Raw genomic sequence first — 56698 nt, forward strand, 5'->3', positions numbered from 1 at the left:
GCGTTTTTACTGGTGTCTGAGTCCAGAGAATAGATCTCTATTGGGATATGTCAATGGGATATACCTATCCGATGACGAGAGGTCGATGAGCTTTGGAAATGGATATAAAAAAACAGCCGCTGTCAGTGATGACGAGCGGCCGTTTTTGCTTTCAAGGGCGAGTATTTATTCGCTCTTTTCTTCCTGCGCATCCAGCGACTGACGATAGCTGTCCAGCGCATCGCCAAAATCAGTGATGAACTGCGGATCGGTCAGCCACGCCTGTGCGGCATCGCGGTCCATGCCATCGGTCCACATGCGGTAGTCGATCAGCATGTCGGCGGCCAGGTGAGTGGCGGCCATGGCTTCGTTGTCGGCGTTTTCCATGTCCAGCAGTTCGGGGTGGTCGCTGATGATCCCGGCGAGGTCCGACAGCAGGGCCAGCAGCATGTCATTGCGGCTGATGGCTTCGGCGTCGCGCATTTTGCTGAACATCGCCAGGGTGTATTCCGGGATCGGCTCGCCGATTTCGCCCAGGTCATCGTCCAGTGCGGCGGGTTTGCGGCCGTGGATGTTGATTTGTTTGGCTTTGATCTTGGCCCGTTTGGCGCGTTTTTGCTGTTTGTTCAGGGATGCCATTAAATTCAGTTCGCTTTCTGTTGGGTTTGGGCCGCAATGACGTCGGACGCCGCGACATAGTCAGCCTGGAAGGCTGGCGATTCGATCCACGCCAGGGCGCCGGCTTCATCGACTTCGGTGGACCATTGGCGATATTCGATCAGCGCTGCGAGGATGAAATCCATCGCGCCTTCTTCGCCTTCCTGCTCGTACACCAGTTCCAGCAGCGGGTCTTCGAGGAAGGCCATGCACATCGCTTGCTGGCTGATTTTTTCCGCGTCGATCATTTTCTTGAACAGTTCAGTCAGGTCCACCGATTCGAAGTCGATGCGATCGTCATTCGGGTCCAGTTCCACCGGCGCGGCGGCCCGTTGGGTGCGGTTCTGCTTGGCCTTGGCTTTGGCGCGTGTGGCGCGTTTTTGCTGCTTGTTGGCGGAGGCCATGGGGGTCGTTCCGTATTTCGTTGAGTGGGCAAGTCCATCAGCTGCGTGGCACGCGCCGCCCGGGTGTGTCGGGGGCCAGTTCGCCGGTCTGCAGCCAGGACAATGCAATGGGCCATAGTGTGGCTTGGTATGCGCTGCGAAAAAAGGCGAAATGTCCGACTTCTTCTTCGCCGATGTCTTCGGGGGCGATTCGCAGGTGGGTATTTGTGCTGTGGGTGAAGTAGCCGAGCAGGCGCTCGATGGCGGCAATCGTACCGTATGGGTCGTCGCTGATGCTGATGGCCAGGGTTTTTGCGGTGACTGATGCAAAGGGAAGTCGGCCGGTTTTAGCGTGCATGAGGCGACCACTGGGCCGCGTTTCGTAGCGCGCAGTGGGGGTGCTCCAGTCGCGAACCACCGCAGCGGGCGTGTCCTCCAGCCAGCCGAGGCGTTTGCCGGGGAAGTAGCCGTAAAGCCGGGTCATCAACGGCATCACCACATGCCACTTGCCGAACATCCGCCAGCGATGGGCGGGCGCATAGTCGCGCCAGTAAGCGAATTGCGCGCCGACTGTCACCAAGTGCCGAATCAAATGCCCGGACGCTCCCAGACCCGCTGCACAGCCTCCAAAGCTGTGGCCGACGACATCGATGGGCTGGCCTGGGAATTCGCGCTGCGCGCGCTTGAGCATCGCCTCGAAATCCAGCGCGCCCCAATCGGACCATGACGCCTGCAACCCATTCAGCGACGTTGGGCGCGACTCGCCGATGCCGCGGTAGTCATAAGTGATGACATCGAAATCGTTGGCGAACAAGTAGTCGGCGAAGCGCGAATAATGCCGGCAACGAACCGAGGTGGCCGCGTTGATGATGACGACTGGGCGCGCGCGGTCCTGAGAGGCGTGCCGCCAAGTGAAGCCGCCGAGGATGAAGGCGTCTGCGGCGGGCTCCTTGAACGGTTCGCCAGCAGTATCGTTGGTCAGCGACAATTCGATCTGAGTCGGTGCCAGTGAAGGCATGTCCTGCAAATTCATCGGCTTTGGACCTTTGCGGGTAGTTGCCAACGATAGTCCTCACACCGCGTGTGAACAATCCGCCCGTGTTTATCAGGGGATCAGATCAAGCAGTCGCTCCTCGATTGCCGCCCGTTCTCGATCCAGCTCAGCACGTAGTTCATCTTCGCTGGGCAGCACTAGTTTGTATTTGCTGGCGAACAGTTGGTCATTGCCCTGTAACACTGAGTAGCGCACCACTGACTCGTTTTTTTGAGCGCAAAGAATGATGCCGACGGTTGGACCATCTGCTTCCTTGCGCTTAAGGTCGTCGTACATGCGTACATACATGTCCATCTGTCCAACATCCTGATGAGTTAATTCGCCTCGCTTGAGATCGAAGATGACGAAGCACTTGAGCAGGTAGTTGTAGAACACCAGATCTATATAGAAAGTCCTGCCTTCGGTGTTTATGCGTTGTTGGCGAGCGATGAAAGCGAAACCCTTACCCAGCTCGAGCAGGAAACCCTGAAGCTGCTCGATGAGTGCTTGTTCAAGTTCGGTTTCCAGAACAATTCCTGTATTGGGCAGGCCGAGAAATTCCAGCATCATGGGATCCCGAATAAATTCCCTAGGACTGTCGTTTATCGCATGGATGTTCGTAGCGGCTTCCTCCATCACCGTTGACTTGTCCCGGCTCAGTAGCAGGCGCTCGTAGTAGAGGGTAGAGATCTGTCGTTCCAGAGCTCGGCTTGACCAGTTTTGGTTGGCAGATTCGTCCATGTACCACTTGCGCGCCTTATCACTGTCGACTCGCAGCAGCCTGCGGTAGTGGGTCCAGCTCAATTCGAGACGCAGTGCGTCTCGAATTGGAAACGCCTGATAAAACAGGCGCATTTTTCGCAAATTGGTTTCGTCAAAGCCTTTCCCGAACTCCGCTGTCAGTACCTTCGCCAGCGTAGACAGCAGCTGTTTGCCATAACCCGCCCGTCGAGCCCCCTCCTGCTCAAACTCGACAATATGCCTTCCAATCTGCCAGCAGGTTTGCACCTGAACGGTATCGACCGCTCGCAGCACTTTCTGGCGCGCCTGACGTATCAATTCGCCAAGGTTGCCCACCAGAGAAGCGAGTTGTGGGTCTTGGGTGTTTTCGGTTTTGACCATGCTCATGAAGTCTTCCGCAGCTGGAGGAACAGGCGAAAGAGGATGGCAAAAGAGTGCAGGGCGGCGATGCAGGGCGCGGCCGGGATATCCGCAGGAAATGCCGGATTCGTTTTGCAGGAGCGATCTGACTGAAATGCGTGCTTGAGGAATACAACGTGTAGTCCATTTCGCAGTGAGCCCAAGTACCAATCAATCTAAAACTTGAGCATCCAGCGAGAAATCCAAAAGGAGTAACAATTGGGTTCTGCGGAACCCGGGAGCCACCATCATGAAGTCCATCCATTCCCTCATGTTTTCCATCGCCACCATCGGTGTGCTGATGTTTCCCGCCATGTCAGGGGCCGCGAGCCTGGAGCCCATCGACAGCACAGGCGTGCAGATTCAGCGCCAGGAACAGAACGGGATTACCTATCTGTCCGGCGGTATTGGCGAGGATGAAGCGAAGGCCATTCAGCAAGCGACCGGCTACAACCTGCACATGACCTTTTCCATTGGGCCGGAGGGCAAATATGTACCGGATGTTGAATTGGTTATCCAGAGTGCTCAAGGTCAATCAGTGCTGACACTCAGTCAGGCAGGGCCTCTGGTTTACGTCCAGTTACCGGCCGGCAAGTACACCGTGGTCGCCACCCGTAATGGTGAGGAAAAGCGTGACACGACAGATGTCGGCAGCGCTGGGGTGCGTAATCTGGTGTTCAACTGGAAGGGTGATGAGTGACGGTGGCAGTCCTTCGAGACTGCCCCTCGCCAGTTGATCAGGCTTGCGTCGTCTGGCCACGCAGGATCAGTTGTTTACGCTGCTCTTCAGGCAAGTCGTTGATGCAGTAGTTCACGTAAAAAATGTTCAGGAAGAAGGTATAGAACCCGTTCATGCGCAGGTCGATTTTGTGCTCGTTGAGGGCGTATTCCGACAGTGCGTTTTTTGCCTTGAAGGCCCATACGATGTACAGCGCGTTCAATGCGATCAGCAAAATGCCGGAAAGCGAGTCGAACAACACGTCACCCAGGTTCGACAGCGCGCCGCTCCAGCCAAGGCAGACGGCGACCCAGATGACGTAGGTGTCGTCGACCACTTTGATTTTCGTGGTTTCGTTGATCTTCTGGTTGCTCTTGTACAACCACAACAGCAAGTAGATCCCGGCGGTCGCAATCGACAGCAGGACCATGTTCAAGGTTTTGGTGTTGATCTTGTCTTTCAGTTCATTGATGTCAGACATAACTGTTCCATGTTCAGGACTTTCGAGAAGGGAGCGTGCCTGGAAGGCTGGCTTCGTGTCGTCGAACAGGGGAGGGCAGTGTTTTGCGGGGAGGGGTGAAATGCACGCACTCCTTGCGCTGTCTCTATCCTGTATCGGCTGATTCGGATGCGGGGCATCGGGATCAATGTCGGCTTTATTCCATGCACGGGGAAAATAATAGCATGGTGCCATCATCGAGGCGGCGTACTAAAGCGTGATTGTTTTCCGGCAGCTGTGCTGCGGTGGATTGTCGTTATCAAATCCCAGGCATAAAAAAACCCTGAATCTTGCGATTCAGGGTTTTCGGTATTTGGTGCCAGAGACGGAATCGAACAGTTGACTGTAGAGCGCGAGTTTAAAGGGCTTTGGCAGTTGTTGTGCGTGAATCTACTCACAAATCTACTCTCTTTCTGAAATGCTGCTCCAAATTGAGGACGCCAGCGGTGGCCGAAGTGGGGCTGATTTACTCTGCCAAACCCCGACGAACGGTAAACCCATATTGCCGCCATCACCGAAGGCGCAATGGTGCGGTCACAACCACGCCCTGGATCAATCCCCACACGCTGAGGCGTTCTTGTCAAGGGGAGTGGTTATTCAAGGGATTCTTCTATGGCTGCTCAGTTAGCGATATCTGAAAACTCGTACTCATCATCGACAGTTGAAACTTGCCAGCGGTACCCGCGGATGCGCAGTGTTTCATTTAACCAGTTGAGATCGACAATTGTCCGGTCGTACCAGACCGCCTCTAGATCGCATGGTGTGATCGATTTTTCGATGAAATATCTTTCCTTTAGTCCCATGACTAGTAGCTTGCGTGCCATGTATTGCGGAGTATCTGGAGCATCTCCACCACGTCCAGGCTCATTTTGAGGATGCCCATAGGGTGGTTTTATGTGCGCGCGAGTAGTGAAACCAAAAAGATGAGCCCCGCAGGATCGACCACCACGTCCACCTCTGCCATCAATTTGACTTGATTCGCCACCTTGCCCGCCTGCCATGAATACATCGTCCTGCTCGATTAGGATATCGCCACCGGGCTGACCTGGCCCCACGCCTCCGCGTCCACCTTTGCCGCCCACTCCCGTGCTCCTGTCACCCTTTACGCGAGCCTTACCTCCCGGGCCGCCATCTCCAATGACCGCTTCGCCGCCGTGCCCTCCGAGGGCGGTGCTATCATCACCTTCGACTTCGGCTTGGCCGCCGGCTCCACCGGTTCCTTGCGTTATTTTTTTCATAGATTCGGATCTACATTCTGAGGGAGATATGACTGATAAATTGCAAATCGTACAAGGACTGTCGCTGGCTCAATGGGAGGCATTATTCCGTCCGGGGATACAAGAATTTGCAGCCTCGACATTCATGTTTTCAGGAGAAGCGCCTGAGCAAGTTCGAATTGCTTTTGGAAATAGCGGGCCTTACACCAATGAAAGTGAGCGCTCTCCGGTTTTCACTCACGCTGTGACTCTTTCGCCGAGCGTTGCGGCGGAACTCGCTCGAGTGCTTCTAGAGCATTTTGCCAAACCTACGGATGATCCGAGCAAGCCGATTGCAGTGATCTAGCCAGCTCCACCATGGCCGCCCTTTGCAACTGATCTTGTCCCTTGGACGGTTGCATTTCCCCCATCGCCGCCAGTACCTCCATTCGCAGCGCCTCCGTCCCCACCTAATGCATCGTTGCTGTCACCAATGCTTGTCGCGGTGCCGCCTTGGCCACCGCGCCCTCGTACAGCTTTGGTTTTGATCGCCCGGTATGCAAGCACACCTGAAACAACAAAGAGCATTGCCGCCAATATCAACGCGACAGTGGGTGAGATCCAAGTAATCAAAGCCGGTAGGCCAAACGCGGCAAGGGGCGTTGCGGCAAGCAGTAATAGCGGAACATAAAATTCTGCATATGGACGGTTTGTCATCAGTTTCCCTAACGTGGATGTCTGCGAGTTAGTCGCGCAACGTAACTGCTGACTGGACTATGAGCGGTTTAGCATTTTTTTGGTTGCAAGAAGATTGTAGCCGCGCATCCGGAATAGCTACTCGAGGAGGCGCACCAACGTCCTGACCTCCCATTTCGGTAGGGCAGGTGATGGAAAACTACCGAGATCCCGGCAGTTCCAGCAGGCCGCCTATAAGCGCATTCCCTAATGACTCGCCGAGGCTCCGTACCCTGAGAGGGGGAGCGCCGGGCGAGCGTCTAGATGAACCAGTTAAGACTCTAGGTGCCGGCAAAAATCATCAGCAGCCGAGCAACGCTGACGAACGGAGGCGAGCTGATTAGCTATGAGCTTTCCGTAGGGCTCGTAAATTGTATAAGGACTTTTCCTTATCCTTGAACGGCCTCTTTTTTGAGCAGACGCAAACCCTAAGGCTATCAATCTGTCTTCGACGTTGGAAATCTCTTCATAGTCGAAATTAGGGGGTAGATCATTAAAAACAGCATTGCTCGGGGGGATCGTTGCTAGCAGCCAGGTTTCTATCGCGTAAGATGTCAACGCCAGATATAGTTGAGCTGAGGCCGCCGGTTCTTTAAGCCAGAACAAAACATTGCTGTTGCAATGAGTTTTTCTACAGGTGCCAGGTGCATACGGAGCAATATCACTTAGATGGTGAGCAATGTCGGTATCAAGCTGGATAATTATTCCTTCTGCATTGTTAAATGCAAGAAGAGCTCGCCAGTTCTGACGCAGTAAATACTGCTGTGCCATTTGAGGAAGATGTGCGACATCTGCCGCGTTTTTTTGGCTAAATTTAGTACACCAAGACTTTATTGCACTCCATCCATGAGCCGGATACGTTCCACTTGTCGCATCCCTCTGGGGTGAAAGCTCAATGATATCGATTTGTCTGCCTAGGCTAGTTGAAATTTTATTTGCAACTTCCTTAATCACCACGTGATCCGTGGGGCCCTCCGAGACCAGCAAATACTTTTTGTTCAATTTAGAACCCCGTTGGCAGCCCGCCTATGGCACCTGATAGCCAGATTTCTGAAAGTTTCATGCCGAAAAACTGGCTTTCCCATTGTTCTTTTGTCATGTCGGAGGGGGGCATAATTCTCCGACTCTTCGTATGCCCATCTTTGTCACGCTCAACCACGAACAACCGATGTGATGGATCAAAAAGATCTAGAGCGTCTAAAGTGCTAGGGTTGTGCGTGGTGAGAAACACTTGCTTGTTCGGATTTTTCTTAAGAATTCGGACCACCTGAGCCATTAGGTCGCGTACAAGCCCCGGGTTCAAAGCGGTATCGATATTGTCCAAAGAAAAAATATTAGGCGACTTCTTGTGTGTTAAAAGAACCAGCATGAAAATAACGTACAGTGCCCCTTCGCTAACATCGTAAGCATAAAGCTTATTGAAGTTAGTTTTCATGAACTTATCCTGGTAGCGAATTTTTCGACCAGAGATGTTTATCTGCCCAGAAATAAGTTCGGGGTCAGTCTCATCCGTGGTTGTAAAGCTTTGCACCCAATTCAATAATCTAAAAAAACTAAGTAGTTCAGGGTCTCTGTCTTTTGCTCGAAGCATTTCCGTAAGCGCTTCTGCTAATCGACCGCCATATAATCCAAGAGGATCTTTTGCACTCGAATCTGTTTCAACCCCTCTCAGTATCGGCGTGGTCGGTGCAAAGATAGCGTAATCCATCAGTGAAGTAAGTGGGGCAAGAATGTCTTCTTCGTCGAGATTAGAATTTATGGTTTTGAAAGCGTCTAAGTAAGGAAAGATGCTTTTTGTATTGTCGAGTTTTGATTGAAGCGGAGAGTTGTAAATTCGCGCGCCTTTATTGGAGCGTCCCGCTATTGCTTTTCCATTGAGTTTTACCGATTCGGCCAGATATCGGAACCCATCTGCGGCATTAACGTCCATAGAATAAGATATGTCGCCGAAGTCAGCCATAAGCTGTAAGGCGCTGGTTCTATTTTTATTGCGAAAGGCACTTCTAAAAATAGCTGATGATGAGAGTCTGGCGCCGCGCTTCTGTAATTTCTCATAGTCAATGCCTCCCTCTAGGGACGATGAAAGCATAGCTATTGCTTCTAAGAGATTGCTCTTGCCTGCTCCGTTCGTGCCAATAAATACGTTCATCTGACCAAGATCCAAAGTATCTTGCCAGATAGATTTAAAGCCTTTTATGACTAATTTATTAATAATTGACATTAGGCTTCAAATCTAAAATAGGTTGGTGATTGGATGACAAGTATTATTCCCCCTGCCGAAAGGGGGAGTGCGCGAGGTGCCGGCATTGCTTAGACCTCCTAGTCTGTCGATAGCTATTAGTCCTCTCATTTCGCGCGATGTTGCACGGCTTTTCGCTCGGAGTCGAGGCCGTTAACGTAAAAAATTTCAGGCGTATTTCGCGGGCCTCTAGTTCAGTCGACCCGAAAAATTGCGATATCCGATTCGCCGGCATACAGCGCAAGGGCGGCAGCTTTGAACGTCCCATCGGGGTTGTGACTGTCTCAAAGCGCGAAATACCATTGCCCTGGTGATGTGGGGCACATGTGGCATGCCGACAGACGAAGGGGACCTGAAAAATTCGTACCACTCCCATTTGCTCAAATGAGCGCCATGATTGCAAATGAACCGCGCCTACTCCGGCCAGTTGTCAGGTCGAAGAAGGCCCCGGTAAATACTTGACGAGCATCGAGCGCTAGCCCGCTGCCTTTCACGCTGGAGGCGGCGCGTGCGTGAGCTGCGTCTGTCGATGAAAATCCATCAAGGGCCTGTCTAGTATTGCTTGGAGCGCTAAGGATTTACTGACCCGGTGTTTCACCACCCCATCCCGCAGGCCTGGGCCTGACGATTGATCGAGCAGTTACCTTGTCAGCCACCTCTGGAATTTTTGACGAGGCTGGCGCTGGCCAAGCTGCGCGAATCTCCGCAAAGCGTTGCCCTGCTTGACTTTCAGCGTGCCAGCCGATGGCGGCGTTGGGGAAATCCGTCAAACCCTGTCAAAAATTTCGTCAAGACTTGGTCAAGGGTTTTCCCATGTGCGGCCGAGTGCGACCAACCACCATGATCACTGTCGTAAGGCTCGCCCGTTTTCTGGACGCGACAGATATCTGGTCTGCTGTCCGATCTGACGCCGCCCGCGCTGGCTGTGGCATCCAGGTGGAGTCGTCCAGCCTGCCAACGCGTCAACCGTCCAGTGCCTGTCCAGAATCCTGGGCTCCTCACGCCTTGCCCTGACCGCCGGCGACGGTCAGTTCAGCGATGCCCTGGCGAATGAACACCAGGTTCTCTTCGAGCGTTTCGAGCGTGCCGCGCACATTGCTGGCGATGTCTGCCGATCCGCGCTGCTCAACCCAGTTGGAAAGTTCTTCAACCGCGGCGCCCAAGGCGAGCTGGTTCTGATTCAGACGATCGAAAAGGCTGGCGATCAATTTTGTGTCCGTCATCGTGGCTCTCCGTGTTTCGAGGAAGCGTAGCACCCGCATCTCGGCTCTCGGGATCACTTCGATGGGGATGCCCAGAATCCGTCTGGGGTCTGTCTGGGGTATGAGGCGATCAAGCCTGCTTGTTTGACGGCCCCCCGCATGGATAAAGCCTCAGACGCTGACCAGGCGCGGGTTTTGTCTCATGCCTGTCTCACATTCCGTCAAAGCGTGGTCAAAGTAGGTGGCGGCGCCAACGTGTTGGTTTCATCACTCAAGACCGGCACGGCCAAACAGCTATTGATGACCATTCAAATTCGATGTGATATCAACGTGCCAATTTGTTCGGGTGAGTACGCCCGATCCCGATAATGTGTGATGAGGGACCTGATTTTGTATTCCAAGGACCGGACCTGGCTTGTGGGAATAATCGTCTTTCTGGGGTCGATGATCTTGTTGTCGATTCTTGTTGGCGGAGCCGTTTGTAGTGACGGTTGGGCTTCTGCGTCGATAGGTCGACGAGGCGCATGTTCCTCGCATGGCGGGGTTGATCGAACATTTGGTGTTATAAAATTCTTGCTTAGCATTGGTGCGACTGTCTGGGCAGTGGTCGCATACAGCGCAGGGCGGGAAAAGTGGCTAGCCAAGCTTCGAGCAAATAGCGAAATTCCAACCACCACCACCACCACCACCACCACCACCGCCACCGAAAGACCTAACATCAATTTGAAGGTTATTCCGTCGCCAGCGAATAGCCCGGTATCGCGCCCAAAGGCAGCTCATCCAAAGAGTTCGCCCAAAGTTAAATGCCCAATTTGTGGCGGAAGTATGTCGGTACGAACCGCCAGGGTAGGCAAAAATGCCGGCGGGAAGTTTTGGGGCTGTAAGCGTTTCCCGCGATGCAAAGGGACCAAAACTCATTACCCCGATTTTTGCCAGTGACAATAGCCCGCTGATTGCCGCGCTGATGTCAGTTCTGCATCAAAAGCTCTCCTCAGCAATCCTTTTAGAAGCTTAGGTTGCCAGTGGAAACCACTGCAATACCGTGGAAACCACAGTGGAAACCAGCGGCTGGCAACCGCTTGCGTTGGTAACTTTCCGTGGTAACCAGCGTGGTAACCACTGGCCGGGTCGCACCAACCTCGCGTAACAGGGTGCGAACCTCAGTGCGAACTTGGTGCTGGTACGCATCGGCGAGTGCGTACTGATGGTGTGTACTTGGCTGCGTACCATCGGCACACAGTTCGCTCCCACAGGAATTTCGCGCACTCTACGTGCTTGAAGGATGCGTGAATCCCTGCCGGGCGATGGCTTCGCGCATTGACCAGGTGCGCGACGAACGTGCGTGAAAGGCTGCGCGAAACACGCCGGCCGGAACTGGGCGTCAGACTTCCATGGGGTGTTTCGGCAAAGGGGGTTTAATACGTCAGTGACCTGGGGTGAGCGGTCACCTGTTCTGGTCATCGCGAATGGTCACCATCTAGGGCATCCACATTGAATCAGCCCCAAACCGTGGATACCTAGATGGATACCAATTGGGACAATTTCCCCCTTGGTATAGGCCGTTAAGGGAACGTCAATGACAAGTGATCGATGCTTGATAGCTCAGCTTGATAGATATCAAACGTATCTCCTTCCTTCAACGTAATGGCCGTTTTAATTGGATAGGCTCCTACAAAAAAGGCAAGCACCTCTTCCTTCTGATCGAACGCTTTCTTCAGTTCTGTGATTTCAGCCATGAATGCTTTTTTTCGGCGTGACTGATCTATTTTGGCCAATGGAACATTTACCCATATACGGTGGTAAGAGTCAGCGACCTCTACTCGTTTATTAAAGCGAATACCGATACCAATTCCTGGGTAAAACTCTAACCTGTCAATAATACCGTAATAAATAAGGCCGGCTTCATCTCCAAAGTATTCCACTTTTTTGAAAAAACGTTGGAATGGTTTTGTTTTTGCGCCGATCGTAAATAGCCCCTTCTTACTTTCGTCGTCGCCAGATAAAAAGCAGTCGACCACCAGGTCTAGATAGCGTGTCTTACTGCTCGTTTTGCGCCGGGCCCCTCCACTGCTCCCAGCTGTTCCGCCCCCTGTTGAACCTGCATCGTCGTCACTATCGACGATTGACCCCCCTCCATTTGATTTTCGCTTTGGTGGGGTCAAATTAAATTCGCTCGGAAATGCACTGACCTTATAGTCATCTTCGTTTAGCGATGGCTTGCGAGGTTTTCCGTCTGTGTCAACAAGTTCTAAAAAATTGCAGCCGTTTTTATGTTCGTCCTTGGTGCGAAAGTGGAGAGCTCGCTTAGATTTGCGCGTCATGTAAATGCCGACTGGTGTTAGAGCGCTTCGGCAATTTTTATCTTCACAAAGAAAAGTGAGTACCTCGTCGTAGTGATCACCATCTTCATCGGTGTAGAGTTCTCTAGCTTGGTAAGGCGAGAGGTTTTTTTCAAGCTGTTCGCAATAGGCGCGACCAAATTTCATAACCACGTTTTCGATATCCTTTTCATAGCCAGATTAGCGTTTATGCATAGTCGTATCAGTTGCTGGCGCATTAAGTCGAATGCACCGGATGAATCCGTAACGGAGATCTCTTTGATGAATGATAACCAGGTGAAGTGGTTACCGGGTGGTCATCCTATCGGTTGCGTCATCTATTGGCCCGGATTGACCGATGTCAGCTTGATCCCCGCAACATCCAGGCGCTCAGTCACAGACCCCGTTTCAAAGCACCAGCCGTCAGGCATTGTCGTCTTATAGCCAAGCTCGTAATCGAGGAATCTTGCTTCCTCTTTGGTGATATGGGCAATTTTTAGCGTTCGCTGAAGCATGTGGGCGACCGCTCCGACGTCTTTGCCATTCCAGAACATCTTGAAAGCTTGGTCACGGATAAGCGAGCAGGGGACAAGGTGTTCTGTGTGTCCAGCCCCTTTCACAGATTCCCCGTATAGGATGAGGCTTGAGTGGATGAGGGTATCGAAAATCCTGGAGTGCACACGTGCCGCACGGGGCAACAAATCCTTCTGCTCTTCCCAGTGATGCTCCAGCACCCAAGCTGCTCGCTCGAATGCGCGTCGTTTCAGGTCTTCGGGCGTATAGCTGGGCATGAAGTGCTTCCTTAGCGGAGGGCGTTTTGAATTGCCGCAAAAATAACCGCTCTTGCTCGCCGCGTGTGAAGGAGGACACGCTACAACAACGCGGCCGGGGCGACCACCACAGCATACGGCGACACGTTTTAGTGATCGTAAATCGGGGAGCTCGCCCTGTAATAATACCAACGGTGGCTGGATGAGTAGCCTCTCAGTCAGACCGACCAACGTCTACTGTAAGAATAAGCCAAGTCATACAAGAGAAGACCTATGCATAGTTTTGATGAGCTTGCTGACCGTTGCGCAGCCTTTACCCTTGAGGCGTTGCGGAGCGCACCACCCAGTGTATCCGCGCTGGATCTAACCAAACCGTGGATACCAGCTGGATACCGGCTTCGATCGGGCTGTGCGACATCTACGACGCGTCGAGTTGTTACGCGCCTTTGAAGCCAGGCAAGCCCTGCGCTGCCCGCCACTCCTTCACCGTCTGAGTCACGCCTTCGGCGGAATTATCCTCGCCCGGTTCTGGGTAAAAAATGAGATCGGTGCCGTCGGGGTGACCTGCAAGCTTCCTGAATTGGGCCAGTAGCTCGCCAAGTTCTTCGTCTGATCCTCCTTTGTTGGTCGCGCGTATCTTTTGAATGAAAGCGATGAAATCTGCTTCGGTGTAATCAGAAATGTTTGCCATGGCGCGCCTACTTCTTCCTATGCTGATTGATGTGGTTCTTGGGGGTGTTGACCCTTAAATTATCTACATCGTAGACCGCGCCGCCATCGGCAATCTGCTCTACGTGGTGTATCTCAAATACACCCCGGGTTCCTACGGCCTCTCTCTCACGAACGGCCGGGGCATTGCCTGACATCAAACGGTCTTGAGCGTCTTCATTGAATTGGCTGAAAAGCTCTGGGTCATTCTTCACAGCCGTCCAGAATGCAGTTCTGAATGTGTTGAAGCTTGAAAACTCACGTCCCCGTAGTACATCTGCTATCCGCGTTGGAATTGGTGCGCCCAAGCCCGTATTCGCTCCCGCAAGCCAGATGCCGGCTACATCTTCTCCCACGCCTGTGACGGTCCCCGAGCTAAGTCGGGCGCTGAGCATGATGTAGATCGGTTGTATGTCTGTGCTTGGAAACCAGATTATGGCGTCCTGATACTCAGGGGGATGCTCTGGGTTCACCAATGCTTTGTTAGATTGTTCGGTCGGTGGGTACACCCATACAGAAGGGCGTTGCGGAGCTCCCTCCAGCGCAGGGATACCCAGCACATCGTCAGGATTCGCCGCTGGCGTCCATGTGAGGCCAATGCCGTTGCCGATGTCTGCAACAAACTTTTCGCCGTCCTTGGCCGCCTCTATGACTCGAACGTTTTCCCACTCCTTTTTTCCGCCTGTGTAGAACCCATAAGCGTTAACGGAGCCGTCCGGCAACGTCTTCACATTGATCCGGACACGTGTGCGGCCTGTATCAAGTGACGCGTATTGCTCATTCTTGTAGAAGGCGCTGTCCGGGGAAATATTTGTGTTCGGTATCAACAGCGCGACGGTCCCCATTGCAGCGCCGGCAGCAACAGTTGCTGATCCTTCCAGCAGGGTGAGGGCGAGTGACCCGCCAAGACGTTTGGCAATGGCGCTGCTAGTAGCAGAGCCTCCCACCAGTTGCAGCGGGGTGCCTTGAGCTGTAGTTGCTGCCGCAGTGCCCAGGACTGCCCAGAGCCCGTAATCAGCAAGTTTATCAACGGGCACAAACCCCGCAGGGTTCCTGTAGTCGATTACGCCGTCGGGGAGATTGCAGTTTTTGGCGAACACACAGCCCATGGAGTCGGGCTTCGCATCTCGCTTTTGGGGGAGGTCTTTGTATTCCGCCCAGCGTTGAGCGCCGATATCTACAGGTTCAACACCGGTGTTGCGATAACCCTTTGGAGGGTTGGGCACGTAGCCACTCATTCCTTGATACCTGAACGTCGTTCATCCTTGAAAATCCCCGCGCAGCGGCAGGGGGCAACGGGCATGTGCGATCCTTCACAGCTCAATTGAACCCGGCTCAGCGGCAGAGTTTGACTAAAGTTTGTCTAGATAAAGATGCTTGGCTCAGGCTTTAGAATCCATCGACCTTCGTGCAAACCGCCTGCTTTTTCAATGGTTTTGTCACGTGTCGATATCGCATGGAGCAGGTGGCGAAATTTGTGCCATTTCTGCTTTTCGTCTTAGGCGTCTGAAAGTTTGTCTAGGATCAGCATTACCAGCTCGTCGAGGGAGGCTGAGCCATAGTGCCTCAGGTAGTCGAGTATCAGGCGCTTGTAATAGGCATCGTCGATGCGCGGGGTATCACCTGTTCGGTCTACTCGTTCGCGAGCGAGGTTACTCGTCATCTTCAGGTAGATCTGCCTTGAATCCGGCGATCACTTCATCCTTGGCCTGAGAAAAATCTTCAATCACATCAGGTCTGATAAGCCATTCAAGAGTTTCGGTTTCCGTAGCGCCATGGGCCCACTTTCGATAGTCAACCACAAAGCATCGACTGAGCATCGCCATTGCTTCGGATGAATCATTCGCCTCATTCCGCTCTGACTCGAGATCGTGATTCAGTGAAATCAAATCAGCGAGGGAAATGAACAGAGCTACGAATAGCTCTTTGCGGCTTTGATTTTCCGCTTCCAGCAGATGAGCAAACAGTTCCTCGAACCAATCGATGGAGCCTAGTCTTTCAGGAAGGCTGTGGGGCAATACCGATAGGTGTGCGCTTCGGGCTACGCGTTGTTGCTTGGCTTTTACCTTGGCGCGTTTGGCTCGCTTTTGTTGCTGGGTCAGAGATGCCATCGGCTTCTGCCCTTTTCAGAAAAGAAATTCCGGGTATTAAAGCGCAAACGTGCGGCTGTTTTAAGGCCTCCGCCTGTAGGAATCAGTCGTAGAAGACCGTCGGGAGCCGAGCCCCATCAAATCCCAGGCATAAAAAAACCCTGAATCTTGCGATTCAGGGTTTTCGGTATTTGGTGCCCAGAGACGGAATCGAACCGCCGACACGGGGATTTTCAATCCCCTGCTCTACCGACTGAGCTATCTGGGCAACGGGGCGCATTAAACGGGTTTTTCAGGGGGTCGTCAAGCAAGTTTTCAAAAAAAATTTAACTATTACCGTCGCTTACGTTCCGACCCCCGATAAATCGGGATTATTCTGCCGGCGGAACGTAGCCGTCAGCCTTGGCGTATTCCTCGCCAGAGAAGTACTTGTCCATCTCGCCCTGAAGGTATTTGCGGTCTTCGGCGTTCATCATGTTCAGGCGTTTTTCGTTGATCAGCAGGGTCTGGTGTTTCTGCCAGTCGGCCCAGGCCTTGGCCGAGACATGGTCAAAAATGTCCTGACCTTTGGCGCCCGGGAATGGAGCGCGCTCCAGGGCGGGCAATTCTTCTTTGTACTTGCGGCACATGATGGTGCGGGTCATGACAACTCTCCTGCGTTCAATACGGCGGCCGCGCGTTCGAGCAAGGTTTTGACCGGGGCGGCAAGGCCCAGGCGCGGCGGGGTGGCGAGGTTATACCAGAGCCAGTCGGCCTCGGCCACGTGATGGCCGGCCTCCTGGACCTGAACCAGCCAGGGTTCGATGGACAACTGGAAGTGGCTGAAGGTGTGGACCAGACTCGGCAGCGCTTGTTGCGTGCCCAGTTCCAGCGAGTGCTGCGAGGCCAGATGTTGCAGGTCGTCGAGGTCATCGAGTTCCGGCAGGCTCCACAGACCGCCCCACAAGCCCGTAGAAGGCCGGCGGTAAAGCAGAATCGCGCCTTCGCCGTTGGCGAGCATCGGCATCAACGTGCGCTTCTGTGGCACGGTCTTGCGCGGCTTCGGGATCGGGTAGCGGGTTTCCAGGCCAAGCATGTGCGCTTCGCAGCCCTTTTCCAGCGGGCAGAGCAGGCAACTCGGTTTGCTGCGGGTGCAGAGCGTGGCGCCCAGATCCATCATCGCCTGGGTGTAGGCGTTGACCCGATCATGCGGCGTGAAGCGCTCAGCGTTCGCCCACAGCTGTTTGGCGACCTTCGGCTCGCCCGGATATCCCTCTTGCGCGGTAAAGCGCGCCAGCACCCGTTTGACGTTGCCATCGAGGATCGGCGCCCGCAGGCCCATGCTCAGGCTGGCGATGGCGCCAGCCGTGGACAGGCCGATGCCCGGCAACTCGACAAGCTTTTCGACATCTCGCGGAAACTCGCCGCCGTACTCGGCCACGACGATCTTTGCGGTTTTCTGCAAATTGCGTGCGCGAGTGTAGTAACCCAGGCCGGTCCACAGGTGCAGCACTTCGTCTTCCGGCGCGGCAGCCAGGGCCTCGACCGTCGGCAGCGAAGCCATGAAACGGTCGAAATAATTCAGCACGGTGCTGACCTGGGTCTGTTGCAGCATGATCTCCGAGACCCACACCCGATACGGCGTGATGCCTTGTTGCCAAGGCAAATCGTGGCGGCCGTGGCGGTCGTACCAGTCCAGCACCGCCGTTGAAAACTGCTCGGCTCTCATCGCTTGAACAGCCCCTTCAGCGCGTTTTTCAGTTCGGGGCTGACCTTGTCGCCAAGCTTCTCGTCGATTTTTTCACTGATCCGCTCGCCCGCCAGTTTGCTCGCGACCTCGCCCATGCGTTCGTTATCGAGACGGCACGCCTTGGCGCCCAGTTCCAGCGGGCCACGGCAGCGCAGCGGCCACTCGATGCCGACGAACTTCTCGCCGACCTGGCAGGCCGGGTCCGGCATGTCGCTCTTGTCGCCTTCGACGATCACGCCCACGCGATAATCCATGCCCAGTACTCGCAGGTCGACGTCGCCGTCACCTTTGACGGTCATGCCCGGGATGCGCACTTTCAGGTCAGGATTGCTGGCCACGCCGTTACGGAAGGTCAGGTTACCGTTGAGCTCCTGGAACGGTGTGTCCTTGCCCCGTGGCTCGCCGCTGAGGCTTTTGCGGTTGAGTGTGGCGATGCCTTTGCACAGCTGTTGTTCAAGGTTGGCGTTGAGCAGCACGCCGTTGTTGATGACGAAACTGGCGTTGCCGTTGAGCGTCTCGATCAGCGCTTGCTGGCTGTTGCCGCTGCCGGTCAGCGCGCTGTTGAGCGTCACCAGGCCGTTGACCGGTGGATTCTTCCCTTGGCTTTCAAGGATTTTTTCCACGGGCACTTTGGTGATGCGCGTCTGCATGTTCAGCGCCGGTACTTCCTGGCGCACGTCCAGGGTGCCCTTGGCTTCGAAGTTGCCGCCGTACAGGTCGCCGCGCAGTTCCTCCAGAGTCAGCAGGCCGCCTTGGCCAGCGGCCTTGAGCGTTGCGTTCTGAATCGGCAGTTTGTCGAGGGTCAACTGGCCGAAGGTCAGGTCGGCCTGTACGTCGAGTTTGCGCAAGCGTTCTACCGGCAACAGGCGTTCTGTACTCCACGCAGTTTTGGTCGGTGCGGCGGGCAACGGTGTGCTGCCGGCGCCGGCCATGGCGTCGGCCTCGGTGCTGGCGACTTCGGCCTGACGCACTTGCGTCGCGCTACTGGCTTCGGCGGACTTGGGTGGCAGATAGCGGTCAACGTTGAAGGTGTCGGCCTTGAGGGTTGCGCGCAGCGATTGCTTGGCGAAGTCCTCGACGGCGATGCGGCCACTGAAGCTGCTGTCGTCGACTTTCAGGTTGATGTTGTCGAGCGACAGGCTCGCAGGCGTGCCCGCCAGACGGCTGACCAGCTCGACTTTGCTCAGGCTGCCTTCGGCCATGGCCGGGAGTGTCTGGCCGATGCTGTCGACGAATTTCGCCAGGTCGAACTGAGCAATCGAAATGCCGCCGCTGATTTGCGGCGTCTTGTCGAGGTCGTTGACCTTCAACTCGCCCAGTGCGCGCATTTGGTTGGCAGAGATCTTGATACCGGTCCATTCGGCGACGTTCGCGGCTTTATCCAGCAGCAACTGGCCTTGGGCAGCGAAGGTCATGGTCTTGCCTTGCAGCGGATCGCCGGCGACTTCGCCGGAGAGCTTCATGTCCTCGAATTTGTAGCGCTGCAAGGCGCGTTCGAAACGCAGCTCGCCATTGAGCTCGGTGCGTACCCGCAGGACCGGCTGATTGGTGCCGAGGAACGCGGTGAGTTTGACCGGAATGTTGGTCGAGTCGTGGACCGGGCCGGTGCTCAGCTGGATGCTTTCGGCGCTGAACTGCTTGCCTGTCTTCTCGTCGTTGTATTCAACGCGGGCGTTGTTGACGGTCAGGCTGTCGATGTCCAGGCGAATCGGTTGGGCCGGTTTTTCCGCCTGGGCGGTGGTGGTCGGCGCAGGCGCAGGTTCGCCAGCAGTAGCGGCTGGCGTGGCCGGGGTGACTGGCGCCGGGGCCTTGCCGATGTCTTCCCAGTTACCGTGGCCGTCCTTGTCGCGGTTCAGGCGCAGGTTAAGGCCTTCGACGCGCACGTCACTCATCTGTACTTCGCGGCGCAGCAGCGGCAGCACGCGCACAGACAGACCCAGCATCTGCAAGTCGGCGAACGGTTCGGTGGGTTTGGCCAGGGTCGCGACACTGGCTTCGTGCAATTCCAGGCCAAGCCACGGGAACAGGCTCCAGCCGATATCGCCATTGAGCGTCAGCTCGATGTGGGCCTTGTCGCGGGCAATCTGGCGAATCTCGTCTTTATAGTCGTTGGGATCGAAGAGGTGGGTCAGGGCAAAGCCCAGCGCCACAATGATCAGCAACAGCCCGAGAAGCACCAGACCCAGGATTTTGCCGAACGCTTTCATGGGCGAGTCCTTGTAGTTAGTCGAATTCGAAATTTAGCCGGGGAGTATAGCGCTCCGAAGCGGACGACCGGTCAGCGATCACGTCGGCAGCACATCCAGCGGCACTTTCAGCTTGGCGGCCAGTGCCTGAGCTTCGAGATGCCCGGCAGGTGCCAGCAGACGCAAGGTCACGCCCGATTGCGAAGCCATTTTCCGCGCTTCGTCCACCATTCGTTCGGCAACGCCACGGCGACGGGTAATTTTTCGCACGCAGATTTGGGACAAGTGCCAAACGTCGTGGTTTCGTTGCAAGCGAGCCGCGCCGAGCAGCCGATCATTGAAGCGTCCGGCGATCAGCGAACCGTCTTCCAGGCAGCTTTCGATCAGCTGCAAACCCCCTGAAAACGGGGCGAACAGCCAGTCTGGAGCGTCGCGATAAATTTTTTGCAGGTCTTGCTGATCCTGATAAGTGGCTTCGTGCAGCAGCTCGACAATGATCGGCATGGCGGTTCCTTCAGTGGTACGAGAACAGATGACTTACACAAAGGTGATATCACTTTGGTTTTTCTGTCACGTACAGATGGTAACCTCTGCCGGTTCGTCCGTCCTTCTGCGACGTGATGTCGCACCAAAATGGAGCTTCACCCTGAAAAAGACAGTCATGCGTGCGCATAAGGCTGGGGGCGAAGAGTGGCTGGCGAACCATACTAATAATTGGGGGATACACAATGACCACGAGTATCACGGCGGATGGCTTTACAGCCAATCAGCCCGGGTTCCTGTCCAAGGAACGCATCATCGCCAAGCCCGGTTTCAACCGTTGGCTGGTACCACCGGCCGCACTGGCCATCCACCTGTGCATCGGCATGGCTTACGGCTTCTCGGTGTTCTGGTTGCCACTGTCCAAAGCCCTGGGCGTGACCAAGCCGGTAGCCTGCGCGCCGGACATGAGCTTCATCTCGCAAGTCTTCTCGTCGCAATGTGACTGGCCGATCTCGATGCTCGGCTGGATCTACACCCTGTTCTTCATCTTCCTCGGCTGCTCGGCAGCGATCTGGGGCGGCTGGCTCGAACACGCCGGGCCTCGCAAGGCTGGCGTTGTATCGGCGCTGTGCTGGTGTGGTGGTCTGCTGATTTCGGCGCTGGGGATTTATACCCACCAGATCTGGCTGATGTGGATCGGCTCCGGGGTCATTGGCGGTATCGGCCTGGGGTTGGGTTACATCTCGCCGGTGTCGACCCTGATCAAGTGGTTCCCGGACAAGCGCGGCATGGCGACCGGCATGGCGATCATGGGCTTCGGTGGTGGTGCGATGGTCGGTGCTCCGCTGGCCGCAGCCCTGATGGGCCACTTCGCTTCGGCAGACAGCGTCGGTGTGTGGCAGAGCTTTCTGGTGATGGCCGCGATCTACTTCGTGTTCATGATCGGCGGTGCACTGTCCTACCGCGTGCCGCCAACCGGCTGGAAACCTGAAGGCTGGACCGCTCCGGCGAAGAAAGCTTCGAACGCGATGATCACTCACCGTCACGTCCACGTGAATGTGGCGTGGAAAACCCCGCAATTCCGTCTGGTGTGGCTGGTGCTGTGCCTGAACGTGTCGGCGGGTATCGGCATCCTGGGCATGGCTTCGCCGCTGTTGCAGGAAGTGTTCGGCGGTAAATTGATCGGTGTTGACCTGCCGTTCGGTCAATTGGACGCCGGGCAACTGGCTTCTATCGCGGCGATTGCGGCCGGTTTCACCGGTTTGCTGAGCCTGTTCAACATTGGTGGCCGGTTCTTCTGGGCGTCGTTCTCGGATTACCTGGGCCGTAAAAACACCTATTTCGTGTTCTTCGCCCTGGGCTTTGCCCTGTACGCGCTGATCCCGAACCTCGGTCACCTGGGTAACGTTGCGCTGTTCGTGGCGGCGTTCTGCATCATCCTGTCGATGTACGGCGGTGGTTTTGCGACCGTGCCGGCTTACCTGGCGGACCTGTTCGGTACGCAAATGGTTGGCGCGATCCACGGTCGTCTGCTGACGGCGTGGGCGGCGGCGGGCGTGTTGGGTCCGGTGTTGGTGAACTACATTCGTGAGTATCAGTTGAGCATCGGCGTTGAGCGCGCCGCGGCTTACGACATCACCTTGTACATCCTCGCGGGCTTGCTGGTGCTGGGTTTCCTGTGCAACCTGATGGTTCGCCCGGTGGCCGACAAGTACTTCATGACTGACGCCGAACTGGCTGCCGAACAGGCGCTGGGCCACGACAAGGGTGCTGATGCCAGCACCGTGCTGGAGTGGAAAGCGGCGCCGGGCACCAAGCCGTTGGCGATTGCTGCGTGGCTGGTGGTGGGGATTCCGTTGGCGTGGGGTGTCTGGGTGACCCTGCAGAAGACGGCGGTTCTGTTCCACTAAGTAAAACGCACTGCCCCTGTGGGAGCGAGCCTGTTCGTGAATGCGGTCTGACAGTCGACAGAGATGTTGAATGTGGAGGCCCTTTCGCGAGCAGGCTCGCTCCCACATTTGTTTGAGGCGCCATCAAATCCGCTTGTATGGACATGTCTATCCCCGATACTCCCGGATTCACTCCGTCAGTGATATCACCTCCCGTGTTTCTGTTTCGCGCCCGCGCCCCTATAATGGTTGCCTTTTTCGCCCAATGATTTTGCGGAGCTGGTGATGGCCGAACGTAAGGCGTCAGTCGAGCGCGACACTCTGGAAACCCAGATCAAAGCCTCGATCAACCTGGATGGCACCGGAAAGGCCCGATTTGATATCGGTGTCCCTTTTCTTGAGCACATGCTGGACCAGATCGCCCGTCACGGGCTGATCGACCTGGATATTGTCAGCAAAGGCGACCTGCATATCGACGACCACCACACGGTGGAAGACGTTGGTATCACTTTGGGTCAGGCCTTCGCCAAAGCCATCGGCGACAAAAAAGGCATCCGTCGCTACGGCCACGCCTATGTCCCGCTCGATGAAGCGCTATCGCGTGTGGTGATCGACTTCTCCGGCCGTCCTGGCCTGCAGATGCATGTTCCCTACACCCGCGCCACCGTTGGCGGCTTCGACGTTGACCTGTTCCAGGAATTCTTCCAGGGCTTCGTCAACCATGCGCTGGTCAGCCTGCACATCGACAACCTGCGTGGCACCAATACCCACCACCAGATCGAAACCGTGTTCAAGGCATTCGGCCGCGCCCTGCGCATGGCCGTAGAGCTTGATGACCGCATGGCCGGTCAGATGCCGTCGACCAAAGGCGTTCTGTAATGCAGACGGTCGCGGTTATCGATTACGGCATGGGCAACCTGCACTCGGTGGCCAAGGCCCTCGAGCACGTCGGTGCCGGCAAGGTCCTGATCACCAGCGATGCCGATGTGATTCGCGAAGCCGACCGGGTGGTTTTCCCCGGCGTCGGCGCGATTCGCGATTGCATGGCGGAGATCCGTCGCCTGGGCTTCGATTCGCTGGTGCGCGAAGTCAGCCAGGACCGTCCGTTTCTCGGCATCTGTGTCGGCATGCAAGCCTTGCTCGACAGCAGTGAAGAGAACGACGGCGTCGATTGCATCGGTCTGTTTCCAGGCCAGGTGAAGTTCTTCGGCAAGGACCTGCACGAAGACGGCGAACACCTGAAAGTCCCGCACATGGGCTGGAACGAAGTGAAGCAGACGGTGAGTCACCCGCTGTGGCACAACATTCCGGACCTGGCGCGTTTCTACTTCGTGCACAGCTACTACATCGCCGCCGGCAATGCGCGGCAGGTGGTGGGTGGCGGTCACTACGGTGTCGATTTCGCCGCAGCGCTGGCCGATGGCTCGCGATTCGCCGTGCAGTTCCACCCGGAGAAGAGCCATACCCATGGCCTGCAATTGCTGCAGAACTTCGCCGCGTGGGATGGTCGCTGGTAAATGGCTGCCAAGAAGAAGCCGCCGATCCTGACCCTCACTCCCGAACAGGAGAACGAGGCCAATCACAAGATCAAACGCTTCATGGAAGATCGCTTCGAACTGGACCTGGGTTCGTTCGAAGCGGCTGAAATCCTTGAGCTGTTTACTCGCGAAATTGCGCCGCACTATTACAACAGGGCGATTTTCGATGTGCAGACGCACCTCAAAGAGAGGTTCGAAAGCATCGAAAGCGACTTGTGGGCGCTCGAGAAAGCATAGGAGCAGCTGCAAGCTTTAAGCTGCAAGCTGCAAGAAGTAGAAACGCGTGCGTGCTCGCAGCTTATAGCTTGCAGCTTGCAGCTCTTTGGACGAAGGAAAAAGCATGCTGATTATTCCCGCTATCGATCTTAAAGACGGTGCCTGTGTTCGTCTGCGCCAGGGCCGCATGGAAGATTCCACGGTGTTCTCCGATGACCCGGTGAGCATGGCTGCCAAGTGGGTGGAGGGCGGTTGCCGTCGTCTGCATCTGGTCGACCTGAACGGCGCCTTCGAAGGCCAGCCGGTCAACGGCGAAGTGGTCACCGCCATTGCCAAGCGCTACCCGAACCTGCCGATCCAGATCGGTGGCGGTATCCGTTCCCTGGAAACCATCGAGCACTACGTCAAAGCAGGCGTGAGCTACGTGATTATCGGCACCAAAGCCGTGAAAGATCCGGCCTTCGTCGCTGAAGCGTGCCGTGCGTTCCCGGGCAAAGTGATCGTCGGTCTGGACGCCAAAGACGGTTTCGTCGCCACTGACGGTTGGGCGGAAATCAGCACCATTCAGGTGATCGACCTGGCCAAGCAGTTCGAAGCCGATGGCGTGTCCGCGATCGTTTATACCGACATCGCCAAAGACGGCATGATGCAGGGTTGCAACGTACCGTTCACCGCTGCCCTGGCCGCTGCCACGCGCATTCCGGTCATCGCTTCCGGCGGTATCCACAATCTGGGTGACATCAAGTCGCTGCTGGACGCCAAGGCGCCAGGCATCATCGGCGCCATCACCGGCCGGGCGATCTACGAAGGCACCCTCGATGTCGCTGAAGCGCAAGCTTTCTGCGATTCGTACAAAGGCTGAGGACTGACCATGGCGCTGGCCAAACGCATCATCCCTTGCCTGGACGTGGACAACGGCCGGGTGGTCAAGGGCGTCAAGTTCGAGAACATTCGTGATGCTGGCGATCCGGTGGAAATCGCCCGTCGCTACGACGAGCAGGGCGCTGACGAAATTACCTTTCTCGACATCACCGCCAGCGTCGATGGCCGCGATACCACGCTGCACACCGTCGAGCGCATGGCCAGCCAGGTGTTCATCCCGCTGACGGTGGGCGGTGGTGTGCGCACGGTGCAGGACATTCGCAACTTGCTGAATGCCGGTGCGGACAAGGTTTCGATCAACACCGCAGCGGTATTCAACCCGGAATTCGTCGGCGAAGCGGCCCAGCATTTCGGCTCGCAGTGCATCGTCGTCGCTATCGACGCCAAGAAAGTCTCCGGTCCGGGCGAAACCCCGCGCTGGGAGATTTTCACCCACGGCGGGCGCAAGCCAACCGGCCTCGACGCCGTTGAGTGGGCGAAGAAGATGGAAGGCCTGGGTGCCGGTGAAATCCTGCTGACCAGCATGGATCAGGACGGCATGAAAAACGGTTTCGACCTGGGCGTCACCCGCGCCATCAGCGATGCGCTGGGTATCCCGGTGATTGCCTCCGGCGGCGTCGGCAACCTGCAGCATCTGGCTGACGGCATCATCGAAGGCCACGCCAGCGCCGTATTGGCGGCGAGTATTTTCCACTTCGGCGAATACACGGTGCAGGAAGCCAAGGCCTACATGGCGCATCGCGGAATCGTCATGCGCTAAACAAATCCATGAAGGCCAGTGGACAGCATGGCGGGCTCAAGGCACTCTTGGGCACGCCATGGATTTCGGTAGCCCAACATGATCAAACGCCTGCTTCTTGTCCTCGCCAGCGCTTCTCTGTTGCTCATCAATGGAGCCCACGCTGAAGAAAGTCCCGACACCGACCTGGTGTTACTGACGGAAAATTTCCCGCCATACAACATGGCGAAGAACGGCAAGAACTTCGCTCAGGACGAGAACATCAATGGCATTGCCGTGGACATCGTCCGCGAGATGTTCAAACGTGCCGACGTCACCTACAGCCTGACGCTGCGCTTCCCTTGGGAACGAATCTACAAGCTCGCCCTCGAGAAACCCGGTTACGGCGTGTTCGTGATGGCGCGCTTGCCGGACCGCGAAAAGCTGTTCAAGTGGGTCGGCCCGATTGGCCCGGACGACTGGATCATGCTGGCCAAGGCTGACAGCAAGATCAGCCTGGAGACGCTGGATCAGGCGCGCAAATACAAGATCGGAGCATACAAGGGCGATGCGATTGCCGAGACGCTGGCCAAGCAAGGGTTGAAGCCCATTGTCGTGCTGCGCGATCAGGACAACGCAAAGAAGCTGGTGAGTGGTCAGATTGATTTGTGGGCCACGGGCGATCCGGCCGGGCGCTATCTGGCGCGTCAGGAGGGCGTTAACGGTCTCAAGACGGTGTTGCGGTTCAACAGCGCCGAACTCTATCTGGCGTTGAACAAAGACGTTCCAGATGACGTGGTGGCCAAGCTGCAAGCCGCGCTGGATCAGCTGCGCAAAGAAGGCGTGGTGGACGACATCATGGCGCGGTATCTCTGATCAAGTGTGGGAGCGAGCCTGCTCGCGATGAGGCAGTGTCAGTCAACATCACTGTTGGCTGATTCACCGCCATCGCGAGCAGGCTCGCTCCCACAGTGGTTTTGTGTTGTTGTGGATTAGCGGTACACGCCATCCCTTCCATGCGCAGCCGTCGCGCGATTGCTGCGCACGCTGATCATCTGCTTGATGTCTATCCACTCAATGCCCTGAGCCTTGAGCTTGGGCAGTTCCCTCTCCAGCACCGCCAGCGTCTGCGGATACGGATGCCCGATCATCACCGCCGAGCCTTGCTTGTGCGCCAAATTAATCGCCGTCTGCAACTGCGTGAAAATCGCCGCTTCGGTGCGCTCGTCATCCAGAAACACATCCCGCGAAACGCTTGCCAACCCAATCTTCTGTGCCTCGGCTGCCGCGACGGTTTGTGCGCTGGTGCGGCTGTCGACGAAGAGCTTGTGCCGGCGCTGCAAGTCCGCCATCAACCAGGCCATGGCCGGTTGCTGAGCGGTCATGCGACTGCCCATATGGTTGTTGATGCCGGCGGTGTAAGGCACGACCTTGAACGCCGCGCTCAGGCGTTTCTCAAGTTCGTCGATGGGCAAATCGGGATGCCAGGCAAACGGGCCGGTGGCCGGGTCCATGGGCATGTGCAGGATGACGATCTTGCCGGCGCGATGGGCCTCGCGGGCGAATTCGGTGGCGTGGGGCGTGTCGGGCATGATCGCCGCTGTCACCGGGCCGGGCAGGGCCAGCACGCGACGATCCCGGGGCAGGTTCTGCCCCAGGTCATCGATGATCAACGTGAGATAGGCTTTCTGCGGCGCAGCGGTAGCGGGCGTTGCGTGGGCAACGCCCGCCAGACAGCACAGCAGACCGATCAGCAGCCGCAGGCGCACCTCAGCGACCGGAGGTGATGCTCAGCCCTTTGAGCAGGCTCAGCGCCTGGGCCAGTTGGTAATCGTCATCCTGCGGCATTGCCTTGGCCTTGCTGCTGGAACCGCTCGGTTTGTCGGCGCCGCCGTTGCCATTGCCCAAGTGACCCTGCAGATCGGCTTCCTTGAAGTATTCGCTGTCCTGCTCGTTGGTGATCTTGGCCCTGCGCACTTCGATGTCCGGGACGATGCCCTGGGCCTGGATCGAGCGGCCGTTCGGCGTGTAGTACAGCGCCGTGGTGATCTTCAGTGCGCGGTCGTTGTTCAGTGGCAGCACGGTTTGTACCGAGCCTTTGCCGAAACTGGTGGTGCCCATGACCACCGCGCGTTTTTGATCCTGCAGGGCGCCGGCGACAATTTCCGAGGCCGAGGCGCTGCCGCCGTTGATCAGCGTAACCATTGGCACGGCTTCGCTTTCGTCTTTGCCGGTGGCCGAGAAGCGCAGTTCGGAGTTGGCGATGCGGCCCTTGGTGTAAACGATCAGGCCCTTGGTGATGAAGTGGTCGACCACTTCCACTGCCGATTGCAGCACGCCGCCCGGGTTGTTGCGCAGGTCGAGAATGATGCCGTTGAGCTTCTTGCCGTTGTCCTTGCGCAACTTGGCCAGGGCTTTGGACACTTCTTCGCCGGTCTTGACCTGGAACTGAGTGATGCGGATGTAGCCGTAGCCCGACTCCAGCAGCTGCGCCTTGACGCTCTTCACCTGAATGATGGCGCGGGTCAGGGTCACGTCGAACGGCGTACCGCCGTCGCGCACCAGGGTCAGGGTGATTTTCTGGCCGATCTTGCCGCGCATCTTGTCCACGGCTTCGGTCATGCTCTGGCCGCGAGTCGGCTGTCCGTTGATCTTCACGATGAAGTCGCCAGCCTGAATGCCAGCCTTGGACGCCGGGGTGTCATCAATCGGGGAGACCACTTTGATGAAACCGTCTTCCGCGCCCACTTCGATGCCCAGGCCGCCGAATTCGCCGCTGGTGCTTTCCTGCAATTCAGCGAAGTCTTCCGGGCCCAGATAGGCGGAGTGCGGATCGAGGTTGCTGAGCATGCCTTTGATGGCGTTTTCCAGCAGGGTCTTGTCGTCCACCGGTTCGACATAGGCGGCCTTGATCCGATCCATGACCTCGGCAAAGGTGCGCAACTCTTCCAGAGGCAACGGCGCCTTGGTGGTCGCAGCAGTGCCCGCAGGCGCGACCGCCGGGGCCGGTTGAGCGGCAAACGCCAGAGGCGCGCCGATCACCAGGGCGATCGTCAGGGCTAGCGAGGTAAGGCGGGACAAATGCAGCATGTCTAACGAACTCCTGAAGTAGATGGCGTACTTATCCTTGCGCACGACACCATTGCGCCGGATCACTCGGGTGACCCTGCTGACGAATAGCGAAATACAGCGCTGGTGTGTCCTGCCCGCCACTGTTACCGACAGTGGAGATGGACTCACCGGCTTTTACTACGTCACCCGCAGACTTGAGCAGCGTCTGGTTGTGACCATAAAGACTCAGAAAACCGTTGCCATGGTCGAGAATCACCAACAGCCCGGCGCCACGCAACCAGTCGGCGAATACCACGCGACCGCCATGCACGGCGTGCACCTGGCTGCCGGCGGAGGCGCTGATCATCACGCCGTCCCACTTGGTACGGGCGTCGTCGCCACGGGATTCACCGAAGCGTGCCAGCAGTCGACCATCAACCGGCCACGGAAGTCTTCCCCGGCTTGAAGCAAAAGGGCCGCCAAAGGTCTCGCCTGAACTGGAAACCAATGCGCCAGGGTTCGACTTGACCGGTTTGCGTGGGGCGTCAGTGGCATTCGCCTGCTCCTGAGCCTCACGTAAACGCTTTTTTTCGGCTTCCTGCTGGGCGATGAGCGCTTTTTGTCGCGCCTCTTCAGCCTCTCGTGCCTGGCGGGCCAGGGTTTCTTCGATGGTTTTAAGGACTTTAGACAGGTCTGCCTGATCCTGCTCGCGGGCGGCCAGCTTCTGGTCGCGCGCCTTCACGTCGTCGCTCAACTTGGCCAGGACTTGCTGGCGCTCCTTGCGAACCTTGTCGAGTTCGTCGCGCTGGCTGTCGAGGCTGCTCTTCTGCACCAGCAATTGTGCCTGTTGCAGGGCGATGTCTTTTTCGACGTTAGCCAGTTGGCGCAAGGTTTCGTTGAAATTCTTCAGCTGCTCCAGGCGGGCCTGGCTCAGGTAGTCGTAATAGGTGAGGGTTCGGGCGAATTTTTCCGGATTCTGCTGGTTCAGCAGGAGCTTCAAGTACTCCTGACGGCCGTTCTGATAGGCCGCACGGGCCTGAATGGCGATCAGTCGTTGCTGTTCAGTGCGCGCGCTCTGGAGTTTTTTTTTCTCACCATCGAGTCGCTGCAGCTCGGATTCGCTTTTCTTCAGCTCTTTTTGCAGGGCTTCGACCTGCTTCTCGAGCTTGCCCATCTCGGTCTCGGTGCCTTTGAGGTCTTTCTGCACACCGGATTTTTCTTCCTGCAGCTTGCCCAGCAGTTTTTTCAGCTCGGCAATATCCTGACGCGTGGCGTCCAACTGTTGTTGGGTTTGCGCGCGCTCATCAGCGAAGGCCGGTTGGAGCAGGCAAGTCAGGGCAAGGGCTATCAGGACGCGAAGCATAGAGGCGGGCGACACCAGGGAAAGGGACGGCCTAGTATGCCCGCCAAGCGCCGCAAAAAAAACGCCCAATTGGGGTTGTGTGATAACCGGAGCAGCGTTGCCTCTGAAAACACTCCAAAACCACTGTGGGAGCGAGCCTGCTCGCGATGGCGCCCTGACATTCAACAATGATGTTGGCTGTCAGATTGCTATCGCGAGCAGGCTCGCTCCCACAGGGTTTGGCGTCGTCAGATGGATCTGGTTACACCAGAATCGACGTGCCGGTCATTTCAGATGGTTTTTCCATCCCCAGCAGCATCAGCATCGTCGGCGCGACATCCGCCAGCACGCCGCCATCACGCACCTTGAAGTTCCGCTTGCCGACATAGATGAACGGCACTGGCTCGGTGGTGTGAGCAGTGTGTGCCTGGCCAGTGGAGGCATCGGACATTTGCTCGACGTTGCCGTGGTCGGCCGTAATCAGCGCTTCACCGCCAACCTTGTCCAGCGCTTCGACGATACGGCCGACGCACAGGTCCAGGCATTCAACGGCTTTCACCGCCGCATCAAACACGCCGCTGTGGCCAACCATGTCGCCGTTGGCGTAGTTGACCACGATCACGTCGTAACGCTGGTTTTCGATGGCCTCGACGATGCGGTCGGTGACTTCCGGGGCACTCATCTCGGGCTGCAAGTCGTAGGTGGCGACTTTCGGCGACGGAATCAGGATGCGTTCTTCGCCCGGGAACGGTTCTTCGCGACCGCCGGAGAAGAAGAAGGTCACGTGGGCGTATTTCTCGGTTTCGGCGATGCGCAGCTGAGTCTTGCCGTTTTTCGCCAGGTAATCACCCAACACATTGTCCAGGCTGCCGGCGGCAAAGGCCGATGGCGCAGGGATGCTGGCGGCGTATTGGGTCAGCATCACGAAACCGGCCAGTTTCGGCTGGCGCGCACGTTCGAATTCCTTGAAATCGTCTTCGACGAACACGCGGGTCAGCTCACGGGCGCGGTCGGCGCGGAAGTTCATGAAGACCACGGCGTCGCCGTCTTCGACTTTCACCGGCTCGCCGATGGAGGTGGCTTTGACGAATTCGTCGCTCTCGCCACGCTCATAGGCAGCTTGCAGCCCTTCCTGTGCGGTGGCGGCGTTGAATTCGCCGTTGCCGTCGACAATCAGGTTGTAGGCCTGGGATACGCGGTCCCAACGGTTGTCACGGTCCATGGCGAAATAACGGCCGATGATGCTGGCGATCCGGCCTTTGCCCAACGCCTGGAAAGTCGCGTCGAGCAGTTCGATGGACGACTGGGCGCTTTTCGGCGGGGTGTCGCGGCCATCGAGGAAGGCGTGCAGGTAGATTTTTTCGGCGCCGCGCTTGTAAGCCAGTTCGGCCATGGCGACCAGGTGATCCTGGTGGCTGTGAACGCCGCCATCGGACAGCAGGCCCATGAAGTGCACGGCTTTGCCGGCAGCAACGGCTTTATCCACAGCGGCGCAGATGGTCGGGTTTTCGAAAAACTCGCCGTCGCGGATCGATTTGGTCACGCGAGTAAAGTCTTGATACACCACGCGACCGGCACCCAGGTTCATGTGGCCGACTTCGGAGTTGCCCATCTGGCCGTCCGGCAGGCCGACGTCCATGCCGCTGCCGGAGATCAGGCCGTTCGGCACAGTGGCCCACAAGCGGTCCAATACGGGCTTCTTCGCCGCAAACACGGCGTTGGATTCAGGGCTCTCACTGTGACCGAAGCCGTCGAGAATAATCAGGACCAAAGGTTTAGGCGTGGTAGTCATGGATTCCACTCGTGGCTGAATTAAAAGAGGGCGATGGAAAAGGGAGTGGCAGTTTAAAGCGAAGTTCCTGCGCCGTCACCGCCGGACGGGGTTTGGCCCACCATAGTGGCTGTGTATACTGGCCGACATTTTAACGCCCTGGAACCTCCTTCGATGGTTGCTAACCTGATTCAATTCGCCACTAACCACTATCTGCTCGTCGGTATCTTCGTCGTACTGCTGGCGTTGCTGATCGCTTATCAGATGCAAGGCGGCGGCCGCAGCCTGAGCACCGGTGAACTGACCGGCTTGGTCAACAAGGACGCGGGCGTTGTAATCGACATCCGTCCGGTCAAGGATTTCGCCGCCGGTCACATTGTTGGCGCGTTGAATATTCCTCACGACAAGCTGACCGCTCGCATTGCCGAACTGGAAAAGCACAAGGCCAAGACCATCATCCTGGTCGATGCCATGGGCCAGACCGCCGGCACCCATGCCCGCGAACTGATGAAATCCGGCTACACCGCCGCCAAGCTGTCCGGCGGTATTTCCAGCTGGAAAGGCGATAACCTGCCGCTGGTGAAGTGATATGAGCAACGTCGTCGTCTATTCCAGCGATTACTGCCCTTACTGTTCGCGAGCCAAGTACCTGCTCGAAAACAAAGGCGTGGCCTTCGAAGAGATCAAGGTCGATGGCAAGCCGCAGGTGCGCGCCGCCATGGCCCAGAAGGCCGGACGTACGTCCGTGCCGCAGATCTGGATCGGCGAGCGCCACATTGGTGGCTGTGATGATTTGTTTGCCCTTGAGCGCGCCGGCAAGCTCGACGCCATGCTCAAGGCCTGAACGCCTTCCCTATAAGACCCCAAGATCAGAAAGGATCTGAGATGACTGACCAACAGAACACTGCAGCTAGCGAAGAAGAAACCGCACCGCAATTCTCCTTGCAGCGCATCTACGTACGTGACTTGTCGTTCGAAGCCCCGAAAAGCCCGGCGATCTTCCGCCAGCAGTGGGAGCCAAGCGTCGGTCTGGATCTGAACACTCGTCAAAAGGCCCTGGAAGGCGACTTCCACGAAGTCGTGCTGACCTTGTCCGTGACCGTGAAAAACGGTGACGAAGTGGCGTTCATCGCTGAAGTGCAACAGGCCGGGATCTTCCTGATCAAGAACCTGGACGACGCTTCGATGAGCCACACCCTCGGCGCGTTCTGCCCGAACATCCTGTTCCCGTATGCTCGCGAGACCCTGGACAGCCTGGTGACCCGCGGTTCGTTCCCGGCCCTGATGCTGGCTCCGGTGAACTTCGACGCGCTGTACGCACAAGAACTGCAACGCATGCAGGCGGCTGGCGAGACTCCGACCGTTCAGTAAGCGGTTCAGCAACACCCATGTGGGAGCGAGCCTGCTCGCGAAAGCGGTGTTTCAGTCGGTATTGATGTCGACTGACACGCCCTCTTCGCGAGCAGGCTCGCTCCCACATTTGTTATGGGTGTTACTTGAAGCCGAGCTGACGCCAGCCTTCGTAGACGGCGACCGCCACGGTGTTCGACAGGTTCAGGCTGCGGCAGCCTTCGCGCATCGGCAAGCGCAGGCGTTGTTCGCCGGGCAGGGCATCGAGCACTTCTGCCGGCAAGCCACGGCTTTCAGGGCCGAACAGGAACGCGTCGCCCTCGGCGAAGCTGGCATCGTGGAACGGGCGCGAGCCCTTGGTGGTGAACGCGAACAGCCGTGGATGACCAAGACTTTCCAGGCAACTGGCGAGGTCCGCGTGGCGTTGCAGGGTGGCATACTCGTGGTAGTCGAGGCCGGCCCGGCGCAGGCGTTTGTCGTCCATCTCGAAGCCCAGCGGTTCGATCAAATGCAGGTGGCAGCCACTGTTGGCGCACAGCCTGATAACGTTGCCGGTATTCGGCGGAATTTCTGGTTGAAAGAGGATGACGTGAAACATGCACGGCTCCGAAGGTAAAGATGAGCGGCATTCTACGCCGCCCATCGATCCACGTTCGAAACTATTACCGCGGGTGATGGGTTCGCTGGCGATTGTCGGACTGATGGTGGGGCTGATGATCGGTCGCCTGACCACGCCTGACCCCAGCGAATTGCAACAGATCGAGGTGACGGACGATGGGCTGGTGGTGTGGTTCAACAACGAACCCAAATCCCATGGCGAATTCGTGGACGGCAGCCTCGCGCTGCTGTTCGAGGCGCAAGGCAAGGCGCAGAAAGGTCAGCTCAAGCTCAACGATAAGGTCGTGAACTGGCGGACGCGCTTGAGTGATGGGGGGTTGTTGCTGACGGTAGTAGCGGCCCGGCCACTGCTGGGCGAGTGGACCGGTAGCGAGGTCGATGACCGCTGGCGGCTGGAGATCCATCTCCGGGAGCAATAAAAGAGGGAATCCCCGGCCTGCCTGTACCAAGGTTCCCAAAACGGCAGGGCTCGCGCATGGCGTCGAGCCCGGTGTAAAGAAGGAACCCCTGACCTGCCTGTATCAAGGGCCCCAAAACTGGGGGGCTCGTCGCGAGTGCGGTATGAGCCCGATGTAAAGAGGGGAATCCCCGGCCTGCCTGTACCAAGGTCCCCGAAACCGGGAAGTGAACTGAATCACTGAATGGACTATTGCAGGGGGCGTGCCAGGTTTTAACAAGTTGAAACAGAAAGCTGCGCTGGAATGCCGAAAGCCCCGTATTACGGGGCTTTCGTGTTTTTTCGATCGGGGTTCAATTGCGAAAACCGGCGGGGTTCTGGATTTGTTTTTGTGCGCGATTGCGGTTCACGGTGCATTCAGTCGGTGCACGTTGGCCCCAAAAGCTTCGCGGGCAAGCCTCGCTCCTACAGGGTTTGCGCCATTTCAAGATTAGCGCGTGACCTGTAGGAGCGAGGCTTGCCCGCGAATGGATGTAACTGTCAGCGAAGATCCAAAGGCTGCTTAGCCTTCTTCCCCCTCATCATCATCCCCGCCATCAACCTTCATCCCCAATTCCTTGATCTTGCGCGTCAGGGTATTACGTCCCCAACCCAGCAAGACCGCCGCATCGCGACGTCGCCCGGCGGTGTGTTTCAGGGCGGTCTCGATCATGATCCGCTCGAACGCCGGTACCGCGCTGTCGAGCAAACTCGATTGACCGCGAGCCAACGCCTGATCAGCCCATTGACGCAGCGCTTGCTCCCAATTGGTCACAGGCGCCGAATCCTGCGGCAGGCTCAGCAGTTCCGGCGGCAGGTCGCTGATGTGCACTTCGCGACCCGAAGCCATCACCGTGATCCAGCGGCAGGTATTCTCCAGCTGACGCACGTTGCCGCCCCACGGCAGGTTCTTCAGGTATTCCTCGGTTTCGCTTTTCAGCAGCTTCGGTTCCACCGCCAGTTCTTGTGCAGCACGGCTGAGGAAGTGCTTGGCCAGGGTCGGGATGTCTTCGCGACGGTCCGACAGCCGTGGAATGTGGATGCGGATCACGTTGAGGCGGTGAAACAAGTCCTCACGAAATTTCCCGGCGTGCACCAGGGTTTCCAGGTTCTGGTGCGTCGCCGCGATGATGCGCACATCGACCTTCACCGGTGTATGACCGCCGACGCGATAGAACTCGCCGTCGGCCAGTACGCGCAGCAAGCGGGTCTGGGTGTCGGCCGGCATGTCGCCGATTTCATCGAGGAACAGCGTGCCGCCGTCCGCCTGCTCAAAGCGCCCGCGACGCAGGTTGGCTGCGCCGGTGAACGCGCCTTTCTCATGGCCGAACAACTCGGATTCCATCAGGTCTTTCGGGATCGCCGCCATGTTCAACGCGATGAAGGGCGATGCAGCCCGTGGACTATGGCGGTGCAGGGCGTGGGCTACCAATTCTTTACCGGTACCGGATTCACCGTTGATCAGCACGGTGATGTTGGAGTGGCTCAAGCGCCCTATGGCGCGAAACACTTCCTGCATCGCCGGCGCTTCGCCGATGATTTCCGGGGTGCGGGTCAAGGCGACCGGGACTTCCAGGCCTTGCTGTTCCTGGGCGTGCTGGTTGGCGCGTTTGACCAACGACACCGCTTCGTCGACGTCGAACGGTTTTGGCAGGTACTCAAACGCGCCGCCCTGATAGGACGCGACAGCGCTGTCCAGATCGGAGTGCGCAGTCATGATGATCACTGGCAACCGTGGGTGTTGCTCGCGAATCCGCGCCAGCAGGTCCAGGCCACTGGCACCCGGCATGCGGATGTCGGAGATGATCACGTCCGGCTGCTGGCGCGCCAGGCGGCTCATCACGCCATCGGCGCTGTCGAAGCTTTGCGTGGTCATGCCTTCCTGCTGCAAGGCTTTTTCCAGGACCCAACGAATAGAACGGTCGTCATCGACGATCCACACGGTTTCACTACGGCTCATGTCGATGTGGCTCCTTGTTCCAGGGGCAGAAAGATCGAGAAAGTGGTATGGCCTGGGTGGCTGTCACATTCGATCAGGCCCTGGTGCTGGCTGATGATGTTCTGGGTAATGGCCAGGCCCAGCCCGGTACCGTCCGGGCGGCCGCTGACCATGGGAAAGAAGATGGTTTCTTGCAGGTCCGCGGGAATGCCGGGACCGTTGTCGATGATTTCGATCTTGGTCACCAGGCGATGGCGCACGTGGCCAATGGTGAACTGGCGCATGGCGCGGGTGCGCAGGCTGATGCGGCCCAGGCGCAGCTCGTTCTGGCTGCTGATGGCCTGCATTGCGTTGCGCACGATGTTCAACACGGCCTGGATCATTTGTTCTCGGTCGATCAAGACGTCGGGAATGCTCGGGTCGTAGTCGCGCACCAAAGTGATGCAGCCCTGACTTTCGGCCTCGACCAGATGGCAGACACGCTCCAGCACTTCGTGGACGTTGCACATGGCCAATGACGGCAGCTTATTGGAGCCGAGCATGCGATCGACCAGATTGCGCAGGCGGTCGGCTTCTTCAATGATGACGTTGGTGTAATCGCGCAGGCTTTCCTCCGGCAGTTCACGGGCGAGCAATTGCGCCGCGCCGCGAATCCCGCCCAGCGGGTTCTTTATTTCGTGAGCGAGACCGCGCACCAGCATTTTGCTGGTTTCCTGTTTCGACAGTTGCGCCTCTTCCTTGGTGATCCGCAACAAGCGGTCACGGGGGTGGACTTCCAGCAGCAGCATCGTGGCGCCGTTGGCCAGGATCGGCGTTACCGCGTAGTCGACGGTCAGCGTCTGGCCGGTGAGGGCGGTGAGCATCGCTTCGCGCTTGGTAAACGGGTGCGCCTGCTCGACCGCCTGGCGCAAGGAATTCAGCGCTTCAGTGGATTCGGTGAACAACTCGCTGATGAACTGCCCATGGCTACGCTGACCGCTGATGGCCAGGAGCATCTCCGCCGCCGGGTTCATGTACTCGAGGCGCAATTCGGCATCGAGCAAAATGGTAGCGGTGGTCAGATTGTCGAGAAGCAGACGATGGAGTGCGTCACTGATGGTCATTTAGGACCTCTTTTGGAGCAGGGCATGCGCGCGAATAACGCGCCGATATGAGGAAAATGCAAAAACCAAACCAAGGCTCCGAAAAGAAGCGTTTAAAGCCTGAAACGGGCGTTTGACGCTCGTTTGCGTGGCGTTCTGCCAGCTTTTGCGGGTACTTTCGAACCAAAATGGGTTGAGATGTGGGTACGGTGCACCCTATTGCACCAATATAGTGCGCAAAGCTGAACGGCGTTAGAAGAAACGCAGGAAGGGATTTTTTTCTTCTACGGGTTTGTCTTTGAGCGGACATTCCGGCCGTTGACCATAGTCGGTGAGAGCGCAAGGTTTGACTTTGCGCTTCTGTGCGAGGGAGATGCGCAGCATCTGGAAGGGTTGATTGGCCGTGCGTTCGACGGTGCGACCCTGTTCGTCGAGGATTTCCACGGACAGGTTGTGGCGGCCACGGTCGATGTTGCTCAGGGCAAACACCGGACTGACGCCGGGCTCGGCGGTGGGTTGGCCGTCGAGCAGCAATCGGTAGCGGTGCCCTCGTTGCAGGCCTGGTTCATTGGTGACACTGACGATCAGCTCACCGGCATTGCTACGGACCGTAGCGTCCGGTTCCGGGACAAGCACGCGGAGCATGTCGTAGTGGAACAAGGGTTTGTCTTCGGTTTTTTGCGTAGCGGTCACCGGCGCGGCCCCGCTGGGGTTGGCAGACATGCGATTGCTCGTCGCCAGCGGCACACGCTTGGCGTTGCCTGAGCCTGGCTGGTCGGTGTAGACCCGGTTGCCCTGGGCGTCGACGTAGGTGAACACCTCGGCCGTGACCGGCAGCGCGATCAGGCAGGCGATCAGCAGCCACATCCTCATCGCTTGTGCACCCGTTGCACGGTAAATGTCTGCGTCGGGCTTTGCTGGATGATGTTCTCGCCATCGATCACCTGCACCGCCAGGCTGTGTTCGCCACGATCGATGTTCACCAGTTGCAGGATCGGCACGTTGCTCGATTGCCCATAGGGTTGGCCATCAAGCAACAACCTGAACAGATGCGGCGCTTGCAGGCGCGGTTTGATCAGGACGCTGACTGTGAACGTGCCGTTGTTGGCGCGCAGGGCTTCGTCGGTGGGTAAACCGGTCAACTCCAGCACCTCATAGGCGCTGCGCGGCGGCTCGCGGTTGCTGGCTTCGGCAGCGGGCGCGGGAGGTGCCTGAGGCGCAACGCTGTTGAGCGGTGGCAACTCGACCGGCTGCGTCTTGACGCCATCGGGTGGCTGATTGCTGTAGGCGGTGTTGCCGGAGGCGTCAGTGTACTTATAGATCTGCGCTGCGGCGGGCAGGGCGATCAGCAGCCACATCAGAAGAAAACCACGACCCATAAAATCGACCAGAAACAAAAGCGTTGGGGTGCAGCATAGGTCAGGGGTGGCGGTTGACCCAATTCAAAAACATCCGGGCATGATTTACAGGGATCTCCCAAACACAACAAAACCCTGTAGGAGTGAGCCTGCTCGCGATAACGGTGGATCAGCCAACATCAATATTGAATGAAACAATGCCATCGCCGGGAAGCCGGTCTCACTCCCACAGGGTTTTTCAGCGCTTGTTGAATCGCGGGCATAAAAAAGACCTCCCGAAGGAGGCCTCTTTCTTGTCACGCCGCTTGCGCAGGCGCTACCGGATCAGCAGCTGTAGTACAGCTCATATTCCAGTGGGTGTACGAAGGTGCGGACCTTGATTTCTTCTTCGCTTTTCAGAGCGATGTAAGCGTCGATGAAGTCATCGGAGAACACGCCGCCTTTGGTCAGGAACGCGCGACCTTTGTCCAGCTCTTCCAGGGCTTCTTTCAGGCTGCCGCAAACTTGTGGGATCTCTTTCGCCTCTTCAGGCGGCAGGTCGTACAGGTTTTTGTCAGCTGCGTCGCCAGGGTGGATCTTGTTCTGGATGCCGTCCAGGCCAGCCATCAACAGTGCAGCGAAGCCCAGGTACGGGTTGGCTGCTGGATCCGGGAAGCGGGCTTCGATACGGCGAGCGCGAGGGCTGGACACGTAAGGAATACGGATCGAAGCGGAACGGTTACGAGCCGAGTAGGCCAGCATTACCGGCGCTTCGAAACCTGGGACCAGACGCTTGTAGGAGTTGGTCGACGGGTTGGTGAAGCCGTTCAGGGCCTTACCGTGCTTGATGATGCCGCCGATGAAGTACAGGGCGGTGTCGGACAGGCCGGCATAGCCTTCGCCAGCGAAGGTGTTCTTGCCATCTTTGGCGATGGACAGGTGAACGTGCATACCCGAACCGTTATCGCCGTACAGCGGCTTAGGCATGAAGGTCGCGGTGCGGCCGTAGGCATCAGCCACGTTGTGTACGCAGTACTTCAGGGTCTGAACTTCGTCAGCCTTGGCCACCAGGGTGTTGAACTTCACACCGATTTCGTTCTGGCCGGCAGTGGCCACTTCGTGGTGGTGAACTTCGATAACCAGGCCCATCTCTTCCATGGCGTTGCACATGGAGGTACGGATTTCATGGTCGTGGTCGAACGGCGGAACCGGGAAGTAGCCGCCTTTGACGCCTGGACGGTGGCCTTTGTTGCCGCCTTCCACGTCCTGGTCGGACATCCACGAACCTTGTTCGGAGTAGATCTTGAACATCGAACCGGAGATGTCGGACTTGAACTTCACTTCGTCGAAGATGAAGAATTCTGGCTCTGGACCTACGAATACGGTGTCGCCGATACCGGTCGACTTCAGGTATTCCTCGGCACGCTTGGCGATCGCACGTGGGTCACGGTCGTAGCCTTGCATGGTCGAAGGCTCGATCACGTCGCAAACCAGAATCAGGGTCGGCTCTTCGGTGAACGGGTCGAGAACGGCAGTGCTGTCGTCCGGCATCAGGATCATGTCGGAGGCTTCGATGCCTTTCCAGCCAGCGATGGAGGAACCGTCGAACATTTTGCCTTCTTCGAAGAAAGCTTCATCCAGCGCGTCGCGAGCCGGCATGGTCACGTGGTGCTGAGTGCCTTTGGTGTCCGTGAAGCGCAGATCAATCCACTTGACGTCATGATCTTTGATGAGTTGAACCGACTTCGACATAGTGTCCTCCGGGTGGCTTCGGGCTTAGTAGTGGATGCCCTTAGAATGTGGGTGATGCCGGCGCGAATACTCTGCCAAGGCAACCTGCCTCACAAGGGAGCAAATTGCATGCCAGTGCCCCAGCATGGGTTTTTTGCCCCAATATCACGCTTATAAAGGCACAAAGCGTCTGTAAGCGGAAAATCTCGCCCTACAATGTAGCGTTAAAATCATCAAATGACCTGTTTTGGTGCGCGCAAAACCTTCTGCACATTAACTGGTTAAACCTTGAGCAATTTCCGCTATAATCCGCGCCCCCCTTTTTCGGCTGGGCCTGCGCGCGCTGTTTTCATGAAATTAATCGTAAAAGTCTTCCCCGAGATCACCATCAAGAGCCGCCCGGTACGGATGCGTTTCATCCGCCAGTTGGCCAAAAATATCCGTACCGTGCTCCGCGACCTGGACCCGGCTGTGGTGGTGAACGGTGTGTGGGACAATCTCGAGCTGGAAACCCGCGTCAGCGAGCCCAAAGCCCTGAAGGAGATGACCGAGCGCCTGAGCTGCATGCCGGGCATCGCGCATTTCCTGCAAGTCGATGAATACCCGCTGGGCGACTTCGACGACATCGTCGCCAAGTGCAAGCAGCACTTCGGTGATGCGCTGGCCGGGAAGATCTTTTCGGTGCGCTGCAAGCGTGCCGGCAAGCACGAATTCAGTTCGATGGACGTCGAGAAATACGTCGGCAGCCAACTGCGTCGTCAGTGCGGCGCCGCGGGAATCTCGCTGAAAGAGCCGGAAATCGAAGTCCGCCTCGAAATTCGCGACAAACGGTTGTTCGTGATCCACAGCCAGCACAACAGCATCGGCGGTTATCCGCTGGGCGCCCTGGAACAGACGCTTGTGCTGATGTCGGGTGGGTTCGATTCCACGGTGGCTGCGTACCAGATCATGCGCCGCGGCCTGATGAGCCATTTCTGCTTCTTTAATCTGGGCGGGCGGGCCCATGAACTGGGCGTCATGGAAGTCGCGCACTTCATCTGGAAGAAGTACGGCAGCTCCCAACGCGTGTTATTTGTGAGTGTGCCATTCGAGGAAGTACTGGGAGAAATTCTCGGGAAAGTCGATAACAGTCATATGGGTGTAGTTTTGAAGCGTATGATGTTGCGCGCTGCTTCCCGTATTGCCGATCGGCTGGACATCGAAGCGCTGGTTACCGGCGAGGCGATTTCCCAGGTGTCGAGCCAGACACTGCCGAACCTGTCCGTGATCGACTGCGTGACCGACAAGCTGGTCTTGCGTCCGCTGATCGCCAGTCACAAGCAGGACATCATCGACCTGGCCAACGAAATCGGTACTGCCGACTTCGCCAAGCACATGCCGGAATATTGCGGGGTCATCTCGGTGAACCCCAAGACCCACGCCAAGCGTCCGCGCGTGGAGTACGAAGAACAACAGTTCGACATGGCAGTACTTGAGCGTGCGCTCGAGAACGCCAAACTGGTGCCGATCGATCGCGTGATCGACGAATTGGGCCAGGACTTGCAGATCGAAGAAGTCAGCGAAGCGTTGGCTGGTCAGATCGTCATCGACATCCGTCACCCGGATGCCGCTGAAGACGACCCGCTGGGCCTTGCTGGCATTGAGGTACAAACGATGCCGTTTTATGCATTGAACGCTCGTTTCAAGGAACTGGACCCTACTCGCCAGTACCTGCTGTATTGCGACAAAGGCGTGATGAGTCGCCTGCATGCCCACCATTTGCTCAGTGAGGGGCATGCCAATGTGCGCGTTTATCGACCGAGCTAAGTGCCCGGGGCTGTTTGCCTGTGGCCTGCGTCACCGGCCCCCCGACGCCGCCGTCAAGCTGTAACGGCTTTGCCGGACTCTACTGTTAATCGCTGCCAAGACTTGTCAGCACACCGAATCCTCTGATCGAGATACACAAGTGATCGAAAATCTACGCAACATCGCCATCATTGCTCACGTTGACCATGGTAAGACCACCCTGGTAGACAAACTCTTGCGTCAATCCGGCACCCTGGAGCGCAACGAGCTCAACGACGAGCGCGTGATGGACTCCAACGACCAGGAGAAAGAACGCGGTATTACCATTCTGGCGAAAAACACCGCCATCAACTGGAACGGCTACCACATCAACATCGTGGACACCCCGGGCCACGCCGACTTCGGCGGCGAAGTTGAACGCGTAATGTCGATGGTTGACTCCGTTCTGCTGCTGGTTGACGCTCAAGACGGCCCTATGCCGCAAACCCGTTTCGTGACCAAGAAGGCTTTCGAAGCCGGCCTGCGTCCAATCGTGGTGATCAACAAGGTTGACCGTCCAGGCGCGCGTCCGGACTGGGTTCTGGACCAGATCTTCGACCTGTTCGACAACCTCGGTGCTACCGAAGAACAGCTGGACTTCAAAGTCGTCTACGCCTCGGCCCTGAACGGCATTGCCGGTCTGGAACACACCGACATGGCTGAAGACATGACCCCGCTGTACCAGTCGATCGTCGACAACGTACCTGCGCCGAAAGTCGACCGTGAAGGTCCGTTCCAGATGCAGATCTCCGCTCTGGACTACAACAGCTTCCTGGGTGTTATCGGCGTTGGCCGTATCGCTCGTGGCCGCATCAAGCCGAACACTCCGGTTGTTGCTATCGACGCCGACGGCAAGAAGCGTAACGGTCGTATCCTGAAGCTGATGGGTCACCACGGTCTGCACCGTATCGACGTTGAAGAAGCAGCTGCCGGCGACATCGTCTGCATCAGCGGCTTCGACCAGCTGTTCATCTCCGACACTCTGTGCGACCCACTGAACGTCGAAGCGATGAAGCCGCTGACCGTTGACGAGCCAACCGTTTCCATGACCTTCCAGGTAAACGACTCGCCTTTCTGCGGTAAAGAAGGCAAGTTCGTGACGTCCCGTAACATCAAGGAACGTCTGGACAAAGAACTGCTCTACAACGTTGCCCTGCGCGTTGAAGAAGGCGACACCGCCGACAAGTTCAAAGTCTCCGGCCGTGGTGAGCTGCACCTCTCGGTACTGATCGAAACCATGCGTCGCGAAGGCTTCGAAATGGGTGTTGGTCGTCCGGAAGTGATCATCCGCATGGTTGACGGCGTGAAGCACGAACCGTACGAAAACGTGACCATCGACCTGCCAGAAGAATCGCAAGGTTCGATCATGGAACAGATCGGTATCCGTAAAGGCGACCTGACCAACATGGTTCCGGATGGCAAGGGCCGTGTGCGCCTTGAGTACAACATCCCGGCTCGTGGCCTGATCGGTTTCCGTAACGAGTTCCTGACCCTGACCTCCGGTGCAGGCATCCTGACCTCGATCTTCGATCGTTACGACGTGATGAAGTCCGGCGACATGTCCGGCCGTCAGAACGGCGTGCTGGTTTCGGTTGCTACCGGTAAGGCTCTGACTTACTCGCTGGAAACCCTGCAAGCTCGCGGCAAACTGTTCCTGGGTCACGGTGAAGACGTGTACGAAGGTCAAATCGTCGGCATCAACAGCCGCGACAACGACCTGGGCGTCAACCCAACCAAAGGCAAGAAGCTCGACAACATGCGTGCCTCGGGTAAAGACGAAACCATCGCTCTGGTTCCGCCTATCCGTTTCACCCTGGAACAAGCTCTGGAATTCGTTCAAGAAGACGAATTGTGCGAAGTCACTCCTAAGTCCATCCGTCTTCGCAAGAAGATCCTGGGCGAAAGCGAGCGTACCCGCGCTGCCAAGAAAGCCGGTAACTGAGTCTCGACTTAGTTAGCTGCTAAAAAAACGCCCCCGACCGCAAGGTCGGGGGCGTTTTTGTTTGTCTGGGGTTTGTGCGGTGTCAGTTCGGGTCCCTTCGCGGGCAAGCCTCGCTCCTACGGGTTTTGCACGCGTCACAAGAACGGCGCATGACCTGTAGGAGCGAGGCTTGCCCGCGAAGGCGATCTATCCGGCAGCGTGATTGCGGATCAGAACTTCTCAAGCGTCCTACGGCTAGCGCTGCTCTCGCGCGCCACTTCTTTAGGCTTGTATGCGCAATACCCCGGCCGTGGCCCGATTTTCGGGTGATTGCGGCAAGTGTCCGGGCGCTTTTCATAAATAGTGCACAGACGGCTCTTACGATCCAGGTACAGGCAATCGTTGTTGCTCATGCGCTGGAGGGTGAAGATCTCGGACTTCTGGTTGTAACGCTCGACGATCCCTTCCTTCTGCAAGCGCTTGGCAATGTTCTTTGGCGGCTCGCCGCGCTCGAACTCGTCGACGATGCCGATGCGGATAAGGTCCTTGATCTTGACCTCGACCGGCAGCGTGCAGCAGCTGGATACACACGAGCCGCACATCGGTGCAGAATATTTGGCCCAGGTATCGAGGCGATCGATCTCCGCAGCGGCGATCAGGTTGGACTTCATCATCGGTTGTTACCAGCGTGTGCATCAGGGCGCGCGATCATACCGGGACTGGTGGATTTTTGAACAACCTTTCGCCAGATTTTTTCTCCTTCGCTCAAAAAACACCGTTAATCCGGCACGGCCCCTGCATTGATTCAGGCACATGACAATGTAATGCCGCCCTATCTCGCACTATCAGGAAAAACTGCCGAACCAGAGTCCCAACGGCCTGTCAGACCGTCTAGGCTCAACAACTCCACGCTCGCTCGAGGTCCTATCGATGACTCAAGAACCACTTGTTCGCGAAGCAGAGGTGGCCGCATTTCGCGATGCCGTCTTGACCAAACTCACCTACGCGGTGGGCAAAGACCCGGATCACGCCTTCGACCACGACTGGTTCGAAGCCATTGCGTTGGCAGCGCGCGATCACATGGTCGAGCACTGGATGGATCACACCCGGCAGATCTACCGCAAAGGTCAGAAACGGGTTTACTACCTCTCCCTGGAATTTCTCATCGGCCGGCTGCTCTACGACAGCCTGAGCAACCTTGGCCTGCTCGACGTCGCCCGCGAAGCGCTGACCGAACTCGGCGTCGACCTGGAACGTATCCGCCTGCTGGAGCCCGACGCGGCGCTGGGCAACGGCGGCCTCGGTCGTCTGGCAGCGTGCTTCATGGAAAGCATGTCGACCCTCGGCATCGCTGGCCACGGCTACGGTATTCGTTATGAACACGGCTTGTTCCGCCAGGCCATCGTCGACGGCTGGCAGCAGGAGCAAACCGAACACTGGCTGGACTTCGGCAACCCGTGGGAATTTGAACGGCCTGAAGTCGTGTACCCGATTGGCTTCGGCGGCAGTGTCGAAACCGTCACCGATGAAAACGGCAAGTCCAAGCAAGTCTGGTCCCCGGCGGAAACCGTGCGGGCCATTGCCTACGACACGCCGGTGGTCGGCTGGCGCGGGGCGAGCGTCAATACGCTGCGCCTGTGGCGTGCCCGCGCCATGGAAGATTTGCACCTGGAGCGCTTCAACGCCGGTGACCACTTGGGCGCTGTGGCCGAAGTCGCCCGGGCAGAAAGCATCTCCCGCGTGCTCTACCCGGCGGACAGCACCGAAGCCGGCCAGGAACTGCGCCTGCGCCAGGAATACTTCTTTGTCGCCGCGTCCTTGCAGGATTTGCTGCGCCGCCATCGCAACATGCACACCTCGGTCCTGACCCTGGGCGACCACGCGGCGATCCAGCTCAACGACACGCACCCGTCAATCGCCGTGGCCGAACTGATGCGTCAGCTCGTCGACGTCTACGACGTGGCGTGGGATGCCGCATGGCAGGTCACCGTCGACACGCTCTCGTACACCAACCACACGCTGTTGCCGGAGGCGCTGGAAACCTGGCCGGTCGGTTTGATGGAGCGGATGCTGCCGCGGCACATGCAGATCATTTACCAGATCAACGCCCAGCACATTGACTCGTTGCGCGCCAAAGGCATTCACGACTTCGACGTGCTGCGTGCGGTGTCGCTGATCGAGGAAGACAACGGCCGCCGAGTGCGCATGGGCAACCTGGCGTTCCTCGGATCCCACAGCGTCAACGGTGTGTCCGCACTGCACACGCAACTGATGCGCAAAACCGTGTTCTCCGAACTGCACAAGCTCTATCCGGAGCGGATCAACAACAAGACCAACGGCATCACCTTCCGCCGCTGGCTCTACCAGGCCAACCCCGAGCTGACGTCGATGATGGTCGACGCCCTCGGCCCGGACCTGTTGGACAACGCTGAAGCACGCCTGAAGGAACTGGAGCCGTTTGCCGAGAAAGCTGCGTTCCGCAAAGCCTTCGCCGAGCAGCGGCTGCACAGCAAAAAAGCCCTGGCGTACCTGATTCATGAACGACTGGGGATCGCGGTCAACCCGGCGGCCATGTTCGACGTGCAGGTCAAGCGGATCCACGAATACAAACGCCAGTTACTCAACCTGATGCACACCGTGGCGTTGTACCAGGCGATTCGCGCCGAGCCGGAAATCGACTGGGTGCCGCGGGTGAAGATCTTCGCCGGCAAGGCGGCGGCCAGTTATCACCAGGCCAAGCTGATCATCAAGTTGACCAACGACATCGCCCGGGTGGTGAACAACGACCCGACGGTGCGCGGTCTGCTCAAAGTGGTGTTCCTGCCCAACTACAACGTCAGCCTGGCGGAAAGCATCATTCCGGCGGCGGATTTGTCGGAGCAGATTTCCACCGCGGGCTTTGAAGCCTCGGGCACCAGCAACATGAAGTTCGGCCTCAACGGTGCGCTGACCATCGGCACCCTCGATGGCGCCAACGTTGAAATGTGCGAGTTCATCGGCCCCGAGCACATGTTCATCTTCGGTCTCAGTGCCCAGCAGGTTGAGGCGCGCAAGCAGAACCATGAGTTCAATGCGACTCCGGATATTGCCGCATCACACCGTTTGAATGACGTGCTGCAAGCGATTCGCGGCGGGGTGTTCTCGCCGGATGATCCGGCCCGTTACACCGGGTTGATCGACTCGCTGATCGATTACGACCGCTTCCTGGTCTGCGCCGATTTCGATTCCTATTGGGACGCGCAGATGCGCGTGGAAGCCCATTGGCATGATTCGCAAGCCTGGTGGCGTTCGGCGGTGTTGAATACTTCCCGGATGGGTTGGTTCTCGTCCGACCGGACCATTCGCGAGTACGCCACGGATATCTGGAAGGCATTGGAGTAACTTTTAGCAATAATTGCGAGCAAGGCCCGGCGGTTGTTGGGCCTGATCGATATACTAAGCCCCAGTTTCACCGGGCAGCAGACACTGGCAATCCATTGTGGGAGCGAGCCTGCTCGCGAAAGCGGTCTGACATTCAACGTCAATGCTGAATGTCATGGCCCCTTCGCGAGCAGGCTCGCTCCCACAGGTTTGTGTGGTTTCACACTAGACTCAGCCAGAGACTGCTTCACCCGGATTCGCCCCGCAGCGGGGCCGCTTAGGGATATCGACCATGCAATGGATGTTCATGCTGATTGGGCTGGTGCTGGGCTGGATACTCGATGAGTCATTCAGCGATGCGCTATTGGGTGCGCTGCTCGGGTTGGGAGTAGGGCAGGCCATTCGTATCGGCCGCCTGGATTCAGAAGCGACCGAGCAACGTCGTCTGCTGGAGCAGGCGCAGGTTGCGCTCAATGGCGTGCAGCAACGCCTGGCATTGTTGGAGGTGCCGGGCGTCACAACGCCTGAAACCAGCGAGCCGGTTGCCAGCGAAGCCGCTCCGTCGCCTGAGTTCACCCTCGATGACATTCCTGTCGAAACCCCCGAGCTGATCTGGGATCTTCCGCCCGAACTCGAGCCGATGAGCGCAACGGCAGCGCAAACCAGCCGTCCGCTGCCCGACGATGTCTGGAAACCCGATCCTGTTACCCGCGAACCGCAACAACCCGCCGTCCCGCGTGGCCCGAACTTCATCGAGCGGGCCATCAGCGGCGCTCGCAACTGGCTGTTCGGCGGCAACACCGTGCTGCGGGTCGGCGTGGTGCTGTTGTTCCTCGGTCTGGCGTTCTTGCTGCGGTATGCCACCGAAGGCATGGTGGTGCCGATCGAACTGCGTTACGCCGGGGTTGCGGCCGCTGCGTTGGGCTTGCTTGGTCTGGGTTGGTGGCTAAGAACACGCAACAGCAATTACGCGCTGATGCTGCAAGGCACCGGCATCGCCGTGTTGTACCTGACGGTGTTTGCCGCGATGCGCCTGCACCCGCTACTCGATCCAAGCGCCGCCCTGGGGCTGCTGGTCGCGGTCACGGTGTTCTCGGCGATTCTCGCCATCACTCAGGATGCGTTGGGCCTGGCCGCGGCCGCTGCACTCGGCGGCTTCGCGGCACCGATCCTGACTTCCACCGGCGCCGGCAACCACGTCGCGCTGTTCAGCTACTTCGCCTTGCTCAACGCCGGCATCCTCGCCATCGCCTGGTTCAAGGCCTGGCGACTGCTGAACCTGATCGGTTTCGTCGGCACTTTCGGCATCGGTTTCGCCTGGGGCCTGCGCTCCTACACACCGGAATTGCTGTGGAGCACCGAACCGTTCCTGGTGCTGTTCTTCCTGATGTACCTGGCCATCGGTCTGCTGTTTGCCCGGCGCAAGTTGCTGGAGATGAGCGACGCCCCCGAGGACGATAGCCGTGAGGCGCTGCTGCGCTGGTCGGCGCGCAAGGGCGATTACGTCGACGGCACGATGCTGTTCGGCCCGCCGCTGGTGGGCTTCGGATTGCAGTTCGCGCTGGTTCAGCATTTGGAATTTGCCGCAGCGTTCAGTGCCTTGGCCTTGGGCATGATCTACATGGGCCTGGCGCGTTTCCTGATGGGCGGCCGCGCATTGCTGCTCGCGGAAACCTGTTTGGCGCTGGGCGTGATCTTCGCCAGCCTCGCGATTCCGCTGGGGCTCGACGCGCGCTGGACGGCTGCCGCTTGGGCGGTCGAGGGCGCGGGCATTTTCTGGCTCGGCCTGCGTCAGCAACGACCGCTGGCTCGTGCGTTTGCCTTATTGCTGCAACTGGGCTCGGCCATCGCGTTTGTCAGCGAATTGCGCATCGGCGACGGCAGTTTGCTCGACGGCGCTCCGCTGGGCGCGTTGATGCTCGGCGTGGCGTTGTTGTTCAGCTTCTATCAATTGCGCAAAGCCCTGCCCGAACAGACATCGGAATGGGAGCGCAAAGGGCGGCCGGTGTTGGCTTGCCTGGGCCTGACCTTCCTCTATCTGTTGGCGCCATTGTTCTTCCTGACCCACGGCACCGCCATCAGCTGGGCGTTGGCGGGGTTGGCGACGTTGTTTGTCGGTCTGCGCCTGCAATCACGCACGTTCCTGTTCACCGCGTTCGCTGTGCAATTGCTTGGCGGTGCACTGTTCCTGCTGCGCTTGCAAGGTTCCAGCGGTGAGTCTGGCGCCGTGTTTAGCGCGGGTTGGAGCGGTTTGCTCAGCGCGTCTTTGATCGGCCTCGCGCTGATCGCCGGCATGTTGCTCGCCGCGCGTGATGAGATGGTGCGCAGCGATGTCCGGCTGCTGCGCGGCTTGTCGGTGGTGTTGCTGGCGGGTCTGGTGCTGATCAATCTGGCGGTGCTGTTCGTGCTGCCCTGGCAGACCGCGAGTGCGGTGTGGGCGGCCAGTGGCTTGTTCATCATTTGGCTGAGCCTGTACCTCAAGCAGCGCGTGAGTTTTGTCTTCGGCCTGCTGTTGCAGGTGATTGGCGGAGCAGCGTTCCTGTTCGCCGGGCCGGACCTGCTCGGGCCGCTGGCCAGCGAAGGGTTGAAACCTCTGGCCCACAGCGGTTTCTGGACGCCGCTGGTGTTGGGCCTGGCCGCGATGGTCGGAGCGTGGCGCTTGCAACTTGGCAACCATGCCTCGGCGTTTGATGTGCTGAGCTTGCAGCGTTTGTCCGAAGTGTTGCTGGTGTGGGGCGCAGGCTGGTGGGCGCTGGCGTGGATCAGCGAAGTGCTGCGTTTTGCACCGCTGAATCTCCAAGCAACCTTGTTGCTGGCGGTTGCCGCCTTGAGCGTGGCGCTGTGGGCGGTGTTGGCGCTGCGCTTGAATTGGTCGTCGCTGGGCCTGCTTTGCACCTTGCTGATGCCCGCTGCCGGTCTGGTACTGCTCGCCGCGTGGCACTCGCGTTATCACCCGGCAGCCAATTTCGGTTGGCTGGTGTGGGCGGCCGTGTTCGTCGTGCATTTCATCTCCCTGCGACGTCTGGCGCCGATGTTGCCGGCGCGTGCCCTGAGCACCGCTCATGTGCTCGGCTGCTGGCTGTTGATCGGTGTGCTGGCCTTGGAGCTGCGTTACGGTTTGCTGCTGTTGTCCGAGCAGTACAACGCCTGGCGCTGGCTGGGTTGGGCGATCCTGCCGAGTCTGTATCTGGTGCTGATGGCGGCGCCACGGAATGGGCCTTGGCCTGTTTCGGCGTATCCACGCGAGTACCGTTTTTATGCGGCGGCACCGTTGGCGCTGCTGATGCTCGGCTGGTTCTGGCTGGCGAATATCGTCAGCGACGGCACGGCCGAGCCGCTGCCCTATGTGCCGCTGGTCAATCCGTTGGAGTTGGGTCTGCTGTTTGCGCTGTTCGGCGTCTACGTCTGGTCCCGCAGCGCCGTGACGCAACTGGCGATTCGCAAAGATTACATAGCGCACGCCACGCAACTGATCGCCGGGGTCTCGCTGTTCGCGTTCTTCACCGCACTGGTGATGCGCACCGCGCACCATTGGGGCGGTGTGCCGTTCGAGCTCGATGCGTTGCTTGAATCGATGCTGGTGCAGGCGGGGCTGTCCATCGTCTGGACCCTGATGGCGCTGAGCCTGATGATCGGCGGCCATCTGCGTCATCGCCGTGAAGTCTGGCTGATCGGCGCCGCGCTGATTGGTGTGGTGGTGGCCAAACTGTTCTTTGTCGAACTGAGTAACCGTGGCGGCCTTGCGCGGATTGTGTCGTTTATCGGCGTCGGCGTGTTGCTGCTGGTGGTGGGCTATTTCGCGCCGCTGCCGCCCAAGCGCGCCGAGGCTGCGCGCCAAGGCGGAGCCGACGCTGAAAGGCCGGCCCCTGAAACCGAAGGAGTGTCGTCTTGAGTCAGAAGTTGAACCTGGGCTGGTTGGGCGCTGTTGCGTTGGGTGTGGCGCTGTCCGCCAGCGCTCAGGAAAAACCGGCGGACTTTGCCACGCACGTGCCGTTGTCGGTGAGCGGCGAAGGGCCTTGGTATCGCCTCGAATTGCCCTTGAGCGTGCAACTCAATGCGCGGCAAACGGACCTCAGCGATGTTCGCGTGTTCAACGCTGCCGGTGAGGCCCAGGCCTACGCCTTGGCTCGCGAGGCGGCGTCAACCCGGGAAAATCGTACGCTGACCGATGTGAAGTGGTTCCCGCTGTACACCTCGGCGGACGCCACGGAGCGTGCGCCGGGCATCCGCGTGCAATCGAGCGAGAACGGCACGTTGGTCGAAGTGCAACCGTCCAGTCAGCTGGAGGCGGGCGAAGAAGTGCTGCGCGGCTGGTTGCTCGACGCCAGCGCCATCAAGGCGCCGTTGCAGCAGTTGATCCTCGACTGGACCAGCGAGCGCGATGGCTTTCAGCGTTTCACCATCGAGGCCAGCGACGACTTGCAGCATTGGCAGTCGTGGGGCGAAGGCCAGGTGGCGCGGCTGACGTTTGCCGATGAACGGGTCGAGCAGCATGAAGTCGGCTTGCCGGGGCAATCGGCGCGTTATCTGCGCCTGCTGTGGAATTCACCGCAATTGGCACCGACGCTGACGTCTGCGCAGCTGCAAAGCGCGAGTCCCCGCAGTCTGCCGCTGCCGTTGGTCTGGTCGCAGCCGCTGGCGGGCAGCAGCGTTAAGGCGGGTGAGTACACCTGGCAGTTGCCGATGGGGCTGAATGTCGAGCGGGTTCAGGTCGAGCTGAGTCAGCCCAACAGCCTGGCGCCGGTGACGTTGTCCGGTCGTCGCGAAAGCAGCCTGCCGTGGCAGCCGCTGACCAGCGGTTTACTCTATCGCCTGACCCAGAGTGGCCAGGACGTGGTGCAGAACGAATTGCAGCTGTCGGGGCAAACCGTGCAGCAGTTGAAGCTGGTCGTGGATGAGCGCGGCGGTGGCTTGGGTGCTGAAGCGCCGACGTTGAAGTTTGCTGTGCGCTCGACGCAATTGGTGTTCCTGGCGCGTGGGGCGGGGCCTTATACGCTGGCGCTGGGGAGTGCGACGGTGAGGGCGGCGAACCTGCCGTTGTCGACGCTGATCCCGGATTACAGCGCGGCCAAGTGGGCGGCGCTGGGCAAGGCTTCGGTGGAGGGTGCGGCGATGGTGAGCAACTCCTCCACGGTGACTGCGGCCGCGACAGCGGACACGGACTGGAAGAAGTTCGGGTTGTGGGGGGTGTTGCTGCTGAGCGTGCTGTTTCTCGCAGCGATGGCGTTCAGTTTGCTGCGCAAGCCCCCCGTTAAACCCTGAACCTGTGGCGAGGGAGCTTGCTCCCGTTCGGCTGCGAAGCAGTCGTAACTTCTGCGGCTGCATGTTCTCGGACAAATGGCGGCGAATGCTTCAGGGGGCCGCTTCGCACCCCAACGGGAGCAAGCTCCCTCGCCGCCATAGAGTTCATTTACAGCTACGCTCAACCCCGCGCATGAACTCTATTGGGCGTATCACGTCTGATAGGAGGAAATGCGCCTCGACTCGCGTTAAACTGCGCGGGTTTTTAGCCCCCAATTCCACCGGAGCCTTCCATGTCCCGCGTTACCCTGAGTCGCTATTTGATTGAGCAGACCCGTAGCAACAACACCCCTGCCGATCTGCGTTTCCTGATCGAAGTGGTGGCGCGTGCTTGCAAGGAAATCAGCCACGCCGTGTCCAAGGGCGCCCTGGGCGGCGTTCTGGGCAGCATGGGCACTGAAAACGTCCAAGGCGAAGTGCAGAAGAAGCTTGATGTGATGTCCAACGACATCCTGCTCGAAGCCAACGAATGGGGCGGTCACCTGGCCGGCATGGCATCCGAAGAAATGGATAATGCCTACCAGATCCCGGGCAAATACCCGAAAGGCGCGTACCTGCTGGTATTCGACCCACTGGATGGTTCGTCGAACATCGACATCAACGCGCCGGTCGGTACGATCTTCTCGGTGCTGCGTTGCCCGAACGAATACCTGACCCAGAACGAGCCTTTGAACGAAAAGGCCTTCCTGCAGCCAGGCACTCAGCAGGTTGCCGCCGGTTATGCGATTTACGGTCCACAGACAATGCTGGTGCTGACCCTGGGCAATGGCGTGAAGGGCTTTACCCTGGACCGTGAAATGGGCAGCTTCGTGCTGACCCATGAAGACATCACGATCCCTGAGTCCACGCAGGAATTTGCGATCAACTCGTCCAACAAGCGTCACTGGGAAGCGCCGGTACAACGTTATGTCGACGAATTGCTGGCTGGCGATGAAGGCCCGCTGAAAAAGAACTACAACATGCGCTGGGTCGCGGCGATGGTTGCCGACGTGCACCGTATCCTGACCCGTGGCGGTCTGTTCATGTACCCACGCGACAACCGCGAGCCGTCCAAGCCGGGCAAACTGCGTCTGATGTACGAAGCCAACCCGATGTCGTTCCTGGTTGAGCAGGCTGGCGGCGCTTCCACCGATGGCCATCAGCGCATCCTCGACATCAAGCCTGAGGGCTTGCACCAGCGTGTTGCGGTGTTCCTCGGTTCGAAAGAAGAAGTCGAACGCGTCACGGCTTACCACAAGGAATAAACCATGACCGCGCCCTGGCAGCCGTTGCTCGAGTGGTGGTTCGGAACCTTCGAATCCCCCCAAGACATAGCGGCTGACAAGGGCAAGTTATGGTTCGGCAAGCGCGACAGCCAGGACCTCGAAGCGCAGACGCGTTTCGGGGACTGGGTCGAGCAGGCCCTGGCCGGCGGATTGACTGAATGGGCGCAACGCCCCGAAGGTTGGCTGGCCTTGGTGCTGCTGCTCGATCAGCTCCCGCGAATGATCTTTCGCGACACCCCCAAATCCTTTTCAGGCGATCTCAGGGCTCAGGCACTGGTGGCGCAAGGCATTGCTGCGGATTTCGATCGGCAGTTGCGGCCGATTCAGCGGGTGTTTATCTACCTGGTGTTTGAACATTGCGAGAATCTGGCGGTGCAGAACGAGGCGGTTTCGCGGTACATCGATCTGGTTAAAAAACAACCGGAGGGTGATCAGGCTTTGTTTACCGATTACCTGAATTACGCCGAAAAGCACCAGAAGGTGATTGCGCGGTTTGGGCGGTTTCCGCACAGGAATGCGGTGTTGGGAAGGGAGTCTACGGCTGAAGAGCTGGCGTTTCTTTCCGGGCCCGGTTCTCGCTTTTAGTTTTCTGCTGTAGCTGATGCCGCCATCGCCAGCTGGCTGGCTCCCACATTGGGTTTGTGTCGTTCACAATCCCCTGTGGGAGCCAGCCTGCTGGCGATGGCGGCCAGTGAAAGCCGCTTAAATCCGGAAGCTGCCCACCAACTGCTTCAACCGTGCCGCCTGCTGCTCAAGGTCCGCACATGCACGCAACGTCGACTGCAAGTTCTCCACCCCTTCCTGGTTCAACGTATTGATCTCGGTAATGTCGACATTGATCGACTCCACCACTGCGGTCTGCTCTTCAGTCGCGGTCGCCACGGACTGGTTCATCCCGTCGATCTCCCCAATACGCTGGGTCACGCTGCCCAGACGCTCACCGGCCTGGTTGGCGATGCCGACGCTGCTTTCGCTCTGGCGCTGGCTGTCGGTCATGGTGCTCACCGCTTCCCGGGCGCCGACTTGCAGTTCCTCGATCATCTTTTGCACTTGCTGCGCCGAATCCTGAGTGCGATGGGCGAGGTTGCGCACTTCGTCCGCAACCACGGCAAAACCACGTCCGGCCTCACCGGCACGCGCCGCTTCGATGGCTGCGTTCAATGCCAGCAAATTGGTCTGCTGCGAGATGCTGGTGATCACTTCCAGGATCTGCCCGATGTTCACCGTGTTGCTATTGAGCGTTTCGATGTTGCCGCACGAATCGCTGATCTTCGCCGAGAGCTGCTGCATCGCCGCGATGGTTTTATCCACCACTTGCTGACCTTCTTCGGCCAACGCGCGTGCATCGCTCGAATGCTGGGAGGCGAGGGCGGCGTTCTGGGCGATTTCCTGGGCGGCAGCGCCCAGTTCGTTGATCGCTGCAGCCACGCTGCTGGTGCGCGAGGCTTGCTGATCGGAATTGAACATTGACGAATTCGACGCGGCAACCACACGCAAGGCAACTTCGTTGACCTGGCCGGTGGCCGAGGACACTTCGCGGATCGAGGTGTGAATACGTTCCACGAAGCGGTTGAACGAGGTGCCCAAGGCACCGAATTCATCGTGGCCGTGGATGGTCAGGCGTTTGGTCAGGTCACCTTCGCCTTCGGCGATGTCATGCATGGCGCGGCCCATGGTCAGCAGCGGCTGCATCAGAAAGCTGATCAACATGCCCAACAACGCGATGATGATGACTACGGCGATGACCATGGCAATGATCGCCGAGGTACGGAATTCGCTGAGCATCGAGAACGCGGTGTCCTGGTCCAGCACCAGCGCCACGTACCAGTCGGCCGAGGGCACACCGTTGACGTGGGTAAAGGAGATGAACTGGGTCTTGCCGTCGAGCTCGACTTCTTTCATGCCCGGGCTGACTTTTGGTGCGCCGTTCGGGTAGGCCTCGGCGAGGCTCTTGAGCACCAGTTTGCTGTCCGGGTGGATCAGGATCTTGCCGTCGGCGCTGACGATGAACGCGTGGCCGTGACCGCCGAAGTTCAGCGAGTTGATGATTGCGCTGACGCTCGACAGGTCGATGTCCGCACCGGCAACGCCGATCATCTGGCTCTGATGCTGCACCGGCGTGGCCACGGTGATCACCAGTTTGCCGGACGAGGCGGCGATGTACGGTTCGGTGACGATGGTCTGTTGCGCGCTGTTGGCCGCCTTGTACCAGCCACGTGCGCGAGGATCGTAGTCTGCCGCACGATTGCCCGCCGGGATCGAGAACATCACGCCGTCAGTGCCACCGAAGTAGCTCAGCTGGAAGTTGCCGGTGTAGGCCGGCAAGTCGATGGCGCGTTTGAGGCTGGCGGGTGTGCTGCCGTCCACTGTGATCTGCTGGGACAACGATTGCAGCAACTGGATGCGGCTTTCCAGCCAGGTCTGGATGTTGCGGGTGGTCAGGCTGCCGAGTTCCTGCATCGAGGATTCGGTACTGCTGCGCAAGGTCTGGCGCTGACGGTAGTCGTTGAACAGGATGAAGCAGGCAAACGCAACAGCGACCACGAGGGCGGCTGCCAGCAGGATCTTGTGGCTGAATTTCATGTTTCTGGTCATTAAGTGCACTACCGCGGAGGGGCTGGTCAGCGAGGGGGCGTCAATTTGCCACAGTCGAGGGCTTTGCGCTGCTTCTATGTCGACTGGCCAGCGCCAAAGATTAGGCGTGTTTTTGCGAAAACCGATGAAATACTCAGCGGCGCAGGAAAGTTGCTGATTTTTCGAAAAAAGGCAGACGAGCGGCCCGATAAATAGCCGGGCGGTCGGGGAACCAGATGGGGGTTTTCTCTTCTAAGCTTCTGCTTGGCAGCCATGCCATTCCCCCCTCGCCCCAGGAGCTACACCATGTCGCTGCGTTCTATCGCCCTGCTCTCGTTCTGCGTGTTGTTGGCCGCATGCAGCAAGGTCAATCAGGAAAACTATTCGAAACTGTCGGCCGGCATGCCCAAGGCAGAGGTTGAAGCCTTGTTGGGTAAAGCCACTGATTGCTCGGGCGCGCTCGGCATGTCCAGTTGCACCTGGGGTGA

The 56698-nt window shown here is 58.1% G+C and carries 52 protein-coding genes, 1 tRNA gene and 1 pseudogene (1 of these 54 running past the window's edge); 22 read left to right on the top strand and 32 right to left on the bottom strand.

Annotated elements, in window-relative coordinates; translation table 11 throughout:
* Positions 1 to 165: 165 nt before the first annotated feature.
* The 4 genes from RHP74_RS01875 to RHP74_RS01890 form a co-directional block, all read right to left on the bottom strand.
* On the bottom strand, positions 166 to 618 hold the full coding sequence (locus RHP74_RS01875; RefSeq protein ID WP_154911946.1) for a hypothetical protein: 453 nt from the start codon (positions 616 to 618) through the stop codon (positions 166 to 168).
* A 5-nt stretch (positions 619 to 623) separates the two neighbouring features.
* Positions 624 to 1040 (bottom strand): hypothetical protein, encoded by a 417-nt coding sequence (locus RHP74_RS01880; protein WP_010464618.1) that lies wholly within the window; start codon positions 1038 to 1040, stop codon positions 624 to 626.
* Positions 1041 to 1077: 37 nt separating this feature from the next.
* Positions 1078 to 2052: an alpha/beta fold hydrolase gene (locus RHP74_RS01885; protein WP_311097493.1), complete on the bottom strand. Its 975-nt coding sequence runs from the start codon at positions 2050 to 2052 to the stop codon at positions 1078 to 1080.
* Between the two features lie 72 nt (positions 2053 to 2124).
* Complete coding sequence (locus RHP74_RS01890; RefSeq protein WP_311097495.1) at positions 2125 to 3180, bottom strand: PDDEXK nuclease domain-containing protein; 1056 nt, start codon at positions 3178 to 3180, stop codon at positions 2125 to 2127.
* 262 nt (positions 3181 to 3442) lie between these two features.
* Here RHP74_RS01890 and RHP74_RS01895 point away from each other — a divergent pair, with 262 nt between their 5' ends.
* Positions 3443 to 3892, top strand: a complete 450-nt coding sequence (locus RHP74_RS01895; RefSeq protein ID WP_010464612.1) for a hypothetical protein — start codon at positions 3443 to 3445, stop codon at positions 3890 to 3892.
* A 37-nt stretch (positions 3893 to 3929) separates the two neighbouring features.
* On the opposite strand, the gene RHP74_RS01900 is transcribed toward RHP74_RS01895, so the two are convergent.
* Positions 3930 to 4391 (bottom strand): DUF4234 domain-containing protein, encoded by a 462-nt coding sequence (locus RHP74_RS01900; protein ID WP_077747585.1) that lies wholly within the window; start codon positions 4389 to 4391, stop codon positions 3930 to 3932.
* A gap of 638 nt (positions 4392 to 5029) precedes the next feature.
* The gene (locus tag RHP74_RS01905) at positions 5030 to 5491 is read right to left on the bottom strand and encodes a hypothetical protein (RefSeq protein ID WP_311097498.1); all 462 of its coding nucleotides are present in this window, start codon (positions 5489 to 5491) and stop codon (positions 5030 to 5032) included.
* Between the two features lie 184 nt (positions 5492 to 5675).
* On the opposite strand from RHP74_RS01905, the gene RHP74_RS01910 reads away from it, so the two are divergent.
* Entirely contained in the window at positions 5676 to 5972 is a 297-nt protein-coding gene (locus RHP74_RS01910) for a hypothetical protein (RefSeq protein ID WP_311097499.1), read from the top strand.
* Between the two features lie 641 nt (positions 5973 to 6613).
* Here the strand turns inward: RHP74_RS01910 and RHP74_RS01915 are convergent.
* The 3 genes from RHP74_RS01915 to RHP74_RS01925 form a co-directional block, all read right to left on the bottom strand.
* Entirely contained in the window at positions 6614 to 7294 is a 681-nt protein-coding gene (locus tag RHP74_RS01915; protein WP_311097501.1) for a hypothetical protein, read from the bottom strand.
* A 49-nt stretch (positions 7295 to 7343) separates the two neighbouring features.
* Positions 7344 to 8561, bottom strand: a complete 1218-nt coding sequence (locus RHP74_RS01920; RefSeq protein WP_311097503.1) for an AAA family ATPase — start codon at positions 8559 to 8561, stop codon at positions 7344 to 7346.
* A 1016-nt stretch (positions 8562 to 9577) separates the two neighbouring features.
* A complete protein-coding gene (locus tag RHP74_RS01925; protein WP_311097505.1) occupies positions 9578 to 9802 on the bottom strand; it encodes a hypothetical protein in 225 nt (74 codons plus the stop codon).
* A gap of 804 nt (positions 9803 to 10606) precedes the next feature.
* Here RHP74_RS01925 and RHP74_RS01930 point away from each other — a divergent pair.
* Positions 10607 to 10720: a hypothetical protein gene (locus RHP74_RS01930; protein WP_208491900.1), complete on the top strand. Its 114-nt coding sequence runs from the start codon at positions 10607 to 10609 to the stop codon at positions 10718 to 10720.
* A 623-nt stretch (positions 10721 to 11343) separates the two neighbouring features.
* Here the strand turns inward: RHP74_RS01930 and RHP74_RS01935 are convergent.
* The 10 genes from RHP74_RS01935 to RHP74_RS01980 form a co-directional block, all read right to left on the bottom strand.
* Entirely contained in the window at positions 11344 to 12267 is a 924-nt protein-coding gene (locus RHP74_RS01935; protein ID WP_311100416.1) for a hypothetical protein, read from the bottom strand.
* 170 nt (positions 12268 to 12437) lie between these two features.
* A complete protein-coding gene (locus RHP74_RS01940; protein ID WP_311097507.1) occupies positions 12438 to 12890 on the bottom strand; it encodes a hypothetical protein in 453 nt (150 codons plus the stop codon).
* A gap of 415 nt (positions 12891 to 13305) precedes the next feature.
* Positions 13306 to 13560 (bottom strand): bacteriocin immunity protein, encoded by a 255-nt coding sequence (locus RHP74_RS01945; protein ID WP_311097508.1) that lies wholly within the window; start codon positions 13558 to 13560, stop codon positions 13306 to 13308.
* Positions 13561 to 13567: 7 nt separating this feature from the next.
* Positions 13568 to 14815, bottom strand: a complete 1248-nt coding sequence (locus tag RHP74_RS01950; protein ID WP_311097510.1) for an S-type pyocin domain-containing protein — start codon at positions 14813 to 14815, stop codon at positions 13568 to 13570.
* Positions 14816 to 15229: 414 nt separating this feature from the next.
* On the bottom strand, positions 15230 to 15688 hold the full coding sequence (locus tag RHP74_RS01955; RefSeq protein WP_311097512.1) for a hypothetical protein: 459 nt from the start codon (positions 15686 to 15688) through the stop codon (positions 15230 to 15232).
* Positions 15689 to 15859: 171 nt separating this feature from the next.
* Positions 15860 to 15935, bottom strand: a tRNA-Phe gene (locus RHP74_RS01960).
* 103 nt (positions 15936 to 16038) lie between these two features.
* Entirely contained in the window at positions 16039 to 16311 is a 273-nt protein-coding gene (locus tag RHP74_RS01965; protein ID WP_010464608.1) for an oxidative damage protection protein, read from the bottom strand.
* Positions 16308 to 17375: an A/G-specific adenine glycosylase gene (gene mutY, locus RHP74_RS01970; RefSeq protein WP_077747586.1), complete on the bottom strand. Its 1068-nt coding sequence runs from the start codon at positions 17373 to 17375 to the stop codon at positions 16308 to 16310. The genes RHP74_RS01965 and mutY overlap by 4 nt, the downstream gene beginning before the upstream one ends.
* Entirely contained in the window at positions 17372 to 19603 is a 2232-nt protein-coding gene (locus tag RHP74_RS01975) for an AsmA family protein (protein ID WP_311097516.1), read from the bottom strand. Before RHP74_RS01975 ends, mutY begins: the two co-directional genes overlap by 4 nt.
* A 78-nt stretch (positions 19604 to 19681) precedes the next feature.
* Positions 19682 to 20086, bottom strand: coding sequence for an acetyl-CoA sensor PanZ family protein (locus RHP74_RS01980; protein ID WP_077747588.1), 405 nt, complete (start codon positions 20084 to 20086; stop codon positions 19682 to 19684).
* A gap of 224 nt (positions 20087 to 20310) precedes the next feature.
* Here RHP74_RS01980 and RHP74_RS01985 point away from each other — a divergent pair, with 224 nt between their 5' ends.
* From RHP74_RS01985 to RHP74_RS02015, 7 genes are all read left to right on the top strand, one after another.
* Positions 20311 to 21975 (top strand): OFA family MFS transporter, encoded by a 1665-nt coding sequence (locus tag RHP74_RS01985; protein ID WP_010464600.1) that lies wholly within the window; start codon positions 20311 to 20313, stop codon positions 21973 to 21975.
* A gap of 264 nt (positions 21976 to 22239) precedes the next feature.
* Entirely contained in the window at positions 22240 to 22833 is a 594-nt protein-coding gene (gene hisB, locus RHP74_RS01990) for an imidazoleglycerol-phosphate dehydratase HisB (RefSeq protein WP_003218037.1), read from the top strand.
* The gene (gene hisH / locus RHP74_RS01995; protein WP_010464592.1) at positions 22833 to 23471 is read left to right on the top strand and encodes an imidazole glycerol phosphate synthase subunit HisH; all 639 of its coding nucleotides are present in this window, start codon (positions 22833 to 22835) and stop codon (positions 23469 to 23471) included. The genes hisB and hisH overlap by 1 nt, the downstream gene beginning before the upstream one ends.
* Positions 23472 to 23729, top strand: a complete 258-nt coding sequence (locus RHP74_RS02000; RefSeq protein WP_010464590.1) for a DUF2164 domain-containing protein — start codon at positions 23472 to 23474, stop codon at positions 23727 to 23729. It begins immediately after the preceding gene.
* A 103-nt stretch (positions 23730 to 23832) separates the two neighbouring features.
* A complete protein-coding gene (gene hisA, locus RHP74_RS02005) occupies positions 23833 to 24570 on the top strand; it encodes a 1-(5-phosphoribosyl)-5-[(5-phosphoribosylamino)methylideneamino]imidazole-4-carboxamide isomerase (protein ID WP_010464588.1) in 738 nt (245 codons plus the stop codon).
* Positions 24571 to 24579: 9 nt separating this feature from the next.
* A complete protein-coding gene (gene hisF / locus RHP74_RS02010; protein WP_007972752.1) occupies positions 24580 to 25350 on the top strand; it encodes an imidazole glycerol phosphate synthase subunit HisF in 771 nt (256 codons plus the stop codon).
* Between the two features lie 78 nt (positions 25351 to 25428).
* The gene (locus tag RHP74_RS02015) at positions 25429 to 26184 is read left to right on the top strand and encodes an ABC transporter substrate-binding protein (protein WP_010464581.1); all 756 of its coding nucleotides are present in this window, start codon (positions 25429 to 25431) and stop codon (positions 26182 to 26184) included.
* Positions 26185 to 26300: 116 nt separating this feature from the next.
* Here the strand turns inward: RHP74_RS02015 and RHP74_RS02020 are convergent, their stop codons facing one another.
* From RHP74_RS02020 to gpmI, 4 genes are all read right to left on the bottom strand, one after another.
* Entirely contained in the window at positions 26301 to 27077 is a 777-nt protein-coding gene (locus RHP74_RS02020; RefSeq protein WP_311097527.1) for a divergent polysaccharide deacetylase family protein, read from the bottom strand.
* A 1-nt stretch (position 27078) separates the two neighbouring features.
* On the bottom strand, positions 27079 to 28398 hold the full coding sequence (locus tag RHP74_RS02025; RefSeq protein ID WP_010464576.1) for a S41 family peptidase: 1320 nt from the start codon (positions 28396 to 28398) through the stop codon (positions 27079 to 27081).
* Between the two features lie 31 nt (positions 28399 to 28429).
* A complete protein-coding gene (locus RHP74_RS02030) occupies positions 28430 to 29722 on the bottom strand; it encodes a murein hydrolase activator EnvC (protein ID WP_083375247.1) in 1293 nt (430 codons plus the stop codon).
* Between the two features lie 241 nt (positions 29723 to 29963).
* Positions 29964 to 31493 carry a 2,3-bisphosphoglycerate-independent phosphoglycerate mutase gene (gene gpmI / locus RHP74_RS02035; RefSeq protein ID WP_010464572.1) on the bottom strand — a complete coding sequence of 510 codons (1530 nt, stop codon included), beginning with the start codon at positions 31491 to 31493 and terminating at the stop codon, positions 29964 to 29966.
* A gap of 153 nt (positions 31494 to 31646) precedes the next feature.
* Here gpmI and RHP74_RS02040 point away from each other — a divergent pair, with 153 nt between their 5' ends.
* From RHP74_RS02040 to secB, 3 genes are read left to right on the top strand one after another with little or no spacing between them, the layout of a single operon-like run.
* Positions 31647 to 32060, top strand: a complete 414-nt coding sequence (locus RHP74_RS02040) for a rhodanese-like domain-containing protein (protein WP_010464571.1) — start codon at positions 31647 to 31649, stop codon at positions 32058 to 32060.
* A 1-nt stretch (position 32061) separates the two neighbouring features.
* The gene (gene grxC, locus RHP74_RS02045; RefSeq protein WP_010464569.1) at positions 32062 to 32316 is read left to right on the top strand and encodes a glutaredoxin 3; all 255 of its coding nucleotides are present in this window, start codon (positions 32062 to 32064) and stop codon (positions 32314 to 32316) included.
* Positions 32317 to 32357: 41 nt separating this feature from the next.
* Positions 32358 to 32843, top strand: coding sequence for a protein-export chaperone SecB (gene secB, locus RHP74_RS02050; RefSeq protein WP_007949026.1), 486 nt, complete (start codon positions 32358 to 32360; stop codon positions 32841 to 32843).
* A gap of 121 nt (positions 32844 to 32964) precedes the next feature.
* On the opposite strand, the gene RHP74_RS02055 is transcribed toward secB, so the two are convergent.
* A complete protein-coding gene (locus RHP74_RS02055) occupies positions 32965 to 33420 on the bottom strand; it encodes a tRNA (cytidine(34)-2'-O)-methyltransferase (RefSeq protein WP_007949025.1) in 456 nt (151 codons plus the stop codon).
* Here RHP74_RS02055 and RHP74_RS02060 point away from each other — a divergent pair.
* Positions 33419 to 33859, top strand: a complete 441-nt coding sequence (locus tag RHP74_RS02060; RefSeq protein WP_010464565.1) for a hypothetical protein — start codon at positions 33419 to 33421, stop codon at positions 33857 to 33859. The genes RHP74_RS02055 and RHP74_RS02060 overlap by 2 nt on opposite strands.
* 540 nt (positions 33860 to 34399) lie before the next feature.
* Here RHP74_RS02060 and ntrC read toward each other — a convergent pair.
* The 5 genes from ntrC to glnA all read right to left on the bottom strand — a co-directional run bounded on the left by ntrC (position 34400) and on the right by glnA (position 39986).
* The gene (gene ntrC, locus RHP74_RS02065; protein WP_010464563.1) at positions 34400 to 35836 is read right to left on the bottom strand and encodes a nitrogen regulation protein NR(I); all 1437 of its coding nucleotides are present in this window, start codon (positions 35834 to 35836) and stop codon (positions 34400 to 34402) included.
* Positions 35833 to 36918, bottom strand: a complete 1086-nt coding sequence (gene glnL, locus RHP74_RS02070; protein WP_010464561.1) for a nitrogen regulation protein NR(II) — start codon at positions 36916 to 36918, stop codon at positions 35833 to 35835. The genes ntrC and glnL overlap by 4 nt, the downstream gene beginning before the upstream one ends.
* Before the next feature lie 231 nt (positions 36919 to 37149).
* On the bottom strand, positions 37150 to 37770 hold the full coding sequence (locus RHP74_RS02075; RefSeq protein WP_311097536.1) for a DUF4124 domain-containing protein: 621 nt from the start codon (positions 37768 to 37770) through the stop codon (positions 37150 to 37152).
* Positions 37767 to 38276: a DUF4124 domain-containing protein gene (locus tag RHP74_RS02080; RefSeq protein ID WP_311097538.1), complete on the bottom strand. Its 510-nt coding sequence runs from the start codon at positions 38274 to 38276 to the stop codon at positions 37767 to 37769. The genes RHP74_RS02075 and RHP74_RS02080 overlap by 4 nt, the downstream gene beginning before the upstream one ends.
* 303 nt (positions 38277 to 38579) lie before the next feature.
* Positions 38580 to 39986: a glutamate--ammonia ligase gene (glnA, locus tag RHP74_RS02085; RefSeq protein WP_010464555.1), complete on the bottom strand. Its 1407-nt coding sequence runs from the start codon at positions 39984 to 39986 to the stop codon at positions 38580 to 38582.
* Between the two features lie 330 nt (positions 39987 to 40316).
* On the opposite strand from glnA, the gene thiI reads away from it, so the two are divergent.
* Entirely contained in the window at positions 40317 to 41771 is a 1455-nt protein-coding gene (thiI, locus tag RHP74_RS02090; protein ID WP_042932446.1) for a tRNA uracil 4-sulfurtransferase ThiI, read from the top strand.
* A gap of 139 nt (positions 41772 to 41910) precedes the next feature.
* Positions 41911 to 43731 (top strand): translational GTPase TypA, encoded by a 1821-nt coding sequence (gene typA, locus RHP74_RS02095; RefSeq protein ID WP_010464551.1) that lies wholly within the window; start codon positions 41911 to 41913, stop codon positions 43729 to 43731.
* 209 nt (positions 43732 to 43940) lie between these two features.
* Here the strand turns inward: typA and RHP74_RS02100 are convergent, their stop codons facing one another.
* Positions 43941 to 44384 carry a YkgJ family cysteine cluster protein gene (locus RHP74_RS02100; protein WP_083375245.1) on the bottom strand — a complete coding sequence of 148 codons (444 nt, stop codon included), beginning with the start codon at positions 44382 to 44384 and terminating at the stop codon, positions 43941 to 43943.
* Between the two features lie 256 nt (positions 44385 to 44640).
* Here RHP74_RS02100 and RHP74_RS02105 point away from each other — a divergent pair, with 256 nt between their 5' ends.
* From RHP74_RS02105 to RHP74_RS02125, 5 genes are all read left to right on the top strand, one after another.
* Positions 44641 to 47091 carry a glycogen/starch/alpha-glucan phosphorylase gene (locus RHP74_RS02105; RefSeq protein WP_077747594.1) on the top strand — a complete coding sequence of 817 codons (2451 nt, stop codon included), beginning with the start codon at positions 44641 to 44643 and terminating at the stop codon, positions 47089 to 47091.
* A gap of 271 nt (positions 47092 to 47362) precedes the next feature.
* Entirely contained in the window at positions 47363 to 50962 is a 3600-nt protein-coding gene (locus tag RHP74_RS02110; RefSeq protein WP_311097544.1) for a DUF2339 domain-containing protein, read from the top strand.
* A complete protein-coding gene (locus RHP74_RS02115) occupies positions 50959 to 52332 on the top strand; it encodes a DUF3999 domain-containing protein (RefSeq protein WP_311097546.1) in 1374 nt (457 codons plus the stop codon). The genes RHP74_RS02110 and RHP74_RS02115 overlap by 4 nt, the downstream gene beginning before the upstream one ends.
* A gap of 272 nt (positions 52333 to 52604) precedes the next feature.
* Positions 52605 to 53615 (top strand): class 1 fructose-bisphosphatase, encoded by a 1011-nt coding sequence (locus RHP74_RS02120; RefSeq protein ID WP_010464542.1) that lies wholly within the window; start codon positions 52605 to 52607, stop codon positions 53613 to 53615.
* Between the two features lie 3 nt (positions 53616 to 53618).
* Positions 53619 to 54221: a DUF924 family protein gene (locus RHP74_RS02125; RefSeq protein ID WP_311097549.1), complete on the top strand. Its 603-nt coding sequence runs from the start codon at positions 53619 to 53621 to the stop codon at positions 54219 to 54221.
* 117 nt (positions 54222 to 54338) lie between these two features.
* Here RHP74_RS02125 and RHP74_RS31295 read toward each other — a convergent pair whose 3' ends face one another.
* Together RHP74_RS31295 and RHP74_RS31300 are read right to left on the bottom strand one after the other, a co-directional pair.
* Positions 54339 to 55103: a methyl-accepting chemotaxis protein gene (locus RHP74_RS31295; RefSeq protein ID WP_370655188.1), complete on the bottom strand. Its 765-nt coding sequence runs from the start codon at positions 55101 to 55103 to the stop codon at positions 54339 to 54341.
* Positions 55104 to 55244: 141 nt separating this feature from the next.
* Positions 55245 to 56231, bottom strand: a pseudogene (locus RHP74_RS31300) (cache domain-containing protein); the annotation flags it as partial.
* A gap of 285 nt (positions 56232 to 56516) precedes the next feature.
* On the opposite strand from RHP74_RS31300, the gene RHP74_RS02135 reads away from it, so the two are divergent.
* A protein-coding gene (locus RHP74_RS02135) for a hypothetical protein (protein WP_010464535.1) crosses the window boundary here: on the top strand, positions 56517 to 56698 show its 5' portion. 73 nt of this gene lie beyond the right edge of the window; the window shows 182 of its 255 coding nt (coding positions 1–182); it begins with the start codon at positions 56517 to 56519; its stop codon lies off the right edge, out of view.

The sequence above is a fragment of the Pseudomonas sp. SG20052 genome (genome assembly GCF_031766055.1).
Taxonomy (GTDB): Bacteria; Pseudomonadota; Gammaproteobacteria; order Pseudomonadales; family Pseudomonadaceae; genus Aquipseudomonas; species Aquipseudomonas mandelii.

Bases quoted from the DNA above. Each gene is read 5' to 3' on its own strand.
- RHP74_RS01875 (WP_154911946.1), bottom strand. From the start codon at position 618: ATGGCATCCCTGAACAAACAGCAAAAACGCGCCAAACGGGCCAAGATC.
- RHP74_RS01880 (WP_010464618.1), bottom strand. From the start codon at position 1,040: ATGGCCTCCGCCAACAAGCAGCAAAAACGCGCCACACGCGCCAAAGCC.
- RHP74_RS01885 (WP_311097493.1), bottom strand. From the start codon at position 2,052: ATGAATTTGCAGGACATGCCTTCACTGGCACCGACTCAGATCGAATTG.
- RHP74_RS01890 (WP_311097495.1), bottom strand. From the start codon at position 3,180: ATGAGCATGGTCAAAACCGAAAACACCCAAGACCCACAACTCGCTTCT.
- RHP74_RS01895 (WP_010464612.1), top strand. From the start codon at position 3,443: ATGAAGTCCATCCATTCCCTCATGTTTTCCATCGCCACCATCGGTGTG.
- RHP74_RS01900 (WP_077747585.1), bottom strand. From the start codon at position 4,391: ATGTCTGACATCAATGAACTGAAAGACAAGATCAACACCAAAACCTTG.
- RHP74_RS01910 (WP_311097499.1), top strand. From the start codon at position 5,676: ATGACTGATAAATTGCAAATCGTACAAGGACTGTCGCTGGCTCAATGG.
- RHP74_RS01920 (WP_311097503.1), bottom strand. From the start codon at position 8,561: ATGTCAATTATTAATAAATTAGTCATAAAAGGCTTTAAATCTATCTGG.
- RHP74_RS01925 (WP_311097505.1), bottom strand. From the start codon at position 9,802: ATGACGGACACAAAATTGATCGCCAGCCTTTTCGATCGTCTGAATCAG.
- RHP74_RS01930 (WP_208491900.1), top strand. From the start codon at position 10,607: ATGTCGGTACGAACCGCCAGGGTAGGCAAAAATGCCGGCGGGAAGTTT.
- RHP74_RS01935 (WP_311100416.1), bottom strand. From the start codon at position 12,267: ATGAAATTTGGTCGCGCCTATTGCGAACAGCTTGAAAAAAACCTCTCG.
- RHP74_RS01940 (WP_311097507.1), bottom strand. From the start codon at position 12,890: ATGCCCAGCTATACGCCCGAAGACCTGAAACGACGCGCATTCGAGCGA.
- RHP74_RS01945 (WP_311097508.1), bottom strand. From the start codon at position 13,560: ATGGCAAACATTTCTGATTACACCGAAGCAGATTTCATCGCTTTCATT.
- RHP74_RS01950 (WP_311097510.1), bottom strand. From the start codon at position 14,815: ATGAGTGGCTACGTGCCCAACCCTCCAAAGGGTTATCGCAACACCGGT.
- RHP74_RS01955 (WP_311097512.1), bottom strand. From the start codon at position 15,688: ATGGCATCTCTGACCCAGCAACAAAAGCGAGCCAAACGCGCCAAGGTA.
- RHP74_RS01965 (WP_010464608.1), bottom strand. From the start codon at position 16,311: ATGACCCGCACCATCATGTGCCGCAAGTACAAAGAAGAATTGCCCGCC.
- mutY (WP_077747586.1), bottom strand. From the start codon at position 17,375: ATGAGAGCCGAGCAGTTTTCAACGGCGGTGCTGGACTGGTACGACCGC.
- RHP74_RS01975 (WP_311097516.1), bottom strand. From the start codon at position 19,603: ATGAAAGCGTTCGGCAAAATCCTGGGTCTGGTGCTTCTCGGGCTGTTG.
- RHP74_RS01980 (WP_077747588.1), bottom strand. From the start codon at position 20,086: ATGCCGATCATTGTCGAGCTGCTGCACGAAGCCACTTATCAGGATCAG.
- RHP74_RS01985 (WP_010464600.1), top strand. From the start codon at position 20,311: ATGACCACGAGTATCACGGCGGATGGCTTTACAGCCAATCAGCCCGGG.
- hisB (WP_003218037.1), top strand. From the start codon at position 22,240: ATGGCCGAACGTAAGGCGTCAGTCGAGCGCGACACTCTGGAAACCCAG.
- hisH (WP_010464592.1), top strand. From the start codon at position 22,833: ATGCAGACGGTCGCGGTTATCGATTACGGCATGGGCAACCTGCACTCG.
- RHP74_RS02000 (WP_010464590.1), top strand. From the start codon at position 23,472: ATGGCTGCCAAGAAGAAGCCGCCGATCCTGACCCTCACTCCCGAACAG.
- hisA (WP_010464588.1), top strand. From the start codon at position 23,833: ATGCTGATTATTCCCGCTATCGATCTTAAAGACGGTGCCTGTGTTCGT.
- hisF (WP_007972752.1), top strand. From the start codon at position 24,580: ATGGCGCTGGCCAAACGCATCATCCCTTGCCTGGACGTGGACAACGGC.
- RHP74_RS02015 (WP_010464581.1), top strand. From the start codon at position 25,429: ATGATCAAACGCCTGCTTCTTGTCCTCGCCAGCGCTTCTCTGTTGCTC.
- RHP74_RS02025 (WP_010464576.1), bottom strand. From the start codon at position 28,398: ATGCTGCATTTGTCCCGCCTTACCTCGCTAGCCCTGACGATCGCCCTG.
- RHP74_RS02030 (WP_083375247.1), bottom strand. From the start codon at position 29,722: ATGCTTCGCGTCCTGATAGCCCTTGCCCTGACTTGCCTGCTCCAACCG.
- gpmI (WP_010464572.1), bottom strand. From the start codon at position 31,493: ATGACTACCACGCCTAAACCTTTGGTCCTGATTATTCTCGACGGCTTC.
- RHP74_RS02040 (WP_010464571.1), top strand. From the start codon at position 31,647: ATGGTTGCTAACCTGATTCAATTCGCCACTAACCACTATCTGCTCGTC.
- grxC (WP_010464569.1), top strand. From the start codon at position 32,062: ATGAGCAACGTCGTCGTCTATTCCAGCGATTACTGCCCTTACTGTTCG.
- secB (WP_007949026.1), top strand. From the start codon at position 32,358: ATGACTGACCAACAGAACACTGCAGCTAGCGAAGAAGAAACCGCACCG.
- RHP74_RS02060 (WP_010464565.1), top strand. From the start codon at position 33,419: ATGCACGGCTCCGAAGGTAAAGATGAGCGGCATTCTACGCCGCCCATC.
- RHP74_RS02055 (WP_007949025.1), bottom strand. From the start codon at position 33,420: ATGTTTCACGTCATCCTCTTTCAACCAGAAATTCCGCCGAATACCGGC.
- ntrC (WP_010464563.1), bottom strand. From the start codon at position 35,836: ATGAGCCGTAGTGAAACCGTGTGGATCGTCGATGACGACCGTTCTATT.
- glnL (WP_010464561.1), bottom strand. From the start codon at position 36,918: ATGACCATCAGTGACGCACTCCATCGTCTGCTTCTCGACAATCTGACC.
- RHP74_RS02075 (WP_311097536.1), bottom strand. From the start codon at position 37,770: ATGAGGATGTGGCTGCTGATCGCCTGCCTGATCGCGCTGCCGGTCACG.
- RHP74_RS02080 (WP_311097538.1), bottom strand. From the start codon at position 38,276: ATGGGTCGTGGTTTTCTTCTGATGTGGCTGCTGATCGCCCTGCCCGCC.
- glnA (WP_010464555.1), bottom strand. From the start codon at position 39,986: ATGTCGAAGTCGGTTCAACTCATCAAAGATCATGACGTCAAGTGGATT.
- thiI (WP_042932446.1), top strand. From the start codon at position 40,317: ATGAAATTAATCGTAAAAGTCTTCCCCGAGATCACCATCAAGAGCCGC.
- RHP74_RS02100 (WP_083375245.1), bottom strand. From the start codon at position 44,384: ATGATGAAGTCCAACCTGATCGCCGCTGCGGAGATCGATCGCCTCGAT.
- RHP74_RS02105 (WP_077747594.1), top strand. From the start codon at position 44,641: ATGACTCAAGAACCACTTGTTCGCGAAGCAGAGGTGGCCGCATTTCGC.
- RHP74_RS02110 (WP_311097544.1), top strand. From the start codon at position 47,363: ATGCAATGGATGTTCATGCTGATTGGGCTGGTGCTGGGCTGGATACTC.
- RHP74_RS02120 (WP_010464542.1), top strand. From the start codon at position 52,605: ATGTCCCGCGTTACCCTGAGTCGCTATTTGATTGAGCAGACCCGTAGC.
- RHP74_RS02125 (WP_311097549.1), top strand. From the start codon at position 53,619: ATGACCGCGCCCTGGCAGCCGTTGCTCGAGTGGTGGTTCGGAACCTTC.
- RHP74_RS31295 (WP_370655188.1), bottom strand. From the start codon at position 55,103: ATGTTCAATTCCGATCAGCAAGCCTCGCGCACCAGCAGCGTGGCTGCA.